Origin of the sequence: Pseudonocardia sp. D17, from assembly GCF_036984265.1 — a bacterium.
Classification (GTDB): domain Bacteria; phylum Actinomycetota; class Actinomycetes; order Mycobacteriales; family Pseudonocardiaceae; genus Pseudonocardia; species Pseudonocardia benzenivorans.
This window is the reverse complement of record NZ_BPRG01000125.1, coordinates 52,844-101,195: the sequence shown is the minus strand read 5'-3', so window position 1 is coordinate 101,195 and position 48,352 is coordinate 52,844. Positions and strand designations below refer to the sequence as shown.

50 protein-coding genes (1 of these 50 only partly in view) are annotated in these 48,352 nt (G+C 73.6%); 22 read left to right on the top strand and 28 right to left on the bottom strand.

Translation table 11 applies throughout. From position 1 onward, the window contains the following. Nucleotides 1-251: 251 nt before the first annotated feature. Nucleotides 252-443, bottom strand: a complete 192-nt coding sequence (locus PSD17_RS20475; RefSeq protein WP_339124174.1) for a three-helix bundle dimerization domain-containing protein — start codon at nt 441-443, stop codon at nt 252-254. 143 nt (nt 444-586) lie between these two features. Continuing rightward, nucleotides 587-1,471 carry a universal stress protein gene (locus PSD17_RS20470; RefSeq protein WP_339124172.1) on the bottom strand — a complete coding sequence of 295 codons (885 nt, stop codon included), beginning with the start codon at nt 1,469-1,471 and terminating at the stop codon, nt 587-589. A gap of 169 nt (nt 1,472-1,640) precedes the next feature. On the opposite strand from PSD17_RS20470, the gene PSD17_RS20465 reads away from it, so the two are divergent. The 3 genes from PSD17_RS20465 to PSD17_RS20455 all read left to right on the top strand — a co-directional run bounded on the left by PSD17_RS20465 (nt 1,641) and on the right by PSD17_RS20455 (nt 6,311). Beyond that, nucleotides 1,641-2,888 (top strand): PP2C family protein-serine/threonine phosphatase, encoded by a 1,248-nt coding sequence (locus PSD17_RS20465; protein WP_339124171.1) that lies wholly within the window; start codon nt 1,641-1,643, stop codon nt 2,886-2,888. A gap of 238 nt (nt 2,889-3,126) precedes the next feature. Then, nucleotides 3,127-5,196, top strand: coding sequence for an MMPL family transporter (locus PSD17_RS20460; protein ID WP_339124169.1), 2,070 nt, complete (start codon nt 3,127-3,129; stop codon nt 5,194-5,196). A gap of 92 nt (nt 5,197-5,288) precedes the next feature. Then, on the top strand, nt 5,289-6,311 hold the full coding sequence (locus PSD17_RS20455) for an adenosine deaminase (protein ID WP_339124168.1): 1,023 nt from the start codon (nt 5,289-5,291) through the stop codon (nt 6,309-6,311). Between the two features lie 105 nt (nt 6,312-6,416). On the opposite strand, the gene PSD17_RS20450 is transcribed toward PSD17_RS20455, so the two are convergent. The 7 genes from PSD17_RS20450 to PSD17_RS20420 all read right to left on the bottom strand — a co-directional run bounded on the left by PSD17_RS20450 (nt 6,417) and on the right by PSD17_RS20420 (nt 14,393). Further along, the gene (locus tag PSD17_RS20450) at nt 6,417-7,973 is read right to left on the bottom strand and encodes an FAD-dependent monooxygenase (RefSeq protein ID WP_339124166.1); all 1,557 of its coding nucleotides are present in this window, start codon (nt 7,971-7,973) and stop codon (nt 6,417-6,419) included. A gap of 56 nt (nt 7,974-8,029) precedes the next feature. Then, nucleotides 8,030-10,303: an ATP-binding protein gene (locus PSD17_RS20445; RefSeq protein ID WP_339124164.1), complete on the bottom strand. Its 2,274-nt coding sequence runs from the start codon at nt 10,301-10,303 to the stop codon at nt 8,030-8,032. A 12-nt stretch (nt 10,304-10,315) separates the two neighbouring features. Continuing rightward, complete coding sequence (locus PSD17_RS20440) at nt 10,316-11,467, bottom strand: RNA polymerase sigma factor (protein WP_339124163.1); 1,152 nt, start codon at nt 11,465-11,467, stop codon at nt 10,316-10,318. Next, a complete protein-coding gene (locus PSD17_RS20435; protein WP_199796637.1) occupies nt 11,464-11,874 on the bottom strand; it encodes a YciI family protein in 411 nt (136 codons plus the stop codon). Before PSD17_RS20435 ends, PSD17_RS20440 begins: the two co-directional genes overlap by 4 nt. A 128-nt stretch (nt 11,875-12,002) precedes the next feature. Beyond that, nucleotides 12,003-12,710: a flavin reductase family protein gene (locus tag PSD17_RS20430; RefSeq protein ID WP_339124162.1), complete on the bottom strand. Its 708-nt coding sequence runs from the start codon at nt 12,708-12,710 to the stop codon at nt 12,003-12,005. Between the two features lie 194 nt (nt 12,711-12,904). After that, nucleotides 12,905-13,186, bottom strand: a complete 282-nt coding sequence (locus tag PSD17_RS20425; RefSeq protein ID WP_013672900.1) for a hypothetical protein — start codon at nt 13,184-13,186, stop codon at nt 12,905-12,907. A gap of 136 nt (nt 13,187-13,322) precedes the next feature. Further along, entirely contained in the window at nt 13,323-14,393 is a 1,071-nt protein-coding gene (locus PSD17_RS20420) for a tartrate dehydrogenase (protein ID WP_339124160.1), read from the bottom strand. A 115-nt stretch (nt 14,394-14,508) separates the two neighbouring features. Between PSD17_RS20420 and PSD17_RS20415 the strand changes: the two genes are divergently transcribed. From PSD17_RS20415 to PSD17_RS20405, 3 genes are all read left to right on the top strand, one after another. Further along, nucleotides 14,509-15,426 (top strand): LysR family transcriptional regulator, encoded by a 918-nt coding sequence (locus tag PSD17_RS20415; protein WP_013672898.1) that lies wholly within the window; start codon nt 14,509-14,511, stop codon nt 15,424-15,426. A 354-nt stretch (nt 15,427-15,780) separates the two neighbouring features. After that, nucleotides 15,781-16,080: a hypothetical protein gene (locus tag PSD17_RS20410; protein ID WP_013672897.1), complete on the top strand. Its 300-nt coding sequence runs from the start codon at nt 15,781-15,783 to the stop codon at nt 16,078-16,080. A 207-nt stretch (nt 16,081-16,287) separates the two neighbouring features. Next, nucleotides 16,288-16,569 carry a hypothetical protein gene (locus tag PSD17_RS20405; RefSeq protein WP_103383005.1) on the top strand — a complete coding sequence of 94 codons (282 nt, stop codon included), beginning with the start codon at nt 16,288-16,290 and terminating at the stop codon, nt 16,567-16,569. A gap of 25 nt (nt 16,570-16,594) precedes the next feature. Here the strand turns inward: PSD17_RS20405 and PSD17_RS20400 are convergent, their stop codons facing one another. After that, entirely contained in the window at nt 16,595-17,134 is a 540-nt protein-coding gene (locus PSD17_RS20400) for a DUF1707 SHOCT-like domain-containing protein (protein ID WP_013672895.1), read from the bottom strand. A gap of 49 nt (nt 17,135-17,183) precedes the next feature. Beyond that, the gene (locus PSD17_RS20395; RefSeq protein WP_339124158.1) at nt 17,184-18,464 is read right to left on the bottom strand and encodes a M23 family metallopeptidase; all 1,281 of its coding nucleotides are present in this window, start codon (nt 18,462-18,464) and stop codon (nt 17,184-17,186) included. 205 nt (nt 18,465-18,669) lie between these two features. On the opposite strand from PSD17_RS20395, the gene PSD17_RS20390 reads away from it, so the two are divergent. Further along, nucleotides 18,670-19,887, top strand: coding sequence for an MFS transporter (locus tag PSD17_RS20390; RefSeq protein ID WP_339124156.1), 1,218 nt, complete (start codon nt 18,670-18,672; stop codon nt 19,885-19,887). Nucleotides 19,888-20,030: 143 nt separating this feature from the next. On the opposite strand, the gene PSD17_RS20385 is transcribed toward PSD17_RS20390, so the two are convergent. From PSD17_RS20385 to PSD17_RS20350, 8 genes are all read right to left on the bottom strand, one after another. After that, nucleotides 20,031-21,170, bottom strand: a complete 1,140-nt coding sequence (locus tag PSD17_RS20385) for a 3-isopropylmalate dehydrogenase (RefSeq protein ID WP_013672892.1) — start codon at nt 21,168-21,170, stop codon at nt 20,031-20,033. A gap of 24 nt (nt 21,171-21,194) precedes the next feature. After that, the gene (locus tag PSD17_RS20380; protein ID WP_339124154.1) at nt 21,195-22,202 is read right to left on the bottom strand and encodes an asparaginase; all 1,008 of its coding nucleotides are present in this window, start codon (nt 22,200-22,202) and stop codon (nt 21,195-21,197) included. Further along, nucleotides 22,202-23,638 carry an amidohydrolase family protein gene (locus tag PSD17_RS20375; RefSeq protein WP_013672890.1) on the bottom strand — a complete coding sequence of 479 codons (1,437 nt, stop codon included), beginning with the start codon at nt 23,636-23,638 and terminating at the stop codon, nt 22,202-22,204. The genes PSD17_RS20380 and PSD17_RS20375 overlap by 1 nt, the downstream gene beginning before the upstream one ends. 86 nt (nt 23,639-23,724) lie before the next feature. Beyond that, entirely contained in the window at nt 23,725-25,236 is a 1,512-nt protein-coding gene (locus PSD17_RS20370; RefSeq protein WP_339124153.1) for a sugar ABC transporter ATP-binding protein, read from the bottom strand. After that, entirely contained in the window at nt 25,233-26,015 is a 783-nt protein-coding gene (locus tag PSD17_RS20365; RefSeq protein WP_013672888.1) for a FadR/GntR family transcriptional regulator, read from the bottom strand. The genes PSD17_RS20370 and PSD17_RS20365 overlap by 4 nt, the downstream gene beginning before the upstream one ends. A 25-nt stretch (nt 26,016-26,040) precedes the next feature. Further along, on the bottom strand, nt 26,041-27,219 hold the full coding sequence (locus tag PSD17_RS20360; protein ID WP_339124151.1) for a sugar ABC transporter substrate-binding protein: 1,179 nt from the start codon (nt 27,217-27,219) through the stop codon (nt 26,041-26,043). A 73-nt stretch (nt 27,220-27,292) separates the two neighbouring features. Next, the gene (locus tag PSD17_RS20355) at nt 27,293-28,312 is read right to left on the bottom strand and encodes an ABC transporter permease (protein ID WP_013672886.1); all 1,020 of its coding nucleotides are present in this window, start codon (nt 28,310-28,312) and stop codon (nt 27,293-27,295) included. A 190-nt stretch (nt 28,313-28,502) separates the two neighbouring features. After that, nucleotides 28,503-29,048, bottom strand: coding sequence for a carbonic anhydrase (locus PSD17_RS20350; protein WP_103383012.1), 546 nt, complete (start codon nt 29,046-29,048; stop codon nt 28,503-28,505). Nucleotides 29,049-29,156: 108 nt separating this feature from the next. Between PSD17_RS20350 and PSD17_RS20345 the strand changes: the two genes are divergently transcribed. Continuing rightward, nucleotides 29,157-29,597, top strand: a complete 441-nt coding sequence (locus tag PSD17_RS20345; protein WP_103383013.1) for a winged helix-turn-helix transcriptional regulator — start codon at nt 29,157-29,159, stop codon at nt 29,595-29,597. Nucleotides 29,598-29,640: 43 nt separating this feature from the next. Here PSD17_RS20345 and PSD17_RS20340 read toward each other — a convergent pair whose 3' ends face one another. Beyond that, on the bottom strand, nt 29,641-30,492 hold the full coding sequence (locus PSD17_RS20340; protein ID WP_339124149.1) for a PrsW family intramembrane metalloprotease: 852 nt from the start codon (nt 30,490-30,492) through the stop codon (nt 29,641-29,643). A 247-nt stretch (nt 30,493-30,739) separates the two neighbouring features. On the opposite strand from PSD17_RS20340, the gene PSD17_RS20335 reads away from it, so the two are divergent. Beyond that, nucleotides 30,740-30,919, top strand: a complete 180-nt coding sequence (locus PSD17_RS20335; protein WP_013672882.1) for a zinc transporter Slc39a7 — start codon at nt 30,740-30,742, stop codon at nt 30,917-30,919. 137 nt (nt 30,920-31,056) lie between these two features. Continuing rightward, the gene (locus PSD17_RS20330; RefSeq protein WP_234027900.1) at nt 31,057-31,587 is read left to right on the top strand and encodes a DinB family protein; all 531 of its coding nucleotides are present in this window, start codon (nt 31,057-31,059) and stop codon (nt 31,585-31,587) included. A 4-nt stretch (nt 31,588-31,591) separates the two neighbouring features. Here PSD17_RS20330 and PSD17_RS20325 read toward each other — a convergent pair whose 3' ends face one another. Next, nucleotides 31,592-32,710 carry an acyl-CoA dehydrogenase family protein gene (locus PSD17_RS20325; protein ID WP_339124148.1) on the bottom strand — a complete coding sequence of 373 codons (1,119 nt, stop codon included), beginning with the start codon at nt 32,708-32,710 and terminating at the stop codon, nt 31,592-31,594. 71 nt (nt 32,711-32,781) lie between these two features. Here PSD17_RS20325 and PSD17_RS20320 point away from each other — a divergent pair, with 71 nt between their 5' ends. Further along, nucleotides 32,782-33,507, top strand: a complete 726-nt coding sequence (locus tag PSD17_RS20320; protein WP_339124147.1) for a winged helix-turn-helix transcriptional regulator — start codon at nt 32,782-32,784, stop codon at nt 33,505-33,507. A 7-nt stretch (nt 33,508-33,514) separates the two neighbouring features. On the opposite strand, the gene PSD17_RS20315 is transcribed toward PSD17_RS20320, so the two are convergent. The 3 genes from PSD17_RS20315 to PSD17_RS20305 all read right to left on the bottom strand — a co-directional run bounded on the left by PSD17_RS20315 (nt 33,515) and on the right by PSD17_RS20305 (nt 35,465). Next, nucleotides 33,515-34,438: a sensor domain-containing diguanylate cyclase gene (locus tag PSD17_RS20315; protein WP_339124146.1), complete on the bottom strand. Its 924-nt coding sequence runs from the start codon at nt 34,436-34,438 to the stop codon at nt 33,515-33,517. A gap of 359 nt (nt 34,439-34,797) precedes the next feature. Then, entirely contained in the window at nt 34,798-34,992 is a 195-nt protein-coding gene (locus PSD17_RS20310; protein WP_013672877.1) for a hypothetical protein, read from the bottom strand. 68 nt (nt 34,993-35,060) lie between these two features. Further along, nucleotides 35,061-35,465 carry a VOC family protein gene (locus PSD17_RS20305; RefSeq protein WP_339124145.1) on the bottom strand — a complete coding sequence of 135 codons (405 nt, stop codon included), beginning with the start codon at nt 35,463-35,465 and terminating at the stop codon, nt 35,061-35,063. Nucleotides 35,466-35,543: 78 nt separating this feature from the next. Between PSD17_RS20305 and tsaA the strand changes: the two genes are divergently transcribed. The 4 genes from tsaA to PSD17_RS20285 all read left to right on the top strand — a co-directional run bounded on the left by tsaA (nt 35,544) and on the right by PSD17_RS20285 (nt 38,456). Beyond that, on the top strand, nt 35,544-35,981 hold the full coding sequence (gene tsaA, locus PSD17_RS20300) for a tRNA (N6-threonylcarbamoyladenosine(37)-N6)-methyltransferase TrmO (protein WP_339124144.1): 438 nt from the start codon (nt 35,544-35,546) through the stop codon (nt 35,979-35,981). A gap of 160 nt (nt 35,982-36,141) precedes the next feature. Beyond that, nucleotides 36,142-37,128, top strand: coding sequence for an EamA family transporter (locus PSD17_RS20295; protein WP_013672874.1), 987 nt, complete (start codon nt 36,142-36,144; stop codon nt 37,126-37,128). Next, entirely contained in the window at nt 37,125-38,075 is a 951-nt protein-coding gene (locus tag PSD17_RS20290; RefSeq protein ID WP_013672873.1) for an EamA family transporter, read from the top strand. The genes PSD17_RS20295 and PSD17_RS20290 overlap by 4 nt, the downstream gene beginning before the upstream one ends. 96 nt (nt 38,076-38,171) lie before the next feature. Then, on the top strand, nt 38,172-38,456 hold the full coding sequence (locus PSD17_RS20285; protein WP_013672872.1) for a GlsB/YeaQ/YmgE family stress response membrane protein: 285 nt from the start codon (nt 38,172-38,174) through the stop codon (nt 38,454-38,456). Between the two features lie 62 nt (nt 38,457-38,518). On the opposite strand, the gene PSD17_RS20280 is transcribed toward PSD17_RS20285, so the two are convergent. After that, complete coding sequence (locus tag PSD17_RS20280; RefSeq protein WP_339124143.1) at nt 38,519-39,409, bottom strand: LysR family transcriptional regulator; 891 nt, start codon at nt 39,407-39,409, stop codon at nt 38,519-38,521. Nucleotides 39,410-39,529: 120 nt separating this feature from the next. On the opposite strand from PSD17_RS20280, the gene PSD17_RS20275 reads away from it, so the two are divergent. Genes PSD17_RS20275 through PSD17_RS20260 form a run of 4 tightly spaced genes read left to right on the top strand, consistent with a single transcriptional unit; the run spans nt 39,530 to nt 44,206 of the window. Continuing rightward, nucleotides 39,530-40,726 (top strand): enolase C-terminal domain-like protein, encoded by a 1,197-nt coding sequence (locus PSD17_RS20275; protein WP_013672870.1) that lies wholly within the window; start codon nt 39,530-39,532, stop codon nt 40,724-40,726. Continuing rightward, complete coding sequence (locus tag PSD17_RS20270) at nt 40,723-41,865, top strand: maleylacetate reductase (protein ID WP_158703285.1); 1,143 nt, start codon at nt 40,723-40,725, stop codon at nt 41,863-41,865. Before PSD17_RS20275 ends, PSD17_RS20270 begins: the two co-directional genes overlap by 4 nt. After that, complete coding sequence (locus PSD17_RS20265; protein ID WP_103380746.1) at nt 41,862-42,869, top strand: NAD(P)-dependent oxidoreductase; 1,008 nt, start codon at nt 41,862-41,864, stop codon at nt 42,867-42,869. Before PSD17_RS20270 ends, PSD17_RS20265 begins: the two co-directional genes overlap by 4 nt. Continuing rightward, entirely contained in the window at nt 42,866-44,206 is a 1,341-nt protein-coding gene (locus tag PSD17_RS20260) for an MFS transporter (RefSeq protein ID WP_013672867.1), read from the top strand. Before PSD17_RS20265 ends, PSD17_RS20260 begins: the two co-directional genes overlap by 4 nt. Before the next feature lie 4 nt (nt 44,207-44,210). Here the strand turns inward: PSD17_RS20260 and PSD17_RS20255 are convergent, their stop codons facing one another. Beyond that, on the bottom strand, nt 44,211-44,867 hold the full coding sequence (locus PSD17_RS20255) for an NADase-type glycan-binding domain-containing protein (protein ID WP_339124142.1): 657 nt from the start codon (nt 44,865-44,867) through the stop codon (nt 44,211-44,213). A 187-nt stretch (nt 44,868-45,054) separates the two neighbouring features. Between PSD17_RS20255 and PSD17_RS20250 the strand changes: the two genes are divergently transcribed. Continuing rightward, nucleotides 45,055-46,167, top strand: a complete 1,113-nt coding sequence (locus tag PSD17_RS20250; RefSeq protein WP_013672865.1) for a Zn-dependent alcohol dehydrogenase — start codon at nt 45,055-45,057, stop codon at nt 46,165-46,167. An 88-nt stretch (nt 46,168-46,255) separates the two neighbouring features. Here PSD17_RS20250 and PSD17_RS20245 read toward each other — a convergent pair whose 3' ends face one another. Together PSD17_RS20245 and PSD17_RS20240 are read right to left on the bottom strand one after the other, a co-directional pair. Beyond that, complete coding sequence (locus PSD17_RS20245; protein WP_339124141.1) at nt 46,256-46,906, bottom strand: anti-sigma factor family protein; 651 nt, start codon at nt 46,904-46,906, stop codon at nt 46,256-46,258. Further along, nucleotides 46,903-47,475: a sigma-70 family RNA polymerase sigma factor gene (locus PSD17_RS20240; protein WP_445261028.1), complete on the bottom strand. Its 573-nt coding sequence runs from the start codon at nt 47,473-47,475 to the stop codon at nt 46,903-46,905. The genes PSD17_RS20245 and PSD17_RS20240 overlap by 4 nt, the downstream gene beginning before the upstream one ends. A 54-nt stretch (nt 47,476-47,529) precedes the next feature. Between PSD17_RS20240 and PSD17_RS20235 the strand changes: the two genes are divergently transcribed. Together PSD17_RS20235 and PSD17_RS20230 are read left to right on the top strand one after the other, a co-directional pair. Further along, nucleotides 47,530-48,090, top strand: coding sequence for a uridine kinase family protein (locus tag PSD17_RS20235; protein WP_103380744.1), 561 nt, complete (start codon nt 47,530-47,532; stop codon nt 48,088-48,090). Nucleotides 48,091-48,162: 72 nt separating this feature from the next. Further along, nucleotides 48,163-48,352, top strand: the 5' end (the start) of a protein-coding gene (locus PSD17_RS20230) for a permease (RefSeq protein ID WP_339124140.1). Its footprint extends 791 nt past the window's final position; only the first 190 of its 981 coding nucleotides appear in the window; it begins with the start codon at nt 48,163-48,165; its stop codon lies beyond the right edge, outside the window.

Sequence of the window (48,352 nt, the reverse complement as noted above, 5' to 3'; positions counted from 1 at the left end):
GCCGGAGGCCACGCCGATCCGCCTCGCGCGCGGCCCAGACGGCCGCGTCGAGGCAGTGGCGGGAGCCGTCGACGCCCACCACCACCGATCGTTCGCTGTGCGGCGACGCCTCGGAACCGGCCATTGCTACCTCCCGGATGGTCTCCGCCGAGCCTGACAAACGGGCCCGCCGGCCGACTGCGGCGCATCGGCCCGCCGGACGGGGCCTTTCGTCCCGACGCCGACAGCGCCTCGTCCGCGTCACGTCCGCGTCACCCCGACTCGGACGCCCGGCCCGCGAGCTGCAACAACCGCTGCCGGGCCAACCGTTCCACGAGCTCGGGCAGCGCGGGCGGCGGCGCCGCGTCGAGGTCGGCCCGGCAGCTCACGACGGTGCGCCGGACCGTCCCGCGGTCGACCCGGCCGGCGAACTCACCGGCGAGCCGCGCGACCGCGGCGGTCACACAGTCGTCGTCCTCGGCGACCTCTACGCCGTCCTCGGCGCGGACCTCGGAGGGGTGCGTCGTGCTCTCCTGCGCTGCGGCACGCCTGTCCCGGCGCGACCGGGCGGACCCGACGGCCGGGTCACGCCGGTCGGGCGACGGGGTCACCGCGTCGGCGGCGCCGACGCCACGTCGGCCGGCGCCCGGTCGGAATCGACCGCCGCGTGCACGGCCGGCTGCGCCGGAACGGCGACGATCGGGCACGGCGCGAACTCGACGAGCCTGCGCATCGTCGACCGCGTCGACACCGGTTGCAGATGATGCCCCACCACGATCACCCGCGCCGCCGTCGCGAGGTCCACCAGTCCCTGCCCGGCCCCGTCCTCGACCACCTCACCGGCCACCGCGACCTCGGGGGCCTGGTCGGTGATCCACTGAACACCACGGTCCACGAGCCGTCGAGCCGCGTCGTCGTCCGCCGAGCTCGTTCCCGACGACGTCGGGCCGGGTGCGCAGTGCACGACGAGGACCGACGCCCCGGACGCCCGGGCGAGCAGCAGTGCGGTGTCGAGGACGCCCGGCCCGGTCCCGAGATCCTCGAGCGCCGCGACGACCGGGCCGCCACGCGCGGGCGGGACTCCCGGCGACGTGCCCCGGACCACGGCGACCGGGCAGCCCACCCGCCCCGCGAGCCCGAGCGCGATGTGCCCCACCAGCGTTCCCGACCAGGCACCGTCGCCGTAGCTCCCCACGACGAGCAGGCGGGCGTGGCGCGCGCGCGTGTGCAGCAGGTCGACGGTGTTGCCGTGGACGATCTCCACCGACGCCCGCGCCACGCCGCAGCGCTCGGCGTCCGCGACCAGTTCTCGGATGTAGGGCGGGAGCGGCGCGGATGCCAGGTCCGCCGAGCCGTGGAGCTGCGCGTGCAGCAGCACGAGCGGTGCCCCGATCGCCGCCGCGAGCTCGGCCGCCCAGTGCAGGGCGTCGCGCGCGGACGCGGACTCGTCGACACCGACGACGACGGGGAGGGGACGGGGCGCGCTGGACATTCGACAACTCCTCCTCGACGCCTGCTCCTGTCCTTCCAGCGTCCTCGCGACCCGCCCGCAGGCACAGAGGCCGTCGTCGGGCGGTTCCGGGACCAAGGTCCCCCACCTGCCACGATCGTGGTTCGCACGACGGCGGACGACGCCGCTCGGCCCTCATATGCTCACGCCCATGCCCGACGGGAGCGTCCAGGTCACGGACATGCAGACGCTGCTGGAGCGCGTCGAGACGGCCGCACCCGTCGACGCGATCGACGTCGCGGCCGAGGAGCTCGCGGCGCTGCTCGGCGCGCGCGAGGTCGGACTCCTGATCGTGGACTACAGCGGTCGGATGCTCGTCCGGCTCGGACGGACACCCGCCCGCGGCGAGCGCACGCACGACACCGAGAACGCGGAGTCGGTGCCGCTGCCCGGGACGGTGTACGAGAGGGTGCTGCGCACCCAGCAGGTCGCCGTCCGCGAGGTCGGCGACGGCGCGCGCGTCACCGCTCCGGTGACGGTGCGCGGAGATGTCATCGGCGCGATGGACCTCGTGCTGCCTGCCCCGCCGACGCCGCGACAGGTGGCCGACATCGCGGGGATCGGGCACCTCCTCGCCCACGTGATCGTCGTCAACCGGCGCTACACCGACCTGTTCGAGTGGGGCCAACGCACCACGCCCGTGTCGTTGTCCGCCGAGATCCAGCGACGGCTCCTGCCGGCCGCCTTCACCTGCGAGGCGGGGCAGTTCACCCTCGCCGGCTGGCTCGAACCCGCGAGCACGGTGGGTGGTGACACCTTCGACTACGCGTTCGACCGCGGGACCCTGCACCTGTCGATCACCGACGCCGCGGGCCACGACGTGCAGGCGGCGATGCTCGCCACCGTGCTCGTCGGTGCCCTGCGCAACGCGCGGCGCGCCGGGATGGACCTGGCCTCCCAGGTCGTCCGCGCGAACGACGATCTCGCGGCGTACTCCTCGGCCGGCTGGTTCGTCACCGGTCAGGTCGTGCGGATCGACCTGGGCCGCAGGACCGCCGCCATCGTCAACGCCGGCCATCCGAGACCCCTGCGGCTGCGCGGGGGCCGGGTCGAGGAGGTCGAGCTGGCCGTCGACATCCCGTTCGGTCTCGAGCCGGGTAGGCCGTTCCGGGTGCAGCCGCTCCCGCTCGAACCCGGGGACCGGATCGTGTTCGTCACCGACGGGATGCTCGAACGGCACGCCGCGGAGCTGGACTTCCACGCCACGCTGCGCGACACCGCCCACCTGCACCCGCGCGAGGTCGTGCACGCGCTCGGTGCGGCGGTGCTGCGGATCACCGGCGGCGCCCTGCGCGACGACGCCACCGTCCTCTGCCTCGACTGGTACGGCGGATCCGCGAGCCGCGAGGCCCGGCACGGGGCCAGCCCGGAGTACGCATCGCCCACCGAGCGGGCATGACCCGCGTACTCGAGTTCGCGTGTGAGCCGCACCTCGCGTGCGCACCCCCGTTGAACAGGCGACTTCTACAGAGCGTCGATAACATCGGGTGATGCGCCTGAATTCGGACCCTTCGCCCGGATCATCGCCGGGGGAGAGCCCGGCGGCGGACCCGTCGCCCGGCTCGCCGACGGCGAACCGAGGCAGCTCCGGGTCCGGGTCGGGGTCCCGCCGGGCCTCGGTGGTCCGGTGGGCGGTCGTGGCGGGGCTACTGCTCGCGTGGCTCGCCATCGGCGGCATCAGCGGCCCCTTCCAGGGGCGGCTGGCGGAGGTCCAGACCAACGACAGCAGCACCTTCCTGCCCGCCGACGCCGAGTCCACCCGCGCCGCGCAGGAGCAGCAGGAATTCACCGGCGCCCAACCGCTGCCGGCCGTCGTCGTCTACGAACGCACCGACGGCCTGACCGCACAGGACCTCGACGCGATCCGCGGCCACGCCGCCGCGGCCGCGGCGGCCCCGGGGGTGCAGGACGTGTCGCCGGTGATCCCAGCGCCGGACCGCGCGGCCGCACAGTTCGTCGTCGCCTACCCGGGGGCCGAGCGCGGTGAGCTCGACGAGCTCGTCCCCGAACTGCGTGACAGCCTGGCGACTGGCCTGCCCGCGGGCCTGTCCGTGCACGTCACCGGTCCGGCCGGGCTGGCCGCGGACCTGAGCGCGGCGTTCGCCGGCATCGACGGCCTGCTGCTCCTGGTCGCCGCCGGGGTGGTCGCGCTGATCCTGCTGATCGTCTACCGCAGCCCGCTGCTGCCGGTACTCGTGCTGCTGTCCGCGGGGCTCGCGCTGTGCCTCGCGGTCGTCGTGGTGTACCTGATGGCCGACGCCGGGTGGATCACGTTGTCGGGGCAGACGCAGGGGATCCTGTTCATCCTCATCGTCGGCGCCGCCACGGACTACGCCCTGCTCCTGATCGCCCGCTACCGCGAGGAGCTGCGCCGCACCGAGTCCACCTGGACGGCCATGCGCCTCGCCTACCGCGCCACCGTCGAACCGGTGCTGGCGTCCGCGGGCACGGTCATCCTGGGCCTGTTGTGCCTGCTGCTGTCGGGCCTGAACTCCAACCGCGGTCTCGGGCCGGTGGCCGCGATCGGCATCGTCGCCGCGGTGCTGGCCGCGCTGACGTTCCTCCCCGCCGCCCTGCTGCTGTTCGGGCGCGCGGCGTTCTGGCCCTTCCGTCCGAAGGTCGGGACCGCGGGGTCGACCAGCGGGCTGTGGAGCCGGATCGCCGCGGCCGTCGGCAGGCGGCCCCGGCGGCTGTGGATCGCCTCCGCGATCGTCCTCGGTGCGCTCGCCGCGTTCGTCCCGCAGTTCCAGGCGTCCGGGGTCGCGCAGTCGGACTTCTTCGTCGACAAGGCCGCTGTGGACTCCGTGCAGGGCCAGGAGGCGCTGAGCCGGCACTTCCCCGGCGGCACCGGGTCGCCGGCGGTCATCATCGTCGCCGCCCCGGCCGAGGAGCGGACCGTCGCGGCGGCGCGGACCGTACCCGGCATCGTGTCGGTGGACCGCGGCTCCCCGCAGGTCGTCGACGGGCGGGTGCAGCTGTCGGCGATCCTCGCCGAACCGGCGGACAGCGAGGCCGCCGTCGCGACGGTCACCGAGCTGCGACGGACGCTGGCGACCGTGCCCGGCGCGGACGCACTGGTCGGCGGGGTGACGGCGACGCAGCTCGACAGCCAGGACACCGCCGCGCGCGACCTGCGCGTCGTGGTGCCCGCGGTGCTGGTCGTGGTGTTCCTCGTGCTCGCCCTGCTCCTGCGCGCGCTCGTCGCGCCGTTGCTGCTCATCGCCTCGGTGGTGCTGTCGTTCGCGGCCACGCTGGGGATCGGTGCGCTCGTGTTCAACCACGTGCTGGACCTACCGGGCGCCGACCCGAGCGTCCCGTTGTTCGCGTTCGTCTTCCTCGTCGCACTCGGCGTGGACTACAACATCTTCCTGATGAGCCGGGTGCGGGAGGAGGCCGAGCAGGTCGGCACCCGCGACGGTGTGGTCCGCGGCCTGGAGGTCACCGGAGGGGTGATCACCTCCGCCGGGGTGGTCCTGGCCGCGACGTTCGCGGCGCTCGCGGTGCTGCCGATCCTCTTCCTCGTGCAGATCGCGTTCCTCGTGGCCGTAGGCGTCCTGGTCGACACCCTCATCGTCCGGTCGGTCCTGGTACCCGCGCTCGCCCTGGACATCGGCCGTCCGATCTGGTGGCCCGGTGCCCTCGCCCGACGGGACCCGAAGGGCGAGGACCGGCCCGTCGTCGCCGCGGGGACCGCGCCGCCGGCCTGAACCGCGCGCCGCTCGGCCCACGGGGAGGTACGTTCGGCCGGTCGGGACCGGCGTCTCTCGCGCCGGTCGGGGCCGGCGCGAGAGGCGGTACGGTGCGCGAGTTCGTCATGGGCCTGCCCAAGGCGGAGCTGCACGTCCACGTCGAGGGCACGATCGAGCCGGCGACCGCCTTCGCGCTCGCCGCGCGCAACGGTGTGCGGCTGCCCTGGGCCACACCCGACGAGCTGGCCGCGGCGCACGACTTCGCCGACCTGCAGTCGTTCCTCGACGTCTACTACGCGGTCATGGCGGTGCTGTGCACGCCGGCCGACTTCGCCGACGTCGCGGACGCCTACCTCGCACGCGCTGCGGCCCAAGGCGTCCGCCACGTCGAGATGTTCTTCGACCCGCAGGCCCACGTCGCCCGCGGCCTGCCGATCGAGACGGTGATCGACGGGCTGTACGCCGCGACGTCGACGGCGCGGGAGCGACACGGGCTCACCGCCGGGCTGATCCTCTGCATGATGCGCGACCGTCCCGTCGACGACGCCGCAGCCACCCTCGCCGCGGCACTGCCGCACGTCGACAAGCTGGTCGGTGTGGGTCTCGACTCCGCAGAGGTCGGGTACCCCCCGGGCCTGTTCGCGCAGGTCTTCGCCGACGCCCGCGCGGCGGGCCTGCACGTCGTCGCGCATGCGGGTGAGGAGGGTCCGGCGGCGTACGTGTGGGAGGCGATCCGGACGCTCCACGTCGAACGGGTCGACCACGGCCTGCGGTCGCTGGAGGATCCGGCGCTCGTCGCGCATCTCGTCGGGACGGGGCTGCCGCTGACGGTCTGCCCGTTCTCGACCGTCCGGCTGCGCGGCTGCGACACGCTCGCCGACCATCCCGTCGCGCGGATGCTGCGGGTGGGGCTCAACGTGTCGGTCCACTCCGACGATCCCGCCTACTTCGGCGGCTACGTCGGGGACAACCTCGACGCGGTCCGCGAGACCCTCGGCCTCACCGTCGCCGAACTGCAGACGCTCGCGGCGAACTCCTTCCGGTCGTCGTTCCTGCCCGCCGACGCCGTGCAGGCGCACCTGCGTGGACTCGACGAGTACGTTTCGGCGCGGGCTCAGTACAGCGAGGGGTAGCCGGCGTACCCGGTCGGGGTCGAGACGCCGGGCCCAGGAAGGGACGCCCCCGGGTCCCGGCTCGTCACGGTGCCGCACCTGTGCCCCGTTCTCAGGTCGGGGCGGCTACGCGGATGCGGCGAGCGCGTGACCACCGGCCCGCCCGAGGGCGAGGTCGACGGCGGCGAGCAGCCGGCCGACGGGCTCCGCGGCCCTGGCGCAGGTCCAGGCGACATGGCCGTCCGGGCGGACGAGCACCGCGCCGCCGGAGGCGACGCCGTACCGCCGGGCCAGCCGCTGCGCGTCGCACCCCAGCTCCCGGCCGATTCCGAGGACCTGCACCGGCACGGGCGAGGCCGCCGCGGCGGCCCGCCAGCCGTCCGCGTCGGGGCCGACGATCAGCGTGAGCCGGCCGTCGAACAGGTCCAGCAGTGAGCGGCGGCGGCCGGCGACCGACGCCCAGGCGTGTGGCGCCCGGCGTCCGGGGAGCACGCCGCCGAGGTGCGACCCGGTCGGTGCGATCACAGCGGAGACGTACCGGCGGTCCAGGTCGACGGTCCACTCGCCGTCCGTCGGAGGCACCTCAAGCATCTCCAGCGACCGGCGCGCGTTCCGCTCGCCCGCCGGCTTGCGCTCGGCGTGGTAGGTGTCCAGCAGCGCCTCTCCGGCCAACCCCCGCGCCACCCAGGCCAGCTTCCAGCCCAGGTTGTGCGCCGACTGGATCGCCGTGTTCATCCCGAGCGCGCCTGCGGGCGTCATCCGGTGCGCCGCGTCGCCGACCACGAAGGCGTTTCCCGCGCGGAAGGTGGCTGCCAGCTCACCGACCATCGTGAACGGCATGTGCGTCAGCACTCGTACGTCGAGGGCCGGGTCCCCGGCGGCGGTGCGGACGAGCTCCACGCAGCGGTCCGGCGTGAAGTCCGCCGGTGACTCCCCGCGTTCCGGGAACCACTGCCGGGCCAGGGACCACCGGTCGCCGCCGGCGCGGACGACGACCACCTCGGCGTCCGGATGGGTGACGACGTACATGCCGAAGCGGCGGTCCTCGCCGAGCAGGTCGTCGAGGTTCGCGGCGAAGTGCACGAGGACGAACTCCCCGATTTCGCCGAGGCGCTCCAGCGGAATCCCCGACAACCGCCGGACGACGCTGCGCGTGCCGTCCGCCCCGACCACGAACCGGGCCCGCACGACGGAGGCGGCTCCGGTGGCCCGGTCGCGCAGGGTCGCGGTGACCCCGGCGCGGTCGTCGACCAGGTCGACGAGCTCCACCCCGAACCGGACCTCGCCGCCCAGCGCCCGCAGGTGGTCGAGCAGCACCGGCTCCAGGCGGTCCTGCGGGCAGCAGACCGGCAGCACCGGGCTGACCGCGAGCACCTCCCTCGGGTCGGTCGGGTAACCCATCGGCACCGGGGTGGCCTCGCGCAGGGTCGGCGACACCGACCGCAGCGGACGGACCCGGGCGTCGAGCGCTCGGACCTCGCGGCGCAGACCCCAGGTTCGCAGCAGCTCCATCGTGCGCAGGTGCACCCCGGTGGCCCGCGGATGAATGGACGTGCCCGGGTGCCGCTCGACCACCAGCGCCCCGGCGCCGTTGCGGATGGCGGTGATCGCGGTGGCCAGCCCGGCCGGGCCGGCGCCGATGACCAGCACCTGGCAGTCCGCCGAACGTGTGCGTGTCGTCATGGCGGCAACGGTGGACCGGCCGAGCGGCGACGTCGTGAGAAGGACTACGTAGGTCGCTACGTATCTCCGGGGGCGAGACCGTCCTGGTGCAGCCACGCGGCGAGCTGGGTGCGCGTGCGGAGCCCGACCTTGGTCAGGGCGTGGTCGACGTGCACCTCGACGGTGCGCACCGAGAGCTGGAGCCGCCCCGCGATCTCCCGGTTGGTCATGCCGGTGGCCACCAGCGCGGCGATCTCGCGCTCGCGGCGGGTGAGGCCCGCCCCCGGGCCGGCTCGCCACGGGTCCTCGGGCGCGTCGGCCAGACCCAACGCGACGGCCTGGTCGACGGTCATCCCGCGCCCGCCCTCGACGAGCTTCGCGGCTGCCGCACCGACCGTCGCGCGAGCCGGCTCCAGCCACGCGTCGAGCCGCGCGCGGACGTTCTGCGGCCGGTGGGTCTGGTTGACCTCCTCGTAGGCCGCGGCGGCACCGGCGAGCCGCAGCGCGACGCGGGGTCGTCCGGTCCTGGCGGCCAGTCCTGCCAGCAGGCTCAGCCCGACGGCGATGGCGAAGCGGTCCCCGAGGTCGACGACGGCGGGCACCGCCCTCGTCAGCACCGCCCGTGCCCGCGCCAGGTCGCCGAGCTCGAGATCGGCCATGGCGTGCAGCTGGCGGGCCCGGGCCTCGATCGCCGGCAGGCCGCGCGCCTCGCACAGCGCCACGCAGCGTTCCAGCCGCTCGCGGGCGAGCCGGTGGTCCTCCCCGAGGATGGCGACCGCGCCGCCCAGCCACAGGGCCGCGGCGATGCCCGCGTCGTCACCCGTCTCGAGCTGCAGCTCCAACGCCCGTTCGATGTCGGCCCGGCCGGCGGGATCACCGGCGATCGCCGACGCCCGGCCCCGGTAGTACAGGACCGTGGCCTCGCCCGCGCGGTCCCCCGCGGCCCGGGCGCGGGCGAGGGTCTCGTCGAGCAACGGGACGGCCGCGGCCCCGTCCCCCTGGTCGGTCGCGAGCCACGCCGCACCGTTGAGCGCGTCCACCCGCTCGGGGTCGTCGTCCGGGACCCGGGCGAGCAGCTCGCCCAGCCGCCGCCTGCCCTCGGAGAAGTGCCCGCGGATGGACCAGAAGGCGGTGAGCCGGTTCGCGAGGCGCAGCGCCGTGCCGGGCTCCGTCTCGCCGTAGTGGTCCAGCGCGGCACGGAAGTTGTCGTGCTCGCGCTCGACCAGGTCGAGGCCCACCCGGTCCGGGCCCGCCGGCGGGCGGGCCAGTCCCTCGGCCAGCGCCCGGAACGCCGCCGCGTGCGCCGCGCGGACCCGCTCGTGGCCGGGTAGCGCCACCAGCTGTTCGGCCGCGAACTCGCGGACGGTCTCCAGCATCGCGAACCTGGGGGCGGCACCGAGCACCGGATCGGCCCGGACGAGGCTGTGGTCGACGAGCTCCGTCAGCGCGTCCAGCACGGGGACGGGCAGGTGGACCGCCTCCCTGCACACGCCTTCGAGGACGGCCAGGTCGATGCCGCCCCGGAAGACCGAGCAGACGGCGAGCAGCGCCTTCGCCGCCTCGCTCAGGAGCTCGTGGCTCCAGAGGATCGTTGCGCGCAGCGCCCGGTGCCGGTCCGGGGCGTCCCGGCGACCGCCGACCAGCAACCCCAGGGAGTCCTCCAGCCGCGCCAGGATCGCCGCCGGCTCCAGGACCTTCACCCGTGCGGCCGCCAGCTCGATCGCCAGCGGCAGCCCCTCGAGGCGCTCGGCGATCCCGGCGACGGCCGCCGCGTTCTCACCGGTGACGGTGAACCCGGGCGCCGACGCGGCCGCCCGCGCGACGAACAGCCGCACCGACTCGCATCCGGCGACCGACGCTGTCGAGGCGGCGGGGCCACCCGGCGGGACGCCCAGCGCGGGCACCGGGAACTCCTGCTCCCACGACAGGTGCAGCGGCGAGCGGCTGGTGACGAGGATCCGCGGCCGGGTGGTGGCGGCGAGCAGGTCGGCGACGAACCCGCGGGCGGCGAGCACCTGCTCCATGTTGTCCAGGATCACCAGGGCGTCCCGCTCGGACAGGTAGCCGCTGAGGTGCTCCAGCAGCGGCGTGCCCCTGGCGTCCTGCAACCCGATGCCGCGGGCCGTCGACACCGGCACCAGCGCGGGGTCCCGCACCGCCGCCAGTGACACGAAGTGCACGCCGTCCGGGAAGTCCTCCGGCGACCTGCCCGCCAGCTCGATCGCCATCCTCGTCTTGCCGCAGCCACCGGGTCCGGTCAACGTCAGCAACCGCGTGCCGAGCAGCAGCGCCCGCGCCCGGGCCAGCTCGCCCTCCCGGCCCACGAAGCTGGTCGACGGTCGTGGCAGCACAGCCGCATCGTCTCACCTCTGTGCCCTCGTGAGCTGCCGCAGCCGCGCGGCCTCCCGGGTCAGGTGGTCGCGCTCGGGAACGCTCGTCGCGACGCGCGCGGCCTCGGCGTAGCGGGCGGCGGCACCGGGCAGGTCGCCTGCCCGTTCGAGCAGGTAGGCGGTCGCGGCGGCGTGCCGCGGCAGGGCCGGGTCGAGGTCGGCCAACGCGGCGAGGCCGGCCTGCGGACCGTCCGCCTCGCCGACGGCGACCGCCCGGTTGAGCCGCACGACGGGCGAGTCCGTGAGCGCCAGCAGCTCGTCGTACCACTCGACGATCTGCACCCAGTCGGTTTCGGCCGCCGTGGGCGCGTCGGCGTGCAGCGCGGCGATCGCGGCCTGGGCCTGGTACTCGCCGAGGCGGTCGCGGGCGAGCGCGGCCTGCAGGATGGCCACCCCCTGCTCGATCATGCGGGTGTCCCACGACGACCGGTCCTGCTCGGCCAGCGGCACGAGCCGGCCGTCGGGCGCGGTGCGGGAGGCGCGCCGGGCGTGGTGCAGCAGCATGAGCGCGAGCAGGCCCGCCGCCTCGGGCTCGGCGGAGAGCGCCGCGAGCTGGCGGGCGAGCCGGATGGCCTCGGCCGCGAGGTCGACGTCGCCGCCGTAGCCCTCGTTGAACACCAGGTAGAGCACCCGCAGCACCGTCGTCAGGTCGCCCGGCGCGTCGAGCGGCAACCCCTCGATCCGACGCTTGGCGCGGCTGATCCGCTGCGCCATCGTCGCCTCGGGGACCATGTGCGCCGCGGCGATCTGGCGCGTCGTCAGACCGCCGACCGCCCGGAGGGTCAGCGCGACCGCGGCCGCGGGCGACAACGTCGGGTGCGCGCAGAGGAAGTAGAGCCGCAGCGTGTCGTCGGCCGCGGGCGCCGGAGCGGCGGGTGGTTCGGCGTCGGCGGCGAGCTCCCGGCTCCGGCGTGCCGACTCGGACCGGGTCGCGTCCAGGAACTTGCGCCACGCGGCCGCGATCAGCCATGCCTTCGGCTCGCGAGGCGGATCGTCGGGCCAGGTCTCCAGCGCGCGTACGAGCGCCTCCTGCACGGCGTCCTCGGCCGCCGCGAAGTCGGCTCCGCGGCGGACGAGCACACCGATGACCGCGGGCACCAGCTCGCGGACCAGCTCCGGGTTCATTCGCTCCCCGAGGGCGCCTCGGTGAGGAACGGCCGCACCTCGAGCCACTCGTGGATCGGCTCGCCGCGCGGCCCGGGTGCGGCCGACAGCTCCCCCGCCAGCTCGACGGCCCGCTCCCACGACTCGACGTCGATGACCATCCACCCGGCGACGAGGTCCTTGGTCTCGGCGAACGGGCCGTCGGTGACCGGGGGACGTCCCGCGCCGTCGGAGCGGACGAACGCCCCCTCCTGCGACAGGGCCTGCGCGTCGACGAACTCGCCGGTCTCGACGAGGCGGTCGGCGAATTCGCGCATGAACCGCACGTGCGCGTCGACCTCCTCCGGCGCCCACCGGTCGATCGGCGGGTGGTCGACGACGGGGGTCGGTCCGCCTCGGTAGTGCTTGAGCAGCAGGTACTTCACGATGTCTTCCCTTCCTCGCCCGGCCCCGATGGCCGATCGTGCACCCGAGACGGAGCCGAGGTCGCGTTCTCGACATCCTCGCGAGGAAGTTCTTCGACTTTTCCGCCGCCGGGGACAGCCGCGGCCCGCCGTCAGTCCATGACGGACCCGGACGGGGACCAGGCCTTCGTGCCGATCGGCGAGAACTCCGTCGGCCGGCCGTCGAGCCGGTGCATCCGGGCGGGGTGGCGGGCCGCAAGGATCTCGTCGTCGAGCGGCGTGGTGAACACGTTCTCCACCAGTGTGTACTCGGCTGCCAGGCGCCCGACGGGCCCGAGGGCGGCGGTGTCGACGCGGCCGCCCTCGAGGTAGAGGTCGTCGCGGATGTGGACCCGCTGCACGATGCCGAAGACGACGTGGTCGTCGTTGCCCACGGGGATGACGCGCTCGAGCGTGCACTCGAACGAGATCGGGGCACCGTCGACGCGGGGCACCCTCACCACGTCCGACGGGGCCTTGCCGAGGCCGAGCACGTCGAACTCGTCTACCTCGGTGGGGAACTCCGCGGCCGAGCGGTGCGCATGGTGGGCGTGCGGCAGGGAGACCAGGTTGAAGCAGAACTCACCCGTGTCGCGGACGTTGACGAAGGTGTCCTTCAGCTGCCCGTCGGACCGGGGCTGCATCGTGATGGACACCATCGGCGGCTTGCGGCCGACGCATGTGAAGAAGGAGATGGGCGCGAGGTTCGCGACACCGTCGACCGACATCGTGCTGATCCACCCGATCGGCCGCGGGACGATGCTCCCGATCAGCAGTTTGTACGCCGAGGCGGCGTCGAGCGTCGAGGTGTCGATGATCATCGGACGGCTGGCTCCCATCGTGCGCTGCGGGAGGGACAGGCTCCCGACGACGTAATCAATGAGAGATTACCTATGTCGTCCCGGCCCGCAAGGCGCCGCCCGGGTCGCCACACACGGGTACGCGCCCGGGGCGAGACCCATCGCCCGGGCGCGTAACCGCTTCCTGATCGATCCTCCCCCCACGAGAGGACCGGTCAGCTGTTGCAGTGGGAGTACTTGTCGTCGTGGCAGCCCCACTTGTCGTCGTCCCACTTGTCGTTGCGGTCGTACTTCGAGTCGCAGTCCCACTTGTCGTTCTCGTAGTGGTCGGACCTGCTGTCGTGGCAGCCCCACTTGTCCTCGTACTTGTCGTGGTGCTTGCCGCCGCCGTAGCCGCCCCACTTGTCGTCGTACTTGTCGTGGTTCTTGCCGCCGTAGCCGCCGCCGTCGTTCCACTTGTCGTGGCCGGACCTGGAGGGGCAGGTGCTCTTGAACATTTGGGGGCTCCGTCGCTTCTCGTATGGGGAGAGACCTTTGTGTCGCTCCGTCCGATGAGAAGAACTTTGCCCGTTTCGCGAACCGCGGGACAGCGAGCGGGCCCCCGTTCCCGCGGGGGCGATCCCTACTCGTTCCTCAGCCGATCTCGGCCGCGACCGCCGCGCCCAGCCCGCTCGTCGTCCCGGTACCGCCCATGTCGGGTGTCAGGAGGTCGCCCCCGCGAGCGAGCACCCTCTCGATCGCGCCCATGACCGCCGCGGCCGCCTCGGTCTCGCCGAGGTGCTCGAGCATCATCGACACGCACCAGATCTGGCCGACGGGGTTGGCGATCCCCTTGCCCGCGATGTCGGGCGCCGAACCGTGCACGGGCTCGAACAGGCTGGGGTAGTCCCGCTCCGGGTTGATGTTGCCGCTGGGCGCGATGCCGATCGTGCCGGTACAGGCGGGGCCGAGGTCGGAGAGGATGTCGCCGAAGAGGTTGCTGGCGACGACGACGTCGAACCGGTCCGGGTTCATCACGAACTGCGCCGTCAGGATGTCGATGTGGTACTTGTCGACGCGCACGTCGGGGTAGCCCGCGGCCATCGCCTCCACGCGCTCGTCCCAGTACGGCATGGAGATCGAGATGCCGTTGCTCTTGGTCGCCGAGGTGAGGTGGCGCTCCGGGCGGGCCCGCGCGAGATCGAAGGCGTACCGCAGGATCCGGTCGACGCCGACGCGCGTCATCACCGTCTCCTGCAGCACGGTCTCCCGGTCGGTGCCCTCGAACATCCGGCCACCGACGCTGGAGTACTCCCCCTCGGTGTTCTCCCGGACGACGAGGAAGTCGACGTCGCCCGGCTTGCGGTCGGCCAGCGGGCTGCGCACGCCGTCGAGCAGCTTGACCGGGCGCAGGTTGACGTACTGGTCGAAGCGGCGGCGGAACTGCAACAGGCTGCCCCACAACGAGACGTGGTCCGGGACGACCTCCGGCCAGCCGACGGCGCCGAAGAAGATCGCGTCGAAGCCGCGGAGGGTCTCGAACCAGTCGTCGGGCAGCATCGTGCCGTGCTGCTGGTAGTAGTCGGCGGACGCGAAGTCGAAGTCGGCGAGCTCGACGTCGAAGCCGTGGGCCGCGGCCGCGGCGCGCAGCACCCGCACGCCCTCGGGCACCACCTCCTTGCCGATTCCGTCGCCGGGGATCACAGCAATGCGGTGCGTCGTCATGCGCTTCCTTCCGAGATCGCCTGAGCTGCTCTCTGTAGCCTAGGTAGCACAAAAGGGCAGTTCCAGGCGAGATTCGGCCCAGCACCTTTGCGCGAGACGAAAGGAGTACGCCGAGGTGGATCTCCCCGACCTCGACGACCTCGAGTTCTTCGACGGCATCGCGACGGCCGTGACGCTCACCGAGGCCGCCCGGCGCTGGGGGGTGTCGACGTCGGCGGTGAGCAAGCGGCTCGCGCACCTGGAGCGCCGGCTCGGCGCACAGCTGGTGCGGCGCAGCACCCGCCGGCTCAGCCTGACCGACGAGGGCGTCCGCTACGCCGCCGGCGCGGCCCGGCTCCTGCCGCTGATCAACGACCTCGAGGAGGACGTCGGGCACCGCCGCGACGTCCTGCGCGGCAGCGTCGCCGTGCACTGCACGATGGGGCTCGGGCGCGCCCACGTCGCTCCTGTCATGGGGGCGTTCGCCGCGGCCCACCCGGCCGTCTCGGTCGAGCTGGAGCTCTCGCACCTGCCACTGCACGTGGCCGGGAGCCCGTTCGACTTCGCGATCCGCGTCGGGCGCCGTGACGACACCTCGGTGCGGACGCGGATGCTCCTGCCCAACCGCCGCGTCGTCTGCGCGTCGCCCCACTACCTCGCCACCCGTCCGGCGCCGCGCGGCCTCACCGACCTCGCCGACCACGACTGCATCGTCATCCGAGAGATCGACACCGACCACGCCCTGTGGCGCTTCGGGTCCGACGGCGCCGAGACGACGGTCCGGGTGCCGGGCACCATGGTGACCAACGACGGCGACGTCGCGACCCGCTGGTGCCTCGACGGGCACGGCCTGATCATGCGCTCGCTCTGGCACGTCGGTCCGCTGCTGCGCGACGGCGCCCTCGTCCGCGTCCTGGAGGACGTGCCGACGCCGCGGGCCGACGTCGTCGCCGTGCACCCGGCGCACCACGCCCTGTCCCGGCGGGCCGCCGCGGCGCTCGACCATCTCGCCGTCGAGCTCGACCGTCGGCTCGGGGCCGCCACCGCTTGCTGACGATGCCGGGTTCGTGATCGAACCGGCCCGACGTCGAGGTCGGCGGAGCCCTGGCGCGCGGTCCGAGCCCGCATCAGCGCACGTCCCGCCGCGCCTCACCACCTGCGGCATCCCGCGCTCCGCCGACGGCCCGATCTTGTCGGCCCGATCCCGACCCCGAGGCGCGCCCGGGGGCCAGATGATCCACGAGGACTTCCACCATCTATTGGCGGACGAGGGCTGAGGGGGCCGAGCGGGGGACACGGGCGTCGCCCCGCGCACCCACCGGCCGACTGACGGTGCCGGGGCGGATTCGGGACGAACCTCGAGGCATCGGGGAAACAGCCCCGGGCCACACGGATCGGAGATCGGATCATGGACGCGCCCTTCACCCCCACCAACCCCTTCGCCCCCGTCGAGCGCTCGCCCCGCGAAGCGGAGACCCTGCGCCACAACGCCGTGCGCGCCGTCGCGCTGGTGTTCGGAGCCGGTATCGCGATCGCGTTCGCGTCGAGCGCCCACACCGCGGTCGACGTCTCGCTGCTGATGCTCGGCGCGCTGCTTTTGCTCGTCGGCACCGTCACCTACGGCCACGTGACGGGGAGCCGCCGGCTGCGACTCGCCCAGTTCCGGCCCGCGGCCCCGATGGCGGGGACGCTGCCCAGCGAGCGCTGACCCACCCGACAGGGGATCGCCACCCGATCCGCCCCGCCTCGCCCGGCCCGTGGCCGGGCTCGCGGCGTGTCCGGGGCGTCCCCCGATCGACCGACACCGGTCTCGTCCCCCGCACCCTCCACCGGGCCGACCGCGCCGACGCCCGCTCCGGACCACGCTCGAGGCATCGGGAACGACGCCTCACCAGCACGGATCGGAGACCGGACCATGAACACCACCATCGCCACCGCCGCCCCCGCGGCCGAGCCCGAGCAGCCCTCGGCGCCGCGTCGCCACCCCGGCGTCCGCCTCGCGGCTCTGCTCGTCGGTGCCGGCGTCGTGCTGCTCGTCGCCGGCTGGCTGCACGTCGCGGTCATCGTGGGCCTGCTGATGCTCGCCGGGGTCGTCTGGGTCCTCGACAGCACCGTGCACGACCACCGGACGGGGCGGCGCCCGCTCGACGAGGCGGGGCTGCCGACGGCCGGGCCGTTCTCCGGCTCCGCCCGCTGAGGCCCTGCTCCCCCGCCGAGGACCGTCAGCGGATCCTGATGTCGCCCACGTACATCCGGCCGGTGACGACGATGTGCGGGTCCCCGCGCCGCCCGGACGCGCCCGTCCTGTCCTTCACGTGGCCCACGTGGGTGCGGACGCCGTCGAGATCGACCGACCCACCCGGCGGCAGTCGCAGGTCGACGTCACCGACCCACATGTCCACGGCGACCGTGACCGACGGCTCCATGAACCGGGCGTGGCGGAAGTCGAGCCCGGCGTCGCCGAACCGCGACCGCAGCACGATCCGTGGCGGGACCAGCCAGTCGCCGGAGCGCTTCAGGTCGCCCCTGCCGCTGGTCCACTCCAGGACCTCGCGCGCCCGCACCGCGTCGACCCCGGGCAGGTCGATCAGCAACCCGTTGAGGTCGGCGCGCGTGACCGCGACCGCCGCCGCGGCGCTGCGGGTCTCGTACTCGTCCGGGGTGAGCCGCCCGGCCTCGAAGTGGGCCGTGAGCAGGCGGGCGACGTGCTCGCGCTCGGCGTGGGACACCCGCAGATCACGCCGCGCCACGCCGTCCCCCACGGCCCGACCGTAGCGGCGGACCGACGGAGGATCACGGGGCAGGGGCGGCTCAGCAGAATGTGACGACGTTGCGGTCCAGGGGCATCTGTCCGCTCCGCCGGCTCGTGTCCGTCGCCGCCGCGTACGGCAGCACCGGGTCGGGCTGCAGGCCGAGGACGTCGTCCCAGATGCGTTCGGTGACCTGGCCGTTCACCGCGAAGCAGTCGAAGGCGAACGGGGTGCTGTCGGTCGGGAAGAACGTCGGCTCGGTCATGACCTGGAAGTGCAGGTGCGGGGCCGTGGAGTTCCCGGAGCTGCCGATGTGGCCGAGGACGTCGCCGCGCTTGACCGTCTGGCCGGTCTTCACCGCGACGGTGTTCGGCTTGAAGTGCGCGTAGAGCAGGTAGACCCCGGGCGCGATCATGACGGTGACGTGGTTGCCGACGGTGTCCTTGATCGGCGGCAGCGGTGGCGGCTCGGGTGCCGAGGTGGTCTCGGCGATGCCGTCGGTCGCGTCGACGACGACACCGTCGGCAGCCGCGAGCGCGGGCTTGTCGTAGGCGTAGTAGCTGGTCAGCTTGCTGGGATCGCCGGCCCAGGCGCGGTGCTGGTCGTCGAGCAGGTACCAGTCGATCGCGTAGCGCTGCGGGACGAGCAGCGTCCCGTTGATCGGCGCGAGGCCGCGGCGGTGATGGGTGTCGTCGGCGCAGCAGCCGTCGCTGGCGTACCAGGGGCCACCGGCCATGACCGGGCCGAGGACGGGCGCCTTCGCGGTGGAGACGTCGACGCGGCCGACGGTCGACTCCAGGGGCCGGTCGCCGCCGGGGGTCGTCATCGTGGCGGCGACGCGGTGGGTGAGCGCGGCTGGCGGGGCGCCGTCGACGGTGACGTCGAGCCACACGACCGTGGTGGCCGAGCCCGGGATCGGCGTCCCGACCGTGGTGGGTTCGGCCGTCCCCTCGTCGCCGGTGTCGCCACCGACCAGGTTGCTCGAGGCAGCGAGCGCCGGGCCGCTCAACGAGAGCAGCACGTTCCGGGAGCCGGCGTCGAGGACGTCGACCTCGTCGAGCCGCAGCGGAGCCGGGCTGGCGTTGGTGAGCAGCAGCTCGTAGGCGAGGTGGGTCTTCCCGTCGGTGCCGGTGACGGGCGCCGGCGTGGTCAGCGTCGTCGCGGAGACCGCGGTGAACGCGGTCGCGGGGTCGATGCCGCCCTGCGGGACCGACGGTTGCGCGGTCGGCGGCGAGCTCGTCGACGACGTTGCAGGAGCGGCGGGGGTTCCGACGCACGCCGTGACGACGAGCGGCGCGACGAGGACCAGGAGAAAGCTGCGGCCAAGGCGACGTGCGGGCATCAATGCCTCCAGATGGTCTCCCCGGCCCGGCGCGAGCGTACGACGTGAACTACTGCATTCGGAATAGTCGTTCGTCCGATCGGAGTTACCTACATCCGGGTTGCCCCTGGACGGACCCGTCCGCCGGCACCGCCTGTGCCGCAGCCCACGACGCGACATCGACGCCGGCAGCGCAGGATCGGACGGTGACGTCGAGCGCCGCCGCGTGAGCGGCATCCAGGTCCGGTCGGACGCGCCCGCGGTGATGACCCGCGGGCTGACGTTCCTCTTCGCCGTCGCGGGCGGTGCGGCCGTCGGCAACCTCTACTGGGCCCAGCCCCTGCTGGACTTCATCGCCGACGACCTGCACGCCCCCACCGCCGTCGCGGGCTGGCTGGTCACGGCGACCCAGGTCGGGTATGCGATCGGGATCCTGCTCATCGTGCCGCTCGGCGACGTCGTCGACCGACGGCGGCTGATCCCGTTGATGATGCTGTCCGCCACGGCCGCGCTCGTGGCGTGCGCGCTGGCGCCGTCGATCGGCTTCCTGCTGGGCGCGATCGCCGTGCTTGGTGTCACGACCGTCGCCGGGCAGATCCTCGCGCCGCTCGCGGGCGACCTGTCCGACGTCGCCGTGCGCGGGCGGGTCGTCGGGACCGTCGTGTCCGGGATGCTGACGGGGATCCTGTTGTCGCGCACGATCAGCGGTCTCGTCGCGGGGTTCGCGGGATGGCGGGCGATCTTCGCTGCGGCGGCGGCGCTGACCGTCGTCCTCGCGGTGCTGCTGTACCGGGCGGTGCCCCCGCTGGAGCCCAAGACGCGGCTGCGCTACCCGGCGCTGATCGCGTCTGTCGGCCGCGCCCTCGCGCACGAGCGGGTGCTGCGCTGGACGCTGGTCATCGCCGCGACCGGGTTCGGCGTGTTCTCGATGTTCTGGACGGCGCTGACCTTCCTGCTCAGCGGCCCGCCGTTCCACCTGCCCGTGACGGTGATCGGGCTCGTCGGCCTCGCCGGACTGGCAGGCGCGCTCGCGGCGCAACGAGCGGGGCGGCTGCACGACCGCGGCTGGTCACTGCCGGCCAGCGGTGTCGCCTGGGCGCTCGCGGTGGTGACGTTCGTGGTCGCGGCCTTCGCCGGGCACTCGCTGGTGCTGGTGCTGGTCGTCGTCGTCCTGCTGGACATCGCGATCCAGGCCCAGAACATCCTCAACCAGACGCGCGTGTTCGCGATCTCGCACGAGGCGCGCAGCCGGCTCAACACCGCACTCGTGGCCGGCAACTTCGTCGGCGGGGCGATCGGCTCGGCAGCGGCGACGGTGCTGTGGTCGGCCGGCGGGTGGACGGCGATCTCGGTGGCGGGGGCGGTGGCCAGCGCGTTCGCACTCGTGGTGTGGGCGGTCGGACGACGGGGGCCGCTGGTCGCCGCGTCGGGCAGCGCGGTCTGACCCCGGTCGGCTCTTCCGTGAGTGGCGATGGTCGCCATGGCGACCATCGCCACTCACGACCGCGTCCGCAGCCTTCCCCGTCGAGGAACCTGCAGCCCCGGGCAACAGGGGCGGCGGTCCCGGCGCCGCACGGACCGCGCTGCTCAGCCGCGGTCGGGCACCGGCGCGATGGCGGCCATGGCGCTCATCAGCGACGTCGCGGGGTCGCCGATGGTCGCCGGGTCGGCCGTCGCCACGCGCGCGGCGATCCGCTCCCCGATCTCCGCCGTCGACGCGCCCATCGCCGCCCCCGACAGCGCGGGCAGCTCCGCGACGACGGACGCCGCCGCGGCCTCGCAGGCCAGCGCCGCGTCGCGCTCACCGAGCGCGGCGAGGCAGAGCGCGCCCGACAGCACGGCCGCGGCCGGGTTCGCCCAGCCCTTGCCCGCGATGTCGGGCGCGGAACCGTGGACGGGCTCGAACATGCTGGGGGCCGACCCGGTCGGGTTGAGGTTGGCGCTCGCCGCGAGCCCCAGTCCGCCCTGCACCGTCGCGCCGAGGTCGCTGATGATGTCGCCGAACAGGTTGTCGGTGACGACGACGTCGAACCGCTCGGGGCTCAGCGGCAGGTGCTGGCACATTGCGTCGACGTGGACGTAGTCGCGCGTCACGTCGGGGTACTCGGCGCCGACCTCCTCGACGACCTCGTCCCACAGCCGTCCCGCGTAGGTGAGGACGTTGGACTTGTGGCACAACGCCAGCCGTCCCCGGCGGGCCGCGGCGAGCCGGAACGCCACCTCCACGATCGAGCGGGTGGCCGACGCCGTGGTCACCGACTGCTGCAGTGCGAGGGCGTTCGCCGTCCCCTCGTGGACGAGAGCGCCGCCGCCGGCGTAGAGGCCCTCGGTGTTCTCGCGCAGGATCACCATGTCGCAGCGTTGGGGCGTGATGCCACGCACCGGGCTCTGCACCCCCGGGTACAGCCGGACGGGCCGCACGTTGACCGACTGGGCCAGCGCGACCCGCAGCGCGAGCACGACGCCGCGCTCCAGGATCCCGGGAGCCACGCTCGGGTCCCCGATGGCGCCGAGGAGGATCGCGTCGTGGCCGCGCAACTGCTCCACGGCGGAGTCGTCGAGTGCCACCCCGGTGCGGTGGTAGCTCGCCGCGCCGAGGTCGAAGTCGGTGGTGGACAGGGTGAAACCGAACCGGTCGGCCGCGGCGCGCATGGCCGCGAGGGCCGCTGCGGTGACGTCCGGTCCGATCCCGTCGCCACCGATGACGGCGAGGTTGTGCGTGCGCATGCGGAGTGTCCTCCTGGGAAGGGCCTACGGGAGTGCGGAGAACCGGCGGAACGCGGCACGGACCCGTTCGGGCGGCTCGCCCGCGGCCGCCAGCAGGGTCAGCAGCACGCGCGCCTTGGGCGCGTCGAGACAACCGGCGCTGATGACTCCGCGACGGGCCAGCTCGGTCTCGGATCCGGAGAACCCGCTGTAGGTGGCGCGCAACGGTTCCCCGGCGTTGGCCCGCGACGCGAGCACGACCGGCACGGAGCCGAGTAGCTGCGCGAACGCCGGGTGCTCCGCGAAGGCGGCGGGCACGTGACCGCCCCCGAAGCCGGCGACGACGAGCCCGGCGAACCCGCCCGACGCGACGGCAGGCAGCAGGGCACCGTCGTCGCCCATGAAGGTGGTCAGCAGCGCGACGGCCGCGGACACCGGGAGGACCGGCGGGTCGACGCGCGGGGTCCGCGAGACCCGCAGCGGGATCACCGGGACACCCTCCGCGAGGTAGCCGAGCGGCCCGACCGTCGGCGACACGAACGCGGCGACGTTGCCGGAGTTGCCCTTGCGCGCGTACCGCGCGGCGTGGACCTGGTCGTTCAGCACGACGAGCGCACCGAGCCCCCGGGCAGCGGCCGACGCCGCGGTCGCGACGGCCGCCGTCAGGTTCGCCGGGCCGTCGGCGCCGGGCTTGCTCGCGTTGCGGATCGCGCCCGTCACCACGAGCGGCACGTCGGAGTCCCACAGCAGGTCGAGAGTGAACGCGACCTCCTCGAGGGTGTCCGTCCCCGACGTGACGACGACGCCGTCGAGCCGCTCGTCGCGGACGAACGCGACCAGCTCGTCGTGGAGCCGGACGGTGTCGTCGACCGTGATGTCGGGTGACGCCTTGGTCATGACGGTGCGCGCCTGCGGGTCGGCGATGTCGCGCAGCCAGGGCGCGGCGTCGAGCAGGTCGGCGGCGCCGAGCCGGGGCGTGGCCGTCCCACCGCCGTCCGCGGTGGCGGCGATGGTGCCGCCGCAGGCGGCGATCCCGATGCGGGGCAGCCCCATCACGCGTACCGGGGGCCGGTGGTGATCGCGTCGGCGATCCTCCGCGGAACGACGCGCCCACCGACCGGGTCGCCGACGAATGCACCGTCGCGGGCGACGACCTTGCCGCGCAACAGGGTCAGCTGCGGCCACGCACTGACCGTCCAGCCCTCCCAGGGCGTGTAGTCGGACTCGTGCAGGTCGGTGTGGGTGATGGTGCGTTCGACGCCGGTGCGCAGGCCGAGGATGTCGGCGTCGGACCCGACGGCCAGCAGGCCCTTGCGCGGGTAGAGGCCGTGGATCTTCGCGGCGTTGGCCGAGGTGGCCTCGACGTACTGCTGCAACGTCATGCCGCGCTTGGTGACCATCTCGGTGTAGAGCAGGGCCATCCGCGGCTCGAGGCCGGTGTTGCCGCCGACGACGTCGTCCACCCGACGGCCCTGCGTCTTCACGGCGTAGGTCGTGGCCTGCGCGTCGGTGGCGAAGCAGGACAGCACGCCCTCGCCGATTCCCGACCAGAGCCGTTCGGTGTCCTCGTGGTCCTTGAGCGACGGGTAGGTGTGGTACTTCATGCCGTCGGGCTCGCGGTAGTCGTGGTAGGTGTGCAGCGCGTACTGGTGCAGGGTCTCGCCGAACACCGGGCGGCCCTCGGCGCGCGCCTCGGCCATGGCGTCGACGCCCGTCTTCGCGCTGACGTGGGCGAAGTAGATCGGCGCGTCACCGACCTTGTGCGCCAACCGGATCGCCCGCCGGAACGACAGGTCCTCGGACAGCGAGTTGTGGACCTCGTGCAGGTTCGTGTACTCCATGCGGTCGTCCGCGAGGAGCTTGCGGTACATGTGCTGGACGATGTCGTCGTCCTCGGAGTGGATCATCGTGATGCCGCCGTTCGCGGCGGTGGTCTCCAGGACCTCCTGCAGCGACCCGAAGTCGACCATCAGCGGGATGCCACCGATCGGGGCGCTCGGGAAGACGTTCGTGGTGAAGACCTTGAAGCTCGGGAAGCCGGCCTCGATCGCGCCCGGCATCTGGGCCAGCAGCTCACGGCCGACCTCGCCGCGCAGCACCACGTGGAACGAGAAGTCGATCGGGCTGACCTCCTCCCAGCGCCGGGAGAAGCGCTCGATCCCGTCGGGGATCGCCTCGCCGGGGTTCAGCCACACGAAGTCGATCAACGTCGTCGTGCCGCCGATGAGCGCCGCGGAGCCGACGACGTCCGGCCCGAACGAGACCGCCGGCTCGTGGCCCTCGTGCTCGATCGCGAGGTCGCAGTGCACGTGCGGGTCGATGCCGCCGGGGACGAGCGTCAGCCCGGAGACGTCGACGCTCTCGCGGGCCTCAGGGAGGCCGCCGGGTGAGGTGAGCATCGAGATGCGGCCGTCGGCGATGCCGACGTCGAGCGCGGAGGTCTCGGTCGGTCCGACGACGAGGCCGCCGGTGAGCGCGAGGTCGAGCATGGTCACTCCTTCTCGTACGGGGCCGAGCCTCGTATCGGGTCGAGTCGGTCGTGAGTGGCGATGGTCGCTCCAGCGACCATCGCCACTCACAGGGGTGTTTCGGACAGGGTCGCGTCGACGATCGCGTGCTTCTCCACGCGCGCACCGCGGAGCTCGCCGAACAGCGCGCCGTCCTTGACGATCAGCACGCGGTCGCAGAGCTCGGCCAGCTCCTCGGGCGACTCGCCCGCGGCGACGACGGCCGCGCCCCGGTCGGCGGCGTCGCGCAGCTGGCGGTAGATGTCGAAGCGGCCGCCGACGTCGACGCCCTGCGTGGGTTCGTGCAGCAGGATCAGGTCGGGGTCGCCGGCCAGCCACTTGGCGAGGACCGTCTTCTGCTGGTTGCCGCCGCTGAGGGTGTTCATCTCGCGGTCGACGCCGCCGTGCAGGACCCCGAACCCGTCGACGAGCTCGCGCACCCAGGCACGCTCGGCGCCCTCGCGCAGCAGGCCGCCCCTGAAGAACCGCTGCATCCGTGGCAACGCCACGTTCTCCCGGATGCTGACCTCGCCGATCACGCCGAGGCGGGCCCGGTCGGCGGGGATCAGCACGATCCCCGCCGCGATCGCCGCGCGCGGGTCGAGCCCGGCGACGTCGACCCGCCGGCCACCGAGGGCCACGGTTCCCGAGCCGGGCCGCGCGCCGGCCAGTACGTAGGGCAGCTCGTCGAAGCCCGATCCGGCCAGCCCGGTGACGCCGAGGATCTCCCCGCGCGCCACCGTGAACGAGATGCCGCGCAGGACGGCACCACCGATGTCGTCGAAGGTCGCGGCGACCTCACCGGTCACGTGGTGCGTGTCGGGGGCGGCCGCGGCGAGCTCGCGGCCGACGATCAACGCGACGATCCGGCGCTCGTCGAGGGCGCCGGTCGGTTCCGTCGCGACGAGCCGGCCGCCACGCAGCACCGAGATGGTGTCGGTGAGCGTGAGGACCTCGTCGATGCGGTGCGAGACGAACAGCACCGCGTCGCCGCCCGCCACGAACCCGCGGACCGCGTCGAACAGCCGCTGCACCTGGTCGCGCGGGAGGTAGACGGTCGGCTCGTCGAGCACGAGCAGCCGCCCGCCGGGTGGTCCCTCCACCGAGGCGAGGGCCCGCACGATCGCCACGATCGCCTGTTCGACGGGCGGCAGCTCGCGCACCGGGGTGTCGAGCCGGACCGAGACACCGAAGCGGGCCAGTTCCTCGCGTGCCTTGCGGGCCTCGTGGGCCCACCGGATCTGCCCGATCCGGCCGGTGTCGAACGCGACGACGGCGATGTTCTCCAGGACGCTGAGGTCCTGGGCGAGCCCGAGCCCCTGGTGGACGAACGCCAGCCCGCTCGCCCGCGCCGCCGTCGGACTCACCGGCAGCGCGAGCTCCGCACCGTTCGACGTGACCGTCCCGGACTCCGGGGTGTTCACGCCCGCGAGGGTCTTGATCAGCGTCGACTTCCCGGAGCCGTTGTGCCCCAGTAGCCCGTGCACCTCCCCGCCGTGCAGCGTCAACGAGACGCCGTCGAGCGCGGTGGTCGGGCCGAACCGCACGGTCAGGTCGGAGACCTGCAGGACGACGGTCATTCCGCGGCCTCCGGCGGGTCCAGGAAGAACGACCGCAGCCGGGCGACCTCGTCGTCGGTGAAGAACACCGAGTAGTGGGCCAGGATCGTGCGGTGGTTCATCAGGGTCGCGGCGTGCTGGCGGCCCGCCTCGATGTGGCGGACCAGCGTCTCGTGGCTCTCGATCGCCTTGGTCATGTAGTCCGACCTCCGCACCGGCGTGTCCATGTTGGTCGCGAGGTAGTTGCGCGCGGCGTTGCGCACGACGTCGTTCTGCACGGCCAGGAAGTTGCTGCCCGCCACCCGCGACACCCCCTCGTGGAACGCGGTGTCGGCCTTGAGGAAGTGCTGCATCCCGCGGGCCGCCCCGTCCTTGAGGTCCTGCACGAGCGACCAGAGCTGCGCGACGCCGTCCGGGTCGACCCCGGACCGCGTCGCGGCCAGCCCGGCGAGGCTGCCCTCCGTCACCATCCGGAAGAAGATCAGCTCGTAGAGCGTGACCTGCCCGACGTTGAGCAGCGCCTCCATCGGCCGGTGCAGCAGTTCGGTGGAGAACGCCACCACCTCCGGGCCCCGCCGGTCACCGGGCCGGGACCGGACCATCCCGTTGCTCTGCAGGACGCGCAGCGCCTCGCGCACGGTGGAGCGCCCGACCCCGAACTGCCGCATCAGCTCGCGTTCCGACGGCAGCCGGTCGCCCGGTCGGATCGCGCCGGAGCGGATCGCCTCGTCGAACTGGGCGACGATCGCCTCGTACGCTCTCACCGGCTTGACCTGGCTGAAGGGGCCCGGGTCGCTCATGCGCGTTCCTGTCCGTGTGGGGGTGCTACTCGCCGACACCCCACAGCTTCTTGTATCCGCTCTCGTAGTCGACGCCGTACCAGGTCGACTCGGGCGCGGAGAGGTCGATCCGGCCGATGTTCTGGGCCGTGAACATGCGCAGCCCGACCTTCTCGTCCTCGAGCGGCGGGTTGCCGCCGACGATGCGGATGAACTGGTCGGCGAGCGCCCAGCCCTCCCACGCCTGCGGGGAGCCGACGTCGGCGGCGACGGTGTCGCCGTCCTTGAGGTTCTGCATGATCGACTTCGTGGCGTTGAAGCTGACGAGCTTGACGTCCTTCTTGCCGGAGGTCTTGATCGCGGGGACGGCGAAGGTGGCCATGCCGTCGTAGACCGGGACGACGTACTTGATGTCCGGGTGGCTGCCCAGCGTCGAGTTGACCTGGGTCGTGATCTTCGTCTGCCAGTCGGCGACGGGCACGTCGTCGACGGTCAGCGAGCAGTTCGGACAGGCCGCCTTCAGCGTGTCCTGGAAACCGCCGACGATCGCCTTCGAGTTGCTCACGTCCGAGGCCGAGATGAACTCGACGCCGACCGCCGCACCCTTCGCGTCCGAGACGATGAAGTTCGCCATCGCGGCGCCGGCATCCGTGTAGGGGTAGGTGACCTGCGCGGCGACGTTCTTGGGCAGCTGCGCGCCCGGGTCGCCGTACTGCACGACGACCACCTTGATGCCGGCGTCGGCCGCGGCCTGGATCGGGCCGGCGACGAGGTTCGGGTCGATCGCGTACAGGGCGATGACGTCGGCCTTGTCGGCGATCGCGGCCTGGATGCCGCGGGTGTACTCGGTGACCGAGCCCTTGCCGTCGTACGTCTTGACGGTGGCGCCGACCAGCCCGAGCGCCTGGGTCGTGGCCGCGTCACTGACCTGGACGAGCGGGATCGACGACGAGATGTCGATGATCCACAGCTTCTTGCCCGCGGCACCGGCCGGATCGACCTTGTCGGCATCGGTGAGGCCGAACGTCGGCGGCGCGCTGAGCGCCGTCGTCGCATCCGTCGCCTTCTGCCCCGCGGCCGGGTCGGCCGCCGCGGACGAGCCGTTGCTCGACCCGCCCTGCCCCCCGCACGCGGCGAGCACGGTCAGCGCGGCGGCGGTGGCGAGCGCCCCGAACGCCCTCGTGGCGGTGCGGCCACGCCGCGGCGGTCTCTGGATCTGCTTCATCGCTGCTCCTCACCCGGGACGCGGGACTGCGGGGACGTGCTCCGACGGACCGGCGCGGCGCCGGCGTCGGGGATCATGTGCGGCGCCTGGCGAGCAGGCTCAGTGCGACGGCGGCCAGCAGGATCGCGCCGTAGAAGACGTCCTGGACCCACGACGGCGCGCCCAGCAGCTGCATCCCGGTCACGCCGGTGATCAGGAAGTAGACGGCGATGACGGTCCCCCAGACGTTGAGCCGTCCAGGGGTGACCGCGGTGGCACCGAGGAAGATCGCCGCGAACGCGGGGAGCAGGTACGGAGCGCCGATCGTCGGGCCGGAGGCACCGAGCGACGCGGCGAGCACGACGCCGGCGAACGCACTGACGACACCCGAGACGACCAGCGCCGTCACCCGGACCCGGGACACGCGGATGCCCGAGAGGCGGGCGACGTCCCTGTTCGACCCGACGAAGAAGAGGTACCGCCCGCCGGGTGTCCACCGCAGGACGTACCAGGCGACCAGGGCCATGCCGATCGCGACGTAGAACGGGGTCGGGATCGCGAACACCGAGCGCTGGCCCGCGGCGACGAACCCCGGGTCCAGCCCGGAGATCGTCGAGTTGGAGATCGCATAGGTGACGCCCCCGAGCAGGGTCGCCATCCCGAGCGTGGCGATCAACGACGGCACACCCGCGGCGACGATGAAGAACGCGTTGAGCAGCCCGACGACCAGGCCGACCACGAGCGCCACGAGGACCGCCACCCAGATCGGCAGGCCGAGCACGGCGTTGAAGTACCCGACGATCGTCAGGGAGAGACCGAGCATCGACCCGACCGACAGGTCCCACTCGCCCGCGATGACCGGGAACATCAGGCCCAGCGCCAGGATCAGCAGAACCGCCTGGGAACCGAAGATGTTCCCGATGTTCTGCGCGACGAGGAACCGGCCCGGGGCGAGCAACGTGAAGGCGATGATCAGGGCCACCCACACGAGGACGAGGCCGTACCGCGTCCCGATCTCACGGGCGCCGCGCAGGGCCACCGGCGCCGCACCGGCACCTCCGGTGTCCGCCGCCGGCCGCTCCGTCGTCGCGTGCGCCGCCCCACCGTCGTCCACAGGCCAACTCCCGCCGCGCGATCTCGACAACGTCCACTGGTCTGACCAGTGGCCTACTATGTCGGGGTCTGCGCGGCGCCGTCACCGGCCATTCGGGTGTTTGATCCCCCGTGGCCGTCCGTCGTCGTCGAGGGTTCCGGCAGTCGGCGGCCGCCCCGGTGACCGGGCGAGCAGGATGGACGGCGAGCCATCAGCCGACCGGGACCGCCGCGGCGGGAACGACGACCTCGACCCTCCCGGTCACCACGTCGTAGACCAGTCCCGACACCAGGTGACCGGGCCGCCGGATCGACTGCCGGGCGATCTCGACGTCGGCCCGGACCGAGGTGAACGGATCGCCGAGGGCCGACGCGTCGACCCCGTCGAGCGGGGTCTCGAAGTAGGCCGCCACCGCGTCGTCGTGCGGGTCGAGCAGGGACAGACCGCAGTGGGTGTGGTGCAGGATCACCAGGTTGAACGGTCCGCCCGGTCCGCTCGCCATGTTCGCCCTGGCGCCGACCCGGTCGAGGACCGCCATGTCGCGCAGCGCCGCCGGGGTCAGGCGCCCGCCCGCGTTGCGGATCACGACGGCCTCGCCGCGTTCGAGGCCGAGTACGCGTTCGGGATCGACGCGGGGGTCGACGCAGCCGACGACCATCAGCCGCCCCCGCGGCGCCATCGTCGGTGCGGGGCCGGCGGCGAACTCCCCGGCGGCGAAGTCGGCGTTGCGTTCGAGCAGATCGGCGATGTCGGTCATGACGTCTCCAGGTGATGGATGTCCAGTCGGTCCAGTTTTTGGACTGACCCGTGCCGGTACAGTAGCAGCGTGAGTCCAGATTCGATACCGACTCCGCGGGACTGCACCATGTCCGACGCGCTGGAGATCCTCGGCGACCGCTACTCGCTGCCGATCCTGCGCGAGCTGATGTACGGCTTCCACCGGTTCACCGACCTCGCCGCGCTCACCGGGGCGCCGCGCACGCTGCTCACCGGTCGGCTGCGCAGGCTGGAGGAGGCCGGCGCGATCACGCGGACGCAGTACTCGCAGCACCCGCCCCGCTTCGAGTACCACCTGACGGCCGCCGGGGCCGATCTGCTGCCGGTCATCCTCACCCTCAAGGAGTGGGGCGAGCGGCACACCGGCGATCACGAGGCCAAGACCGTGTTCCTGCACCGCTGCGGGGCGGCGCTGCATCCCGTCGTGACCTGCGGCGCGTGCCGTGAGGACGTCCGGCCCGGCGAGTTCGTCGTCGAGGACGGGCCCGGCGGCGGGCACCCTGCGGCGACCGACGGCACCGACGACTGAGGGGACGGTGACGACGCTGCGCGCCCCGGGCCGTCCGGCCGGTTCAGGCGTCCGGTCGGACGCGCGGCGCCGGCGTCGGCGCCTGGCCGCGGGCTCGGACGTCGACGGCCGTGCGGTGCACCGTCCAGCCGAGCGCGACCAGGCTGACCACGGCGACCACGGCCGTCCAGACCAGGGAGGGCGCACTGTCCCATGCGGTGTGCAGGGCGACGGCCAGGACGAACGCGCCGACGGACATCCAGGTCCGACGGGCCGCCCACCCCGACTCGGCGGCCGCGTACAACGCCGTGGCCGTGATGCCCGTCCAGGCCATGTGCGCGGCCGGGCTCATGATCCCGCGCAGCAGCAGGACGTCGACGGTCGCCGTGACGCTGCCGTGCGACTGCACGAGCGTCGTGAAGGCGTAGCCCATCGTCTCCAGCGCGGCGAACCCGGCGCCCGCCGCGACACCGATCAGCAGGCCGTCGGCACGCGTCCGGTAGCCGGCCGCGAAGATCAGCACGAGGACCGGGACGAGCAGCTTGCTGGTCTCCTCGATCAGCCCGACCCCGGCCATCGGGACGAACCCGAAGGACCGCTGGACGTCGTACTCCAGGAGCCCGGCGACGACGGTGCCGACGACGCCACCGACGAGGGCGGAGATCCCGATCGTGGCGGCGTCGACGTCGTAGGGCAGGCGGCGGCCGTAGACGAACGCGATGAACGACGCCGGCACGATCGCCGCGCCGAGCAGGAGGGCCGACGGGACGAAGTTCGGGTTCCCGGTGGCGACGAGCGTCCGCTCGACCACGACGAACAACACGACGCCCGCCGCGAGGACGACGACCCACCCGTGCCGGCGCGCGAGCGAACCGGATGCTCCCGGATGGGTGTCGCCGCAGGCGGAGACGGACATCGGGGGTTCCTCCTCGGATCGGCGCCGTGAACCGACGATCACACCAAAACGGTCCGATCCTGCTCCACACGGCACCGCCGGCAACACCCGGCCGTGCGCACCGGGATGGCCGCCCAGGCCTCTCACCTGCAGCTTCACTGCAACAGGAATGTTCTGGAGACAACGGCCGAGCCGTTCCCCCGGCGCCCGCGGGCCCCTACCGTCGACGCCACGAACCAGTCCGGCCCCCATCGACGAAGGGCGAACGATGAGCGCGACGCACTCCCACGAGCACACCCACGGCGACGCCAGCCACACCCACGAGCACGGCGCGCACGACCACCGGCACGTCGAGCACACCCACTCCCACACCCACGACGGCGAGACCCACGAGCACACCCACGTGCACGACGCCGCCGCAGAGCAGGTCCACGAGCACGCCCACTGAGCCGTGGGCGGGCCGGGCGGGCCGGGCGGTCCTCCCTCGTGAGTGGCGACCATCGCCGCTCGGACTGGTCGGGCGACCGTCGCCGCTCGCGGTGGTCCGGGCGACCGCGGCCGTCGTCGCTCGGTCACGATGAGGTGGTGACCTGGACCTCGCCCGCCCCCGCCGACGCACCTGCCGCGCCGATCACCGACGGCCCGATCACCGGCGCCGAACGGCCGATCCTGGAAGGCCTGCTGGCGCGGCAGCGCGCGTCGCTGCTCAACGTGTGCGCCGGGCTGACGGCCGAGCAGCTGGCCGAGCGCGCGCTGCCGCCGTCGACGCTGTCGCTGCTCGGTCTGGTCCGGCACCTGGCCAAGGTCGAGCGGGTGTGGCTGCGGCAGCGGCTGGCGGGCGAGGACGTCCCTGCCCTCCACGGCGGCCCCGGGGACCCGGGCGACTTCGCCGACGCGCAGCCCGCGTCCGCCGAACGCGACCTCGCGACGCTCGTCGCGGAGTGGCCGCGGGCCGACGCCGCGCTGGCCCGTGTCCCGATCGACCACGAGATCGACTTCCGCGGGAGGGCGATGTCGACGCGGGCGGTGCTGCTGCACCTGGTCACCGAGTACGCCCGCCACCTCGGGCACGCCGACCTCCTACGGGAGGCGATCGACGGCGTCACCGGCCGCTGAGCCGTTACGACACGCCCGCCCGACGGCCCAGCAGCTGCAGCGTGTCCTCCGGCGTCAGCGGGTGGAACATGCCGGCACGGACGTCGCGGTAGGCGCGCTCGAGCGGCGAGGACCGGAAGAACGCCCGGCCGCCCGCGACCTCCAGCGCGATGTCGACGATCGTCCGGGCCTCCGTGACGACGTGCCGCTTCGCGGTCATCACCGTCGCGAGCGTCTCCTCGTCGGCGGGTGGGTCCTCGCCGATCTCGGCGACGGCGGAGTGCAGCGCCCACCGCGCGACCCGCAGCCTCGCGTGCATCTCCCCCACGCCTCGCGTGGAACCGAGGCGTGCGAGGCGGGTCGCCTCCTCGACCGCACCACGGGCGACGCCCAGGTACGCGGCCGCGGCGACGGGCGCGAAGTGCATCGCGGCGACCAACAGCGGACCGGCGAGCACGCCGTACGGCCGCGTGCCGAGGACCGCCGCGGCGGGGACGAACACCCCGTCGAAGACGATGTCGTGGCTCGCGGTGCCGCGCATCCCGAGCGTGTCCCAGGTCTCGACGATGCGCACGCCCGGCGCGGACAGCGGGACGGTCGCGTGCAGGACGACGGCGTCGGCTCCCTCGCCGAGGGTCGCCGACGTGGAGATCGCGCCGGCCCCGGGGGCCTGGCTGCAGAACGTCTTGCGGCCGTCGAACCGGTAGCCGCCCTCGACCTCGACGGCCGTCGTCGACGGGCACACCCAGTCCGAGCCGCCACTGGTCGCGACCACGAGCCCGTCGGCGATGCGGCGCAGCGCGGTCTCGGCGCCGTCGGCACCGCGGCGCTGCCGCCAGCACTGCACGAGCGTGAGGTAGAGGTGCATGGCCGCGGCGAGGCCCGCCGCGCCGGACCGCGCGCCGAGCTCCTCCTCGGCGAGTACGACCTGGCGCATCGACGCGCCGAGCCCACCCAGCTCGACGGGGACGGCCAGGCGCAGGTACCCGGATTCGGCCATCTCGGCGTAGGCCTCGGTGACGAACGTGGCGTCGAGGTCGTGGGCGGCGTCGTGGGCGGCGGCGACCGCTCCGACACGGGCGGCGAGGGCGCGCACGTCGTCGTCGGTGATTGCGGTGGCAGGAGTGGTGATGGTGGTTGTCATACGGTGAGGATCGGGCGACCCCGCAACCGTCGATAGTTCCCAATCTGTACCGGCCGGAGGAGCATGTCCTCGTGTCCCGATACGGTCAGTACTGTCCGATCACCCGGTCGCTCGAGGTGCTGGGCGACCGATGGACGCTGCTGGTGGTCCGCGACCTGCTCGTCGGCGCGACCCGGTTCAACGAGCTGGCCCGCGGCCTGCCGGGGATGTCGCGCGGCCTGCTGTCCAAGCGGCTCGACCAGCTGCAGCGGCACGGGCTCGTCGAGCACGTCGGCGGCGAGTACCGGCCGACGCCGGCCTGCGAAGAGCTCCGCCCGATCGTCTTCGGGCTCGCCGAGTGGGGCGCGCGCTGGGCGTTCGGCGAACCGCGCAGCGACGAGCTCGATCCCGTCGTCCTGATGTGGTGGATCCGCGCGGGGATCGACCCGGCGCCGTTCGACGGCCGCCGCGCGGTGCTGCACGTCCTGCTGCCCGACACGCGGCGGCAGCGGTTCTGGTTCGTCGTCGACCCGACCGACGTGTCGCTGTGCATGACCGATCCCGGTCACGACGTCGACGTGACGCTGCGGTCGTCGCTCGGGGTGCTCTACCAGGTGTGGGAGGGCCGCATCGCGCTCGACGTCGCGACCCGGACCGGGCTCGTCGAGCTCGACGGCCGCCGCGACACCGTCGCCCGCATGCGGCGCGCGCTGCGGCTGAGCCCGGTGGCGCCGTTCGTGCGCCGCGCGGCCCGGACGCCCGCCGCCCGGATCCCCGCCGATGCCGTGTCGACCGCGCGGGTGCCCGCCGACCGGTGACGACGGCTCACCCCGGCCCGGACCGCGCGTGCCGGGGCGGGCGGCCACGACGTCGGCGCTTCTGCGCGTACATCGCCTCGTCGGCGGCCCGCCACGCCCCGGGGAAGCCGGTGACGATGCTGTAGGGCGCGTGCCCGAAGGAGCCGGAGATGCCTGCCGCCTCCAGCGCGCGACCGGCACGGACGACGAGGTCGGCGGCCTGGTCGGGGGTGCAGCCGACGGCGACGACGCCGAACTCGTCGCCCCCGAGCCGGGCCAGGACGTCGCCCGAACGGACGGTGCCGGCGAGTGCCCGCGCGGCCGCCCGGATGTAGCGGTCGCCCGCCTCGTGACCGAAGGTGTCGTTGATCTCCTTGAGGTTGTCCAGGTCGATCACGACGACGCTCGCCGAGTCGCCGAACCGGCGGAACCGCTCCTCCTCGTGCCCGAGGAAGCGGTCCCAGCCGCGCCGGTTGAGCAGGCCGGTGAGCGGGTCGACGTCGGCCTCCCGCCGGGCCATCTCCAGCGCGCGGGCCGCCGAGGTCGCGCCGAGATCGGCCTCCAGGACCGCCGAGAGCAGGCTCGACAGCAGGTCGAGCAGCGGCAGGTGGGCGCGCATCGCGTCGGGCTTGGGCGCCGGGTCGAATCCGCAAACCGTCCCGAACAGCGTCCCGTCGGGCCAGACGATCGGCGTCCCGACGTAGGCGCCCAGCTCGAGCGGCAGCGCGGCCGCGATCCGCGCGTAGGCGGGGACGTGGGAGACGTCGGGCGCGATCCGGGGGGCCTCGCCGGACGCCATCCGGCTGCAGAGCGTCTGCGCGAACGGCAACGACCGGCCGCCCTCGAGCTCGTAGGCGTCACCGCGTGCGGTGAGGATCAGCTGGCGGTCGTCGACCAGCCGAGTGACCACCCAGGCACCCATCGGCAACGCCGTGCACAGATAGTCGATCACGCGTGCACAGGCCGTGTCGAAGCTCCTGGTCGGCTGCAGCGGCGCCGCCACCCGCGGTGACGCGCCACTGTGCGGACCGGTGGCCATCGGCCGCCATCTAACCCGGCACGATCCCGCGGATCCACCCGGGCGAGTGGCAAGCCACACCGAATGCCGTTGACCCTCGCTCCGGCGCGACCTGACCGGTGCGGCGGTGCGGTCGCGGGTCCGGCCGGCACCGGGGGTTCTCCCGGTGTTCATCGGACCGACGCCTCGTGTCCGCCGGCGGCCGGTCGCGGAGCCCCGCCGGGACCGGGAGGATCGCTCCGCGCCGGGGCCGGCCGGACGGTCGGGGGGTCCGGACGCCCGGTCCCGGCGCCCTACCGGCGCTCGTCCGCGCTGTGGATCCCGCAGTCGGGTGCCACCAGCAGATCGCCGGACGCGGTCGCCGGGCCGTTCACCAGTACCGGGCAGCGGCATCCCAGACCGAGCGCCTCCTCGGTCCCCGGCCTGGAACCGATCGGGATGCTCTTCCCATCGGCGACGAGCTCGACCGTGCTCTCGGGTATCCCCATACGGGCACAACGAGGACGTTGAGACACGCGTCACCACGAGACGCCCGATCGTGTGGCGTGTCGAGCCGTCAGCGCGACGACAGCCGCGCCTCCGGACGAGTGGGCTCGAACAGCTCCACCGGGTTGCCGGACGGGTCGTCGACCAGCACCTGACGGCCGCCGACGCCGGACACGACGTCGTTGCGGAAACCGACCCCGGCCGAGCGCAGCGACGCGACCGCCGCGTCGAGGTCCTCCACCTCGAGGGTGAACCGGTTCCAGCCGCCGGGGGCGGGGACCCGGCCGTCCGGCATCGCCTGCCCGCCACCGCCCGGGCCGCCCGGGGCGCTGAGCACGAGCCGCAGCGCGCCGCGGGTCAGCATCGCGAACGTCGGAGCGGGATGCATGATCTCGGTGAACCCGAGGTGCCCGCAGTAGAAGGCGATCGCGTCGTCGACGTCGTCGACGACGTAGCGGACGCTGACGGACGCCATGGCCGTCCTCCGTTCCCGGCGGAGTGCCGACGCTAGTGACCGCCCCGCGCGACGGCAACCTCTTCTACCGTCGGCGGCATGGCCCCTGACGCGACGCCGCCGGACAGCACGACCGGACGTCCCGCCCTGGTGGCGGTCGGGCACGTCTCCTCCCCGCTGACCGACACCGACGCGGCGCCGAAGCAGGGCGACGAGGGCGGGCCGCAGGCCTGGGTCGTCCTCGACGACCGTTATCGCGAGGCCGCGCGCGACCTCGCCGCGGGCGCCGAGGTGCTGCTGCTGACGTGGTTGCACCGCGCCGACCGGGCGACGCTCGTCGTGCATCCGCGCGACGACCCCGAGGCGCCGCTGCGCGGGGTGTTCGCGACCCGTTCGGCGGACCGGCCGAACCCGATCGGCGTGCACCGGGTGACGATCACCGCCGTGGAGCCCGGCCGGTTCCGGGTCCGCGACCTCGAAGCCGTCGACGGCACGCCGGTGCTCGACGTCAAGCCGGTCCTGACCGGCGAACGCTGAGCCCCCGCGGCGCGCCCGCCGCGTCAGGGCCGGGGCCGGGGCCGGGGCGGGTCGGGGGCGGGGGGACACAGCCGCGGTCCGGATGGCACGCTCGGGTCGCCATGACCGTTCACGCCGACCCGTCGCGCCCGCGCGCGGCGTCCGCATCCGGGGCGGGCCGGTGAGGGCGCGCACGTCGTCCGGGCTCGGCCTGGCCGTCGCGTCGGCGATCTCGTTCGGGCTGTCCGGGCCGTTCGCCAGGGCGCTGATCGACGCGGGCTGGTCGTCGGCCGGTGCCGTGCTGGTGCGCATCGGCGGGGCCGCCGTGGTGCTGCTCGTGCTGCTGGCGGTGACCCGGCCCGGCGTGCTGGCCGCGCTGCGGGCCGACGGCCCGGCGCTCGTCGTCTACGGCGTGCTGGCCGTCGCCGGCGTACAGGTGGCGTTCTTCAACGCCATCCGGTACCTGCCGGTGAGCGTCGCGCTGTTGCTGGAGTACCTCGGACCGGTACTGGTGATCGCCTGGGTGTGGCTGGTCCGCCGGACGCCGCCGGGCCGGCGCACGGTCGTCGGCGGCCTCGTCGCGATCGCCGGGCTGCTGCTCGTCGTGCAGGTGTGGTCGGGCGGTGCGCTCGACCCGGCGGGGATCGCGTGGGGGCTGGCCGCGGCGGCCTGCCAGGCGTCGTACTTCCTGCTCGCCGACCGCGCCACCCGGACACCGCCGACCGTGCTGGCAGGTGTCGGCATGACGATCGGCACGGCGGTCGTCGCGGTGCTCGGGCTGCTGGGTGTGCTGCCGGTGGTCGTCACCACCACGACCGCGGAGCCGGTGGTGCTGGCCGGGCACGACGTCGGGTGGCCGGTCGCGGCGACGCTGCTCGTCGTGGTGTCGACGGTGGTCGCCTACCTCACCGGCGTCGCCGCGATCACGCGGATCGGCGCCGCGCGCGGGTCGCTGGTGGCGCTGCTGGAGGTCGTGGCCTCTACCGTCGCGTCCTGGCTGCTGCTGGGCGAGCTGCCGGGGCCGTGGCAGCTCGCGGGCGGGGTGCTGATCCTGGCCGGCATCGTCCTGACCCGGTCGGGACCGACGGCCGTCGCGGCGGACCCGCCGCCGGTCGCCGAGGCCGTCGACCGCCCCGTCCACCGGTCCGACGAGCGGGCACCCGGATGAGCCTCCGCAGCCGCACGACCACCGGCGTCGCGCTCGGACTCGTCTCGGCGCTCTCGTTCGGGGTGTCCGGGCCGGTGGCGAAGGCGTTGATCGAGGCCGGCTGGTCGCCAGCGGGCGCCGTGCTCGTCAGGATCGGCGGGGCCGCGGCGGTGCTGGTGGTCGTCCTCGCCGTCGCCCGGCCCGGGGTGCTCGCCGCGGTGCGCGCCGACGGCCCGGCGCTGCTGCTCTACGGCGCGTTCGCGGTGGCGGGGGTGCAGGTGGCGTACTTCAGCGCGATCCGCACGCTGCCGGTGAGCATCGCCCTGCTGCTGGAGTACCTCGGACCGGTGCTGGTGATCGGCTGGGTGTGGCTGGTGCGCCGCCGGCCGCCCGACCGGACGACGCTCGTCGGTGCGGTCGCCGCCGTCGTCGGGCTGGTGCTGGTGCTGCAGGTGTGGTCGGGCGGGGTGCTCGATCCGGGTGGTGTCGCCTGGGGACTGTTCGGCGCGGTGTGCTGGGCGTCGTACTTCCTCGTCGTCGACCGGGCCGGGACGCGGACCCCGCCGCTGGTCCTGACGGGCGTCGGCATGGTGGTCGGCACCGTGGCCGTCGTGCTGTGCGGGCTCGTCGGGATCACCCCGATCGTGCTGGCCGTGCCCCCGACGGCTCCCGTGCTGCTGGCCGGGGCCGACGTCGGCTGGCTCCTCCCGGCGGTGACGTTGGCGCTGGTCTGCGCCTTGATCGCCTACCTCGCCGGGGTCGGGGCGGTGTCGCGGATCGGGGCGACCCGGGGCTCGCTCGTCGCGCTGCTGGAGGTCGTCTTCTCGACGCTGATCACCTGGCTGCTGTTGGGTGAACTGCCGGGGCCGTTCCAGCTCGCGGGCGGGGCGCTGATCCTGCTGGGCGTCGTCCTGACCCGGAGCGCGCCGGTCGCCGACCGGCCCACCGTCCCCGCGGCCGGCGGCTGAGTCCGCCGCGCCACCGGTCCGGTTGACGCCTTCCCCATTCGGGTAGTCCGTGGCGCCGGTCGCCTACAGGCGGTGACCGCGGACCTGGAGGACGGAATGACCATCACCGGAATCCTGACGGCGATCGTGATCGGTCTGATCATCGGCGCCCTCGGCCGTCTCGTGCTGCCCGGCAAGCAGCGCATCCCGATCTGGCTGACGATCCTCATCGGCATCGTGGCCGCGTTCATCGGGACCGCGATCGCCCGCGCCATCGGCATCCCGACGCAGACCTCGGGGATCGACTGGCTGGAGTTGCTCGTGCAGGTCATCGTCGCCGCGCTCGGTGTGGCGCTCGCGGCGTCGCTCTACGGCCGTCGCCGCTCGCGACTGCGCTTGTGACCGCATGAACAGCACGTGAGCGAACCCTGAGCGGGCCGCCGATCCCGGGATCGGCGGCCCGCTCAGCGGATCCCGCGCCCGGCCTCGCGCGCCGCGTCCAGGAACGCCTCGACGGCCGGGAGCATCCCGTCCCGGTGGTAGGCCACGCCCAGCCCGAGCAGCGGTTTCGGCCCACGGATCGGCCGGTACACCACGCCGTCGCGGGCCAGCCGCTGTGCCTGCGACGCGATGAAGCCGATCCCGACCCCCGCACTCACCAACGCGATGATCGACTGCGCGGGATGCGCCTCCATCGCGATCGTGGGGCTGAAGCCGGCGTCCTGGCACAGCGTGACGATCGTGTCGTAGAGCTGGGGGGCGATCTGGCGCGGGAACATCACCAGCCCCTCACGGGCCAGGTCGGCGATCTCCACCTCCTCCTGCGTGCAGAGCCGGTGCCCGGCCTGCAACGCGACGTGGAACGGCGGGCGGGCGACCTCCTCCGTCGCGATCCGCGGGTCGTCCAGTGGCGGGTGCACGAGCCCGACGTCGATGTCCCCGATCCGCAGCGCGCGCTCCTGCTCGGCCGTCGTCAGCTCGCGCACGACGAGCCCCATACCGGGCAGCCGCCGCCGGAACACCGCTGCGACCTCGGGGAACATGACGTAGAGCGCCGGTGACGTGACGCCGACGGTCAGCTGCCCGATCTCCCCGCGGTCGGTGCGCTGCGCGAGCGTCACCGAGAGGTCCATCTGCCGCAGCGTGCGCCGGGCCTGCTCGAGGAAGACCTCCCCCGCCCTTGTCAGCGCGACGGACCGCTTGCTGCGGTGCGCGAGCCGGACGTCGAGCTCGCGTTCGAGACGGACGATCTGCTGGCTCATCGCCGGCTGGCTGATGTGGCAGCGCTCGGCGGCCCGGTGGAAGTGCAGTTCCTCGGCGAGGGCGACGAAGCACTGCAGCCCGAAGCGGTCCATCCGGTCAGCATTCCCTGATAAGCAGCATGGATCAATTGATCCGAACAAAGAGTTGGAGACGATCACTGCAGGCACCTACCGTCGTCGCAACCCAGACGGACGGTGCAAAGGAGTTCAGGAATGCAGCCCGAGGACCCGGGTGCCATCACGATCACCGGCGTCGAGACGCTCGTGGTCAACGCGGAGATGCGCAACTGGATCCTGGTGAAGGTCCGCACGAACGTCGACGGCCTGTACGGCTGGGGCGAGGCGAGCCTGAACTGGAAGACCCGGTCGGTCGTCGGCGCGATCGAGGACCTGACGCCGATGATCCTCGGCCGCGACCCGCGCGACGTCGCCCAGTGCGTGCGCGTCATGACCAAGCACAGCTACTACCGGCTCGGTGTCATCGGCGCGACGGCGATCAGCGGCATCGAGCACGCGCTGTGGGACGTCTTCGGGAAGTCGGCCGGGCTGCCCGTCTGGCGGCTGCTCGGCGGCCGCACCCGCGACGCCGTCCGCGTCTACACCCACCTCGGCCTCGGCGACATGACGTCGGTCTACGACACCGTCGACATCGGGGTGATCCGGGAGAAGGCCTCGAAGGTCGTCGAGGCGGGCTACGACGCGCTCAAGGTCGTCATCGTCCCCTACGGCCACCACCTGACCGTCGCGGCCGAGCGCCGCCACGTCGACGCGATGATGTCGACGCTGCGCGACACCGTCGGCCCCGACGTCGACGTGATGATCGACTTCCACGGCCGGACGGCGTCGGTCGCCGCCGCCCTGCAGTACATCGAGGTCCTCGCGCCCTACGACCCGCTGTTCTGCGAGGAGCCCGTGCAGCCCGGTGACACCGAGGCGCTGCGGGCCGTCGCGGCGCGGTCGCCGTCACCGATCGCGACGGGCGAGCGGCTCGTCGGGCTGCGGGAGTTCCTGCCGGTGCTCGCCGCGAAGGCCGTGCACGTCGCCCAGCCCGACCTCAACCACACCGGCGGCCTGCTCGAGGGCACGCGCATCGCCGCACTGTGCGACGTCGAGGGCGTCGGCGTCGCGCCGCACAACCCCAACGGTCCCGTCGCGGGCGCGGCAGCGCTGCACTTCGACGTGGCGACCCCCAACTTCGTGATCCAGGAGGAGATGAGTGGCGCGGTGAGCTGGTACGACGACGTGGTCTCGACACCCATGCGCCGGGTGGGGAGCCACTGGCAGGTGCCGACGGCCCCCGGCTTCGGCATCGAGGTCGACGAACGGGAGGCGGCGAAGCACCCCTACCGTCCCGAGGTGCCCCACAGCAGCTCCGCCGTGCTCGCCGACGGAACGGTGGTGGACTGGTGAGGCCCGCGCCCCGCTCCTTCGCCCACCCCGGCGGCCTGCACAACCAGACGCCCAAGCGCGTCGTGTTCGGCCCGGGCAGCGTGGCCGGACTGCGCGACGAGGTGGCCCGGCTCGGCGCGTCGCGCGCGCTCGTCGTCACGACACCGGGGCGCACCGAGCTGGGCGACCGGCTGGCGGGCGAGATCGGCGACGCCTGCGCCGGGCTGCTGCCCGAGGCCGTCAGCCAGGTCCCGATCGAGCTCGCCCGCCGCGGCCGGGACAAGGCCGAGAGCATGGACGCCGACTGCCTCGTCGCCGTCGGCGGCGGCGCCGCGACCGGGCTGTGCAAGGGCATCGCCTACGAGTCCGGGCTCCCGATCATCGCCGTGCCGACGACGTACTCCGGCTCGGAGATGACCGGCTACTGCGGCATGACGATCGACGGCGTCAAGCGCATGCACGAGAGCCAGGCGATGCGCGCGTCGACGGTCGTCTACGACGCCGAGCTGTCGCTGGGCCTGCCGGCCGCGGTGAGCGCCGCCAGCGCGCTGAACGCGCTGGCGCACTGCATCGACGTCGTCCCGCTGTCCAGCGTGAGCCCGCTGATCCTGCCGGCCGCGATCGAGGGCGCACGCGTCATCACCGCGACGTTGCCGCGGCTGCTCGCCGACCCGTCGAGCCTGTGGGCGCGCAACGAGATGCTCTACGGCGCCTACCTCGGCGGGGCCGCGCTGACCGGCGGGTTCGCGTTGCAGCACGCCGTCGCGCACATGCTGGGCGGCAGCTTCGGGGTCGAGCACGGCATCGCGCACGCCGTCGTGCTGCCCTACGTCACCGCGGTGCTCGTCGAGCGCGCACCGGCCCCGCTCGCGCGGGTCGCCGAGGCCGTCGGTACCGACGACCTCGCCGGGTTCGTCTGGGACCTCGTGCACGACGCCGGGCTCCCGGTCACGCTCGCCGACGTCGGGCTCGACGCGAGCGACCGGGCCCGCGCGATCGAGATCTCCGTGTCGGCCGACGACCACTCCGACGACGCGTTCCTGCACCCCGACACGCACGACCAGAACCGCGCAGGCAACCCCGTCCCGGTCACCGGCGACGTCGTCGCCGAGATCATCGACGCCGCCGCCGCGGGCGAGCGGCCGAGGCGACGGCGATGAGGGTCCTGCTGGTCGGCGAGGCGGCCGAGCACGAGGCGGACCTGCGCCCGCACCTCGACCCCGCGGTCGAGGTCGTCGCGCTGCCCGCCGAGGCCGCCACGACGGACGCCCACGACGACGCGATCGACGTCGACGACGTCGTCGTGTCCCTCAGGCTGCGCCGGAACGGGGCGCCCCTGCCCCCGTTCCGGCTGCTGCACGTCCCCGGCGCCGGGCTCGACGGCATCGACCTCGACGCCCTCGACCCGCGCACCACCGTCGCCAACGTGTACGAGCACGAGATCCCGATCGCCGAGTTCGTGCTGGCCCGGCTGCTGGAGTGGGAGATCCGGGCCGCGGACATGCAGGCGGCGTTCGGGCCCGACACCTGGGCGCGGACCTACCGGCGCCGCGCCGAGCACGGCGAGCTGCACGGTCGCTCACTGGGCATCGCCGGCTACGGCCGCATCGGCCGCGCGATCGCGGCCAGGGCGGCGGCCTTCGGCATGCGGGTCGTCGCGGTCGACGACCACGCCGCGGGCCACGACCACGCCCAGGTGCTGCCGACCTCGCGGCTTCCCGACGTGGCCGCCGGCGCGGACCGCTTCGTCGTCGCGTGCCCGCTGACCGACGACACCCGCGGCATGGTCGACGCCGCGCTGCTGGACCGCATGCCCTCGGACGCCGTCCTCGTCAACGTCTCGCGCGCCGAGATCATCGACGAGGACGCCCTGTGGCACGCGTTGCGCCACAACAGCATCGGCGGCGCCATCCTGGACGTCTGGTACCGCTACCCCAGCCCGGCCGACCCGACGCCCGCGCCGGCCGCGCACCCGTTCTGGGAGCTCCCCCACGCCTGGTGCACCCCGCACTCGTCGGCCTGGACCCGCTCCCTCGCGCGACGCCGCTACGCGGTGATCGCCGACAACGTCGAGCGGCTGGCGTCGGGGCGTCCGCTGCGCAACACCGTCCGCACCGGCGTGGAGGCCGACGCGGACAGGGCCTGCTCGAGGAGGAGCACATGACCACACCAGCGACGACCGCCACCCGGGAAGAGGTGTGGGCCGAGTCGCGCAGCCGGCTCATCCCCGCCACCGTCATCGGCAGCCTGATCGAGTGGTACGACATCGCGATCTACGGGCAGGCCGCGGCGCTGGTGTTCGGGACGCTGTTCTTCCCCGAGTTCTCCAGCACCGCGGGCCGCGTCGCCGCGTTCGCGACGTTCGGCGTCGGCTACTTCGCCCGCCCGCTCGGGGCGGCGATCTTCGGCCACCTCGGCGACCGGTACGGCCGCCGCGTCTCGCTCGTCGGGACGCTGCTGCTGATGGGCATCTCGACCGTCATCATCGGCTGCCTGCCCACCTACGCCTCGATCGGTCTCGCCGCGCCGATCCTGCTGGTCGTCTGCCGGCTGCTGCAGGGCGCGGGCGTCGGCGCCGAGTACGTCGGCGCGGTGACGATGGTCGCGGAGTTCGCGCCGCCCAAGCGGCGCGGCTACTACGCCTCGCTGCCGGCCTGCGGCGTGTTCCTCGGCATCGGGCTCGCGGCCGCCGTCAGCGCCGCCGTGGCGACCCTGCCCAAGGACCAGCTCATGACGTGGGGCTGGCGGATCCCGTTCCTGCTCAGCATCCTCGTCGTCGGCACCGGACTGTTCCTGCGGCTGCGGGTGCCCGAGTCGCCGGTGTTCGCCGACCTCAAGAGCGCCCGCGCCCGCACCAAGGTCCCCGCACTGACGCTGATCCGCGCGATGGGCGGCCGGCTGCTGCTGGTGATGGTCGCCAACACCGTCCTGGCGTTCAACATCTACGTGATCCAGACCTTCGCGCTGGGCTACCTCGCCGACCGCGACGTGGCCAAGAGCACGACGCTGATCGCCCTGCTGCTCGGCTGCGCCGTCGGTGCCGTGGCGATCCCGCTGGTGGGCAAGCTCTCCGACCGTGTCGGGCGCAAGCCGGTCTACCTCGTCGTCGCGGTGCTCTGCGCGCTGACCGCGTTCCCGTTCTTCTGGCTGATCGACACCGGCAACACCGTGTTGATCATGATCGGGTTCGCGCTGGCGTTCGGCAGCATCCTCGCGATGTTCGGCTCGCAGGCCGCCTACTACGCCGAGCTGTTCCCGGCCGCGTACCGGTTCAGCGGCTTCGGCCTGGGCCGCGAGATCCCCGGTGCGGTGCTCGCCGGGCCCGCACCGGTCATCGCCGTCGGGCTGCTCGCGGCCGCGGGCGGCGTGCCGTGGCTGATCGCCGGGGCGATGGCGCTGCTCGCGATCGCGACGATCGCCGCGCTCGCCGCGCTGCCCGAGACCGCCGGGATCGACCTCACCCCGATCCACGAGGCCGACGACGAGGCCGCCCACGTCTGACCCGTCAGCGCAGCTCCGGGAACGTGACCTCGGAGATCGCGACGCGGTCCGACGCCGGCCGGGTCCCGACCGGCGCGCCCGGCACCGACGACGTGATCGTCAGGGTCACGGTGTCGGTCTCGGCCGCCGGGAACCGGACGGTCTGGGCGGCGCGGCGGGTCGGCGAGGGGTCGAGCGAGACCGCGGTGGGCGGTCCGTCGCCGGTGTCGACGGTCAGGCCGCTGATCCGCCGGTTCTGGGCGTAGCGGTCCGAGCCGTCCGCCTGGTCGGTCTTCGCGTAGCCGGGCACGATCGTGAGCTGCGAGACCCGGCCGGACCGTGGCAGCCGCAGCACCAGCCGGTCGCCGACCCCGTCGCCGTCGCAGCGCCACGCGGTGTCCATCCGCCCGTCGACGGCGTTCCCCGCGTCGAACGACGTCGGCGTGCCGTCGGCGGCGCGGCTGGGCGCGGACGTGCAGGAGGCCGTCGCGACCACCCCGCCCGCGATCGCCGCCGGTCCCGTCGACACCGGACCGGCGCCGGCCCCGGCCGCGCTCGCCTCGCCGGCGACGGCCACCGTCGGGCCGCCGTCGCGCAGCAGCAGGACGCCTGCGACCGCGGCCGCCAGCACCAGCACGACGGCCACGGTGGTCGCAGCACGGACGTCGCGCGATGCGGTCACGGCGGGCTCCTGTGCGGCTCGGGGGGCGCGGCTCGGGGGGCGCTGCTCGGGGCGGCCCGACTCTACGTCTCCCACCCCCACGACGGGGTGACGACGACCACGTGACGCGGATCGGCCCCGAACGGGGCGGACAACTCCGGTGCCGCGAGGCAGGATCGGGGCAGGCGAACGACGGAGGTCACCAACGGTGAAGACCACAGCTGCCGTGCTGCACGAGGTGGGCAAGCCCCTGCAGATCGAGGAGCTCGATCTGGCCGACCCGGGCGAGCACGAGGTTCGCGTCCGCTGGACGCACACGGGCCTGTGCCATTCCGACCTGCACGTGCTGCAGGGTGATCTCGGCGCATGGCTGCCGATCGTGCTCGGGCACGAGGGCGCGGGCATCGTCGAAGAGGTCGGGCCGGGCGTCACCCGGGTCGCTCCCGGCGACCACTTCGTCGCCTCCTTCCTCCCGACCTGCGGCACGTGCCACTGGTGCGCCATCGGCCGGCAGAACCTGTGCGACATGGGCGCGGCGACGATGCGCGGCCACCTGCCCAGCGGCAACTGGCCGCTGTCGGGCAAGGCCGGGCGCTACGGCGCGATGTGCATGATCGGCGCCTTCTCGACCCACGGCGTCATCCACGAGAGCTCCGCGGTGAAGATCGCGCCCGAGTTCCCGCTGCAGGTCGCGGCGCTCGTCGGGTGCGGTGTGCCGACCGGCTGGGGCTCCGCGGTCAACTCCGCGAACGTGCGGCCGGGCGACACCGTCGTCATCTACGGCATCGGCGGCATCGGCATCAACGCGGTGCAGGGCGCGCGGCTCGCGGGCGGGCGGCACATCATCGCCGTCGACCCGGTGCAGCTCAAGCGCGACACCGCGATGAGCCTCGGGGCCACGCACGCCGTCGCGACCGCGGAGGAGGCCAAGGAGCTCGCCAAGGACCTCTCCCGCGGCGTCGGGGCGACCTCGGCGATCATCACCGTCGGCAACGTCACGTCCGACGTCGTGGACGCGGCGTTCGAGGCGATCAGCAAGGACGGGACGGTCGTCATCACCGCCCTGGCGCCGTTCGCCGACCGCACGATCACGCTGTCGGGCACCGAGGCCGTGCTGTGGCGCAAGACGATCCGCGGCAGCCTCTTCGGCGACTGCAACCCGACGACCGACATCCCCCGGCTGCTCGAGCTCTACCGCGACGGTTCCCTCAAGCTCGACGAGCTGATCACCCGCACCTACACCCTCGACCAGATCAACGAGGGCTACGAGCACCTGCTGGCCGGCGAGCTGGTCCGCGGCGTCATCGTGCACGAGCACTGAGCCGAGCACCGGGCCGAGCACCGGGCCCGGACGGAGCCGAGATGGTGGCGGCGCCCCCGCCGCCGCCACCATCCGGCCGCCGACGACCTCAGCAGGGCATCGTCAGCAGCGCCCGGCCGTCGACCGTGCGGATCTCGACCTCGGCCAGGTCCGCCCGCTGGATCGCCGTCGCGCCGTCGACGACGGCGCGACCGCTCGGGGTGGCGCCCCAGGTCGCCGCGACCTCGGTGCGCCCGTCGCGGGACATCGCGTACGCCTGGTACGCCGCCGCTGCGGGGAGCCCCGCGAGCTCCAGGTGCAGGCTGGTCCCCCAGGTGCGCGCCGAGAGCGCGCCCGTGCCGCTGGCCCCGATGCCGGCGGCCGCCGCCATCGCCACGTTCTCGGGTCCGCCGACCATCGACGGCACCGTCGCGACACCCACGCCGACCACCGCGGCGACCGCCGCGGCCGCGGTCAGGACCTGCCAGCGCCGCACGTGGCGGCGTTCCGCCCGACGCTCGGTGCGGACGCCGTCGAGCGTGCGGCGCAACAGGTCCTCGGGCGGGGCGACGAGGCCCTCGTGGGCCTCCTCCACGGTCAGCCGGCCGAGCAGACCGGGCAGCGGCGCGAGCGAGGCGATCTCGGCGCGGCACTCCGCGCAGGTCAGCAGGTGCCGGTCGACGGCCGCGTGCTCGGCGGGCGACAGGCTTCCGAGCAGGTAGGACCCCAGCTCGATGCGGAACGGGTCGTCGTCGGTCATTGAGCCGCCCCCAACTCCTCCAGCGCCAGCCGCAGCGCCCGCAGCGCGTAGTAGGTGCGCGACTTGACCGTTCCCTGCGGGATGCCCAACCTCGCGGCCGCCTCGGCGACCGACCGTCCCTCGTAGTACGTCTCGACGAGGACCGCGCGGTGCTCGGGGGTCAGCCGGTCGAGGGCCGCGGCGACGGTCCAGCGCTGGACCGCCTGGTCGAGCGCGTCGTCACCCGGAGCCGCGACCGCCTCGAGGTACGCGTCGTCGGCGACGGTGCGCGGGCGGGCCCTGGCAGCCCGCCACTGGTCGGTGACGAGGTTGCGCGCGACGGTGAACAGCCACGCCCGCAGCGCCGCAGGCTCGGTGTCGAGGAGATCGGCGCGCCGCCAGGCGCGCACGAGCGTCTCCTGCGCGATCTCCTCGGCACGGCCGGGGTCGCCGGTGAGCTTGAGCGCGTAGCCGTGCAGCGGCCCACCGAGCTGCTCGTAGAGCGCCCGGAGGTACTCCTCCGCCGGGTCGGGCGGGCGGCGCAACGCGGTCACCTCCCCACAGACGAACAGCCGGTCCGATCGGTTCAAGCCTGCTCCCTCCCGGCCGGTTCCCGGGCCCTGCCCCGGGGGAGGATGGGCGGCGTGGCCGGGGCGGGGCTGGACGAGCAGGTGGCACTGGTCGTCGACACGGTGCGCCGACGCGCCCCGCGCGTCCGGGCCGGGGTGCGGCTGGTCACCGTCGACGGGTTCTCGGGCTCCGGCAAGTCCCGGTTGGCCGACGCCGTCGGGCTCACGCTCGTCGCACCCGTGCTGAGCCTCGAGGAGCTCTACCCCGGGTGGGACGGGCTGGCGGCCGCGGTGCCGCTGGCCGTCGACTGGATCGCGCGCCCGCTGGCGCAGGGCCGTCCCGCGCGCTGGTGGCCGTGGGACTGGACGCGCGGCGCGCGCGCCGGCCCACGCGAGCTCGCGCCCGCACCGGTGGTGCTGCTCGAGGGGTGCGGTGCCGGCGCCGCGGCGCTGCGCCCGTTCACGGACACGGCGGTCTGGGTCGACGCGGCCCCCGACGTGCGCGAGCAGCGACTGCGGGCCCGCGCCGACTGGCCCGGGTACGCACCGTTCCGTGCCCGCTGGGCGGCGCAGGAGGACGCCTGGCACGCCGCGGAGCGGACCGCGGAGCACGCCGACCTCGTCGTCCGTACCTGAACAGGGCACGACTGCAACCGGTCGGGCGGAAATGCGCCGGGCCCTGCCGCGGGTGCGGCACCATCCCCGCTCGTGACGACGACCGAGCGCCCGGCTCGCCTCAACTCCCTCCACGTGTTCGCGGGCCTGCTGGTGGTCGCCCTCGTCCTCCGGTCGACGATCACCGAGGCCCTCACGGCGCCCGTCGTGCGGACGGTCGCGACGGTGTTCGTCGCGATCTGTGTGCAGGCGCTGCCGTTCCTCGTGCTCGGTGTGCTGGTGT

What these genes read in the sequence shown, in the direction of transcription:
- PSD17_RS20430 (WP_339124162.1), bottom strand. Translation starts at nt 12,710, where the DNA reads ATGATCATCGACACCTCGACGCTCGACGCCGCCTCGGCGTACAAACTG.
- PSD17_RS20465 (WP_339124171.1), top strand. Translation starts at nt 1,641, where the DNA reads ATGCCCGACGGGAGCGTCCAGGTCACGGACATGCAGACGCTGCTGGAG.
- PSD17_RS20385 (WP_013672892.1), bottom strand. Translation starts at nt 21,170, where the DNA reads ATGCGCACGCACAACCTCGCCGTCATCGGTGGCGACGGGATCGGACCG.
- PSD17_RS20450 (WP_339124166.1), bottom strand. Translation starts at nt 7,973, where the DNA reads ATGACGACACGCACACGTTCGGCGGACTGCCAGGTGCTGGTCATCGGC.
- PSD17_RS20375 (WP_013672890.1), bottom strand. Translation starts at nt 23,638, where the DNA reads ATGCTCGACCTCGCGCTCACCGGCGGCCTCGTCGTCGGACCGACCGAG.
- PSD17_RS20405 (WP_103383005.1), top strand. Translation starts at nt 16,288, where the DNA reads ATGAACACCACCATCGCCACCGCCGCCCCCGCGGCCGAGCCCGAGCAG.
- PSD17_RS20325 (WP_339124148.1), bottom strand. Translation starts at nt 32,710, where the DNA reads ATGACAACCACCATCACCACTCCTGCCACCGCAATCACCGACGACGAC.
- PSD17_RS20440 (WP_339124163.1), bottom strand. Translation starts at nt 11,467, where the DNA reads ATGAACCCGGAGCTGGTCCGCGAGCTGGTGCCCGCGGTCATCGGTGTG.
- PSD17_RS20290 (WP_013672873.1), top strand. Translation starts at nt 37,125, where the DNA reads ATGAGCCTCCGCAGCCGCACGACCACCGGCGTCGCGCTCGGACTCGTC.
- PSD17_RS20470 (WP_339124172.1), bottom strand. Translation starts at nt 1,471, where the DNA reads ATGTCCAGCGCGCCCCGTCCCCTCCCCGTCGTCGTCGGTGTCGACGAG.
- PSD17_RS20305 (WP_339124145.1), bottom strand. Translation starts at nt 35,465, where the DNA reads ATGGCGTCCGTCAGCGTCCGCTACGTCGTCGACGACGTCGACGACGCG.
- PSD17_RS20425 (WP_013672900.1), bottom strand. Translation starts at nt 13,186, where the DNA reads ATGTTCAAGAGCACCTGCCCCTCCAGGTCCGGCCACGACAAGTGGAAC.
- PSD17_RS20260 (WP_013672867.1), top strand. Translation starts at nt 42,866, where the DNA reads ATGACCACACCAGCGACGACCGCCACCCGGGAAGAGGTGTGGGCCGAG.
- PSD17_RS20380 (WP_339124154.1), bottom strand. Translation starts at nt 22,202, where the DNA reads ATGGGGCTGCCCCGCATCGGGATCGCCGCCTGCGGCGGCACCATCGCC.
- PSD17_RS20310 (WP_013672877.1), bottom strand. Translation starts at nt 34,992, where the DNA reads ATGGGGATACCCGAGAGCACGGTCGAGCTCGTCGCCGATGGGAAGAGC.
- PSD17_RS20410 (WP_013672897.1), top strand. Translation starts at nt 15,781, where the DNA reads ATGGACGCGCCCTTCACCCCCACCAACCCCTTCGCCCCCGTCGAGCGC.
- PSD17_RS20335 (WP_013672882.1), top strand. Translation starts at nt 30,740, where the DNA reads ATGAGCGCGACGCACTCCCACGAGCACACCCACGGCGACGCCAGCCAC.
- PSD17_RS20370 (WP_339124153.1), bottom strand. Translation starts at nt 25,236, where the DNA reads ATGACCGTCGTCCTGCAGGTCTCCGACCTGACCGTGCGGTTCGGCCCG.
- PSD17_RS20265 (WP_103380746.1), top strand. Translation starts at nt 41,862, where the DNA reads ATGAGGGTCCTGCTGGTCGGCGAGGCGGCCGAGCACGAGGCGGACCTG.
- PSD17_RS20280 (WP_339124143.1), bottom strand. Translation starts at nt 39,409, where the DNA reads ATGGACCGCTTCGGGCTGCAGTGCTTCGTCGCCCTCGCCGAGGAACTG.
- PSD17_RS20350 (WP_103383012.1), bottom strand. Translation starts at nt 29,048, where the DNA reads ATGACCGACATCGCCGATCTGCTCGAACGCAACGCCGACTTCGCCGCC.
- PSD17_RS20365 (WP_013672888.1), bottom strand. Translation starts at nt 26,015, where the DNA reads ATGAGCGACCCGGGCCCCTTCAGCCAGGTCAAGCCGGTGAGAGCGTAC.
- PSD17_RS20345 (WP_103383013.1), top strand. Translation starts at nt 29,157, where the DNA reads ATGTCCGACGCGCTGGAGATCCTCGGCGACCGCTACTCGCTGCCGATC.
- PSD17_RS20340 (WP_339124149.1), bottom strand. Translation starts at nt 30,492, where the DNA reads ATGTCCGTCTCCGCCTGCGGCGACACCCATCCGGGAGCATCCGGTTCG.
- PSD17_RS20275 (WP_013672870.1), top strand. Translation starts at nt 39,530, where the DNA reads ATGCAGCCCGAGGACCCGGGTGCCATCACGATCACCGGCGTCGAGACG.
- PSD17_RS20420 (WP_339124160.1), bottom strand. Translation starts at nt 14,393, where the DNA reads ATGACGACGCACCGCATTGCTGTGATCCCCGGCGACGGAATCGGCAAG.
- PSD17_RS20395 (WP_339124158.1), bottom strand. Translation starts at nt 18,464, where the DNA reads ATGCCCGCACGTCGCCTTGGCCGCAGCTTTCTCCTGGTCCTCGTCGCG.
- tsaA (WP_339124144.1), top strand. Translation starts at nt 35,544, where the DNA reads ATGGCCCCTGACGCGACGCCGCCGGACAGCACGACCGGACGTCCCGCC.
- PSD17_RS20285 (WP_013672872.1), top strand. Translation starts at nt 38,172, where the DNA reads ATGACCATCACCGGAATCCTGACGGCGATCGTGATCGGTCTGATCATC.
- PSD17_RS20245 (WP_339124141.1), bottom strand. Translation starts at nt 46,906, where the DNA reads ATGACCGACGACGACCCGTTCCGCATCGAGCTGGGGTCCTACCTGCTC.
- PSD17_RS20360 (WP_339124151.1), bottom strand. Translation starts at nt 27,219, where the DNA reads ATGAAGCAGATCCAGAGACCGCCGCGGCGTGGCCGCACCGCCACGAGG.